The following is a 55140-nucleotide window of genomic DNA, read 5'->3' as shown; positions in this document are numbered from 1 at the left end:
GGCACTCTTCGTCCTGACCTTCCTCGTCTGGCTCGGCGACAGGACCGCACACGGCGCCGCGCCCAAGCTGTCGCGCAGGACGGCCCACGAGCCGGCACCGGCCGATCGAGACCGGTCGGACACCGGGCGAGACCTGTCGAAACACGGGTGAGGGCCTGCCCGACGACGTGTCGCGGGACGACGGGACGACGGGACGACGGGAAGAGATGGTCCGGTCCGCTCCGCCGTGTGCTCGCCGGCGGAACCCGCGGATCACTTCTGGTGACTCGCCGCGGGGCCTGCGGACGACTCCTGGTGGCCCCCCGCGTCGTCGGGGCCCAGCTGTGCCGATGCGAGCACGGTGCCGTCGGGCGTCGCGACCCGGGCGCCGGAGACTGCCGAGGGGTCGACTCGGGCCGGGCTCCCCCAGGATCCACGGCCGTCGCGCAAGGTGAAGGTGCCGACGCGAACCGTGCTGCCGTCCTTGTGCTCCAACAGGCAGTCGATCTTGCCGCTGAAGGGGTTTCCCGCCTCGGCGAGATCGACGGTCATGTAGACCCAGCCCTCGGGGTCGGTGTGTGCGTAGACCTCGCCGCTCGGCTTGTTCTGGGCGACGGTCGAGATCAGGTCGCCGGAGAGCATTTCCCTGTCGGCGCCGGCGGACGTGGCGGCGGGCCCGGCCACGACGTTCTCGATGGCCGTACCGGCGGCCCAGCCGCCGAAACCGACCGTGACGAGGACCGCGGCCGCCGCGGCGGCGACCCGGGGCCGCATCCGTCCGCGCCTGCCCTTGCGCCGGGCCGAGTACTCGCCGGGACGCGGATGCGTCTCGCGCACGGCCGTCTCGCGCGCCGACGTCTCATGCGCGGACGTCTCATGCGCGGACGTCTCGTGCGCGGACGTCTCGTGCGCCGTCTCGCGTGCCGTCGGCGCACGCAAGTGGGCACCGTGCCTGCGGGCCTCGCGCACGCGCGTCTCCCGCGTCAGTGACTGCGCCACCCGGGCCTCGAATCCGACCGGGGGTTCGCTGCCCGGGAGCAGCCCGATGAGGCCGTCCCCCACGAGGGTGAGCTGCTCGACGTACTCCCGGCAGCCCGCGCACTCGTCGAGATGGGCGACCGCGCCGGCCCGCTCGCGGCCGGGCAGCACGCCGAGCGCCAGCTCGGCGCCGACCTCGCGCACCTTCTCGCAGGTCACTTCACTGGACATGGTCGCCTCGTTTCGGAGACGCAAGCGTCGTGCGCAGCTTGCCCATCGCTGTCCTTATGCGCGTCTTCGCGGTGCCCAGCGGGATCTTCTCCGAGTCGGCGACCTGCTGGGCGGTCATGCCGTAGATGCCCGCCATCACCAGGGCACGGCCCTGCTCGGGCGGCAGCTGCGCGACGGCCGCACGCAGCCGGGCGGAGGCCTCGTCGGCCAGCGCGTGCTGCTCCGGAGTGTCGCTGACCACGTCGAGGACCGCTTCGAGATCCTCGGGCGCCACCGGCTCCAGCCGCCGCGACCGGACGGCGTCGATGGCGAGGTTGTGGGCGATGGCCGTCAGCCAGGTCTTCACCGAACCGCGACGCGCGTCGTACATCTGCGCGTGGCGCCACGCCCGCTCGAACGTCTGCTGAGCGATGTCCTCGGCGAGCTGCGGATCACCCGTGACGGCGATGGCGACACCGAAGACCGTGTGCTGAAACCTTCGTACGAAGGTGACCGCGAGCTCCGGATCACCGCCGGCCAGCCCGGACAACAGTGCTTCGTCCGGAAGACGGCCCACCGGGAACCTGAATCTCGTCACATCCGTATATACGGTCCGCCCACGCCTGGGGATTGCCCGTCCGCCACGGAAACGGAAGGCCATGCTCCGATTCTCTCTCCGCGGTTCCGCCGCGCGGCCGTCACAGGCCGAGGGAGATGGCCAGTCGGGTCATCTCGGCGGTGGTGGTGATGTTGAGCTTGGCACGGATGCGGCGCAGGTAGGCGTCGACCGTGTGCTTGGACAGTCCCATCTGGCGTGCCGCCTGCAGGTAGGTGCAGCCGGCGGCGATATGTCGCAGGGTCTCGCGTTCCCGCGGGGCCAGCGCGGGGACGTCGGCCTCGGAGGTCGCGGCGTCGGCCTGGGCGCCAGGGGCGGACGTCTCGGCGGCCGGAGCGGAGACCGGGGCGGACGAGCTGGAGACCGAGGCGGCCGGGGCGGTCGGGGTGGAGATCGGGGCGGTGAGGGCGGGGCTCATGAGGTCTTCCTTCTCTGTCGACGGGTCGGCCGGGTCGTCACTGCCCACACCCTCGGAAGCAGTAGGCAAATGCCCGATTGAGGCGTTTTGTCCTGGTTCAAAAAGACTGACCTGCCGACGTCATCACCACGTCCGCCGACTGTCACGGGCGTGTCACAGGCCGCATCCGGCCATCCGGCACCGCCCCGCCGGACCGCCACCGCAACCGTCACCGCCCGAGCCTCCTCCAGGAGCCGGCCGCCGTCGCGTACACCGCACCCTCCCGGGCGCGCGGCCACCCCGCCGCAGATGCCGCCCACCTTGACGACAGGCGACAGTCAGGTGAATTCGGGGCAAAATAGGCGTGTGGACATCCGGCGCGTGTCAGTGGACCACCTCGCCGATCAGCCGCCGGGCCGCGGGTGGGTGTTCATTCCCCTCGCGCTGATCGTGGTCATCACGGTTGTGGACGTCCACTCCCCCACCGACATCCACCTCGGTCCGCTGCTGGTCATCGCACCGGCCCTCACCGCCTCGCTCGCCGGACCGAAGGTCACCGCCCTCGTCGGAGCGCTCGCGGTGATCGCGCAGATCGTCATCGCCGCCCTCCACGGAGGTCTGACGACGTCCAACCACGTCGCGCAGATCATCGCCCTGACCGTGCTCTCCGGCCTGGTCGTCCTCGTCTGCTTCCTGCGCGAACGCCGCGCCCGGCAGCTGAGCCGGGCACGCTCGGTGGCCGAGACCGCGCAACGCGTCCTCCTGCGGCCGCCGCCCCGCCGCGTCGGCCCCCTGCGCGTGGCGTGGCTGTACCTCGCGGCCGAGGACGAAGCGCGCATCGGCGGCGACCTCTTCGCGGTCACCCGGGCCGCCGACTCCTCCACCCGCGTCATCATCGGCGACGTCCGCGGCAAGGGGCTCGCCTCCATCGCCGAGGCATCCGTGCTGCTGGGCGCCTTCCGCGAGGGCGCCCACCGCTATGCGACCCTGCCCGAACTGACCTCCGCGCTCGAAGTGAGCGTCTGCCGGGGCATGGACGAAGTCGCCGACACCGCGCTCGACCCCGGCGAGCACTTCATCACCGCTCTCGTCCTCGACATCCCCGACGACGGTCCCCAGCCGATGCTGATCAACTGCGGTCATCCGCCTCCCCTGTTGCTCCAGGACGGAGAGGTCACGGTCCTGCACGCGCGCAGCCCGGTGCCGCCCCTCGGCATGTGCGAACTGCCGGCCATCAGCCACCACCCCGAACCCTTCGAGCTGGGAACCGGCGACACCCTCATCCTCTACACCGACGGCGTCATCGAGGCCCGCTCCCCGAGCGGGGCCTTCTATCCGCTGGCCGAACGGGTCGCCGCCTTCGCCACCGGGCACCCCGAAGCCCTTCTGCAGCGCATCCACGAGGACCTCGTCGACCACGTCGGCCACCGCCCCACCGACGACGCCGCCCTCCTGCTCATCCAGCGGGCGCCGGTGCACCATCGCCCCCGCCTCCCGGCCCACCACGACGGTCATCCCCAGGGCCACCCGACCCCGCAGAGGTAGAAGTGATCCCCACCCGCCCGGTCCCCGGCCCGGGTGAACTCCCTCGGGACATCGGGACGGGTACGCCGAACAGCGCCCGTCGAGGCGGCATAGTGGCGAGGTCCGCACCCGGCACCGCAGGAGGCACGACATGCTCGGCACCGACTTCCGCACCGGCTCGCCCAACTGGATCGACCTCGGCAGCCCGGACACGGACACGGCCGCGGCCTTCTACGGGTCGGTGTTCGGGTGGCAGTACGTGTCGGCCGGGCCCGACGCGGGCGGATACGGCTTCTTCCAGAAGGGCGGCAGGACCGTCGGCGCCCTCGGGCGACTGACCGATGAGGGAGCCCGGCCCGCCTGGACGACGTACTTCCACAGCGACGACATCCAGGCCACCGCCCGTGACGTGGTCGCCGGCGGCGGGACCGTGCGGGTCGAGCCGGCGAACATGGGTGAGGCGTCGTTCGCCCAGTTCACCGATCCCCAGGGCGCGGAGTTCGCCGTGCTGCAACCCGGCACCGGCGGCCTGGAGACGACGTCCGAGGACGACACTCTGGTGTGGGTGGAGCTGCACGTCGGCGATCCGGAAGCCGCGATCCGCTTCTACGACGGGCTGTTCGGCTGGCGCTCCCTGGAGATGCAGGCGCCCGGCATGACCTACCGGGTGCTGAGCATCCGGGACGGCGACCAGCAGGACGGTTCGTTCGGCGGCGTGGCCCCGCTCCGGTCGGAGCAGGAGGAGGCCCGCTGGGTCCCGTACTTCGCGGTGGCCGACGCCGACGCCACCGTCGCCGCGGTGCGGGAGAACGGCGGCGCGGTCCTCATGCCGGCCGAGGACGTCCCGGAGGTCGGGCGGATCGCCTGGCTGGCGGACCCGAGCCAGGCGGTGTTCGCCGTCCTGAAGCCGAATCCGCGCCAGAGCTGAACGTCGCGCGACGTCTGCACGACCACGTGCCGGGCGAACCCGTCCTCGCGCCCATGCCCGGCTCACGACGTACACCCATGCCGGCCCACGACGTACGCCCATGCCCGGCCGCACGCCCATGCCGGCCCGCGGCATACGCCCTGCCCGGGCTTCCGGGCGGGCCGGGAGCCGTCCGGCCCTGCGCCGAAGGCCGGAGATCACACAGTGTCAGCTCCGGGCCAATTGCCTCTCGCATTGGCATGGACCTGCCCATGATCACCCGTTAGGCTCTGCCGCGGCACCACACTGAGAGCGCTCTCAGGGCTCTGTTCCACCCCCACCCAGATGGAACGACGAAGGGCAACCCCCATGAGACGCACCACCTCCACGCTCGCAGGCCTCGCCGCGCTGCTCACGTTCGGCACCTGCGTCACCACCGGCACCCTGCCCGCCTCGGCCAGCGACTCCCCGATACGCGGCCGGTCGGCCGAGGCCCCCGCCTCCGCCGCCCTCCTCTCGGCCATGCGGCGGGATCTGCACCTGTCGAAGACCGAGGCCACAGCACGGCTGGCCGCCGAGCAGCGCGCCACCGCCGTGGAACCGAAGGCCCGTCGAGCCGCACGGACCTCCTTCGGGGGCTCCTGGTTCGACGCCGCCGACAGCCGGCTGACCATCGGCGTCACCTCCGACGCGTCCCCCGCGACACGACGGGCGGTACAGGCCACCGGAGCGACCGTCCGCACCGTGGCACACACCGCGCGACAGCTCGACGCCACCAGAGCGCGCATCGACGCGCTGTCCGCACCGGCGGGCGTCAGCGGCTGGCACGTCGACCCGAAGGCCAGCACCGTGATCGTGAACGTCGCCCCGAGCGCGCGGGATGACAACGATGTCCAGCGCTTCCTCGCAAAGGTCCGCAAGGCCGGCCCCGTGACCGTCGAGGAGACCGCGGGCGCGCCGCGGACCCTCGCGGCGGGGACGGTGGGCGGCGACCCGTACTACACCGGCAACGTCCGCTGCTCCATCGGCTTCTCCGTGTACGGCGGGTTCGTCACCGCGGGACACTGCGGACAGCCCGGGGCGGGCGTCAGCGGCTGGGACAGGTCCTACATAGGCAACTTCCAGGGCTCGTCGTTCCCGGACAACGACTACGCCTGGGTCAACGTCGGCAGCGGCTGGTGGACGGTTCCCGTCGTCCTCGGCTGGGGAACGGTCTCCGACCAGCTCGTGCGCGGTTCTGCGGAGGCTCCCGTGGGCGCCTCCATCTGCCGCTCGGGATCGACCTCCCACTGGCACTGCGGCACGGTGCTCGCCAAGAACGAGACCGTCAACTACAGCCAGGGCGCGGTCCATCAGATGACCAAGACCAACGTCTGCGCCGAACCCGGCGACTCCGGGGGCTCGTTCATCAGCGGTGACCAGGCCCAGGGGGTCACCTCCGGCGGCTGGGGCAACTGCTCCAGCGGGGGCGAGACCTGGTTCCAGCCCGTCAACGAGATCCTCAACCGGTACGGTCTGACGCTCCACACGGCCTGACCTCCCCGCAAGGCGTCGGGCCCTGCCGGCTCTCCACGGCAGGGCCCGACGCGCTGTCCGAGGCCTCGCCTCGATGCCTCGGACAGTGTCCGCAGGGGCTGGTCGGGCCGGCACGCGAACGGGCCCGTGACGTCAGCCCGTCGGGACGACCGGGCCGGTCAGGGGCAGCACCACCTGGCACGGCACCTTGCGGGGGTGCGACGGGTCGAGCGCGTTGAGGACATGCGTGAGGGTGACCGGATCGTAGGGCGCCTCCAGGTGGTCCGTGCCGTCCAGGAGGCAGGTGTCCTGGACTTCGATGTTCCTCACCGACGCGCCGGGACCGGCGGTCAGATACGCGTTGGTGTACGGGGTGACGACCTCGTCGAACCTGGTCGCGACGACCGTGTAGTCGACGCCGGGCACCGTGTCCCCGCCCGCGTCGAGCCGGCGGTTGAAGTCCGAGCCGACCTCCTGCTCCACGAGCGAGGGATAGTCGTCGTCCAGCAGGTCGTTGATCGGCTCCAGTGCGTGCAGTGCCCGTCCGAGCTCGGTCAGTCCGTCCAGCGTGGTGCCGTGGTTGGACGGGTTGATGCCGATGAGCTTGTCGACCTTGCCCGCGGCGCCGGGGAAGTTCTTCAGGTAGTAGCGGGGTACGGGTCCGCCGCCCTGCGAGTGGCCCACGATGTCCACCTCGGCGGCGCCCGTCGCCGCCCGGACCCGGTCCACGAACGCCGCGAGGGCGCCGGCGCTGTCCGCCATGTGGCCGACGGCCTGGACCGGGGCGGTGGGAGAGGATCCGCCGTGGTTGAACGCGTAGACGCAGTAACCGTTGTTGGCGAGCAGCGGGGACGCTCCGCGCCAGATGTCGTTCATGTTCTCCAGCGTGCCGTGCACCAGGACGACCGGTTCGGGGTGCCGGGCGGTCGGCCGGCAGTTCCAGTCGTTCGCGCCCGGAGGCGCCTCACCGGCCTTGAAAAAGCCTTTCAGGAACCCGGCGGCGAAGCTGTATTCGACGTCCTGAGGATCATCTGCCGCATAGCCCGTGCCGCTGCTCGCGGCGAAGAGTCCGGTCGCCGCGGTCACAGCGACCAGGGCGCTGCGGAATGCCTTGCGTCTCATTTCCAGTACCGTCCCATGTTCTGGAATTGCGGTGCGGTCGAAGCGAAAGTAAGAGAGGCGGGAATGGCTGGCAACGGACGCCGGGGATACGCGGTCCGGTCACTCAGGGCCGTGTCACCTCTGAAGTACGAGAGCCGGGAAACCACTCACTCAAGTGCGCGCTTCGGGGACGGCCAGGCTGACGAGCTGCGGGAAACCCCTGAGGACAGGTCAACTAACAGTGTTAGTTGATCTTTGCCAAATCTCTTGACCCGTCGGTAACTTAGGCTCATAATCCGCAGGATGACAACGACCGGGAGGGCCGCGGCCAGGGCGGGACCCGGCACCGGCGGGGAGCCGCGCGGTGGACCGTGGGTCTCTCTTCCACGGCGTCTCGGCGCCGAACTCCAGAAAGAGAACCGCACGGTCGCCGCCGAAATAATTCACGAGATCAGATCCCAGATTCCCGAGTTCTCCCGTCCGCTGTCCGGGCAATTCGGGGCCTCGATCCAGCAGGGCGTGGAGACCGCTCTCGCGGAATTCGCCGACCGGGTGACCGCGGCGGGCGGCCCCCTGGAGGCCGCCCGTACCCCCGTCTACCGCGCGCTCGGGCGCGGAGAACTGGTCGAGGGCCGCAGCCTCGACGCGCTCCAGGCCGCCTACCGGCTCGGCGCGCGTGTCGCCTGGCGCCGGTACGCGCGCGTCGCCCGTCGGCTGGCCCTCGGCACCGAGGCGGTCGCCCTGCTCGCCGATGCCGTCTTCACCCACATCGACGAGATCGCCGCGGTCTCGGTCCAGGCCTACGCGGACGCCCAGGCGGACGCCGCCGGGACCGCGGGGCGCCGCCGGCACCGCCTCCTGATCCTGCTCACCGGCGGCAGCGGCCCCGACCTCGAGACCCTGCGCCGTGCGGCCGCCGAAGCCGACTGGCCCCTGCCCGACACGGTCGCCGCCGTCGCGCTCGGCCCCATGCCCGAGCCCGGCCGCGGAACGGCTCCCGCGACCGTCGCGCCGAGGTCCGGGGCCGGCGCGTGGGGCACGACGGTGCCGAGTCGCGCCGCATCAGCGTCCTCTGACGGCCCGTCGACGTCGTTCCGTCGGCACCGCCTGCCCGAGCCGGTACTCGCCGATCTCGAAGGGACGTCCCCTTGCCTGGTCGTCCCGACCCCGCATCTGCTCTTCGCCGACCCGCGCCTTCAGCACCTGCTGCGGGAGACCGGGGCCGTCGTCGGCCCCGCGGTACCCCCGTCCCAGGCCGCGGACTCCCTGCGCTGGGCCCGCACCCTGCGCGCGGCGGGCGCCGTGCCGGCGCCGGGCGCTGCGCCGGTCACCGCGCCCTCCCTCACCGAACTGCTGCTCCTGGCGGATCCCGCCCTGGTGCGCCTGATGGCCGCCCGCCGGCTCGAGCCCCTGGCGTCCCTCACCGCCAAGCAGCGCGACCGGCTCGCCTCCACCCTGCTGGCCTGCCTCCAGACCCCGCACGGCACCGCGCCGGAGATCGCCGCGCGCCTGGGGATCCATCCCCAGACCGCCCGCCAGCGTCTCCACCAGGTCCACCGTCTGTTCGGTGACGCCCTCGCCGATCCCGACGCCCGCTTCGAGATCGAGGCCGCGCTCCGGGCCGTGCTCGGCAACGGCGCGCCGGACCCCGACGGCAGCTGAGAACGCGGCCCGTCTCACGGGCGGTCGGAGACCGCGTCCCGCAGATCCCTGGCGGTCAGCAGGGAGATGAGCTCGATGTCCTCGGCGGCGAGGGCATCGGTCCCGCCCTGCTCGCGGTCGATCACGCACAGAGCCGCGCCGATCTCCGCGCCCAGGGCTCGCAGATCGGCGGTCGACAGCACGATCTGTCCGCCGCTGGTGACGACGTCCTCGACCACCAGCACCTTGCGCCCGACCACGTCCGCGCCCTCGGCGAGACGACAAGTGCCGTACGGCTTGGCCTGCTTGCGGACGAACGCGCACGGCAGTCCCGTGTGCCGGCCCAGTGCGGTGACGACGGGGATCCCTCCCATCTCCAGGCCCGCCAGCACCTCGGTGCCGGCCGGCACCAGGGAGGCCATCGCGCGGGCCGTCTCGTCGAGGAGCACCGGGTCGCCCTCGAAGCGGTATTTGTCGAAGTACTCCGTCGCGGTGCGGCCCGAGCGCAGAGTGAACTGCCCGGTCAGATGGGAGACGGCATGGATGCGGCGAGCAAGATCAGAGTGTGTGGTCACAGGGTCTCAGTCTCCCAGACCTCGCCGCCGGGCCTTCTCGGGGGTGAACACCTCTGACCTGGCGTCCTGTTGAAGCCGCGACTTGAAGCCGCGACGGGTGGGCCCGGCCGCTCCGCGCGCTCCGCTCGTCGCGGCGCGCGGGTGGTCGTGACCGTGCGCGCATTCGTGACCGTGCGCGCATTCGTGGCCACGCGCACCCGTTCGTCGTGATGTGCGCGGAGCGGCGGCCGTCAGCGGACGCGCGCCACGCCGGCGTAGATGCCGCTCCCCTCGGGCGACGGCGACGGGGTGCTCTTGAACCACTCCGGGGCCGTCACCAGGCCCGGGTCGACGAGGTCCAGGCCGTCGAAGAAGCGGTCGACCTCGGGACGGGTGCGGAAGCCGAGCCGGATGCCGCCCTTCGCGTACTCGGCGGTGACCTGTTCCGCGAGCTCCGGGTAGAGGTCCGACGCCGCGTGGGAGAGCACCAGGTGGCTGCCGGACGGCAGGGCGGCGAGCAGATCGCTCACGATGCCGTACGGGTCCTGGTCGTCGGGGATGAAGTGCATCAGCGCGATCAGGGACAGGGCGATGGGACGCTCGAAGTCGAGGACGCCCCGGGCGTGTTCGAGTATCTCGCGCGGCTTGCGGACGTCCGCCTGGATGTAGTCGGTGGCCCCCTCGGGGCGGCTGACCAGCAGGGCCTCCGCGTGCCGCAGCACGATCGGGTCGTTGTCCGTGTAGACGACCTTCGCGGCCGGCGCGAGTCGCTGGACTATCTGGTGGAGGTTGGGCTCGGTGGGGATGCCCGTGCCGATGTCGAGGAACTGGTCGATGCCCTGTCCGGCGAGCCAGGCGGCGGCCCGGTGCATGAACTCACGGTTCTGGCGGGCCGCGTCGCGCGCCTCGGCCGGGAGCTTCTCGGCCACCGCCTCGTCGACGGGGTAGTTGTCCTTGCCGCCCAGGAGCCAGTCGTACACCCTCGCGGGGTGCGCCTTGCTCGTGTCGATCTGCTGGGGGCTGGGGGTGCCGGTCGTCATGGCGGACTCCGTCGCGCGAGGTGACCTGGGGTGCTGACGATCATCGAGTCTCGCACATCATGTCGCCTTGCGGAGCACGGGAGTTGGCGGGCGCGACCGCGCGACCGCGCGCCCGCGGCACCCCGGCACCCCGGCACCGATGCGGTGTCGGTGCTCAGTCGCCCGTCGGCCTGGGGCGCCAGTCCGCGGCCCAGGCGTCGAGCGGCGCGAGCCGTTCGAGCAGGGCCGTGCCCTGTCCGGTGAGCACATAGCCCTCCCCCGTGTGCTCGACGAGGTCCGCCTCCGCGAGTTCACGGAGCCTGTCCGCCAGGACACTTGACGACACCCCGTCGCACCGCTGCTGGAGCTGCCGGAAGGTAGGCGCGGAGCCGTCCCGCAGCTCCCACAGGACGCGCAGCACCCAGCGCCGCCCCAGGAGGTCGAGCAGCGCCATGATCGGGCGCCCGGTGTGTGAGCCGCGGACCCGTCGGCCGGGCAGCGGGGTCGGTCGCGTCATCTGCTTCCCTTTCCGAAGCGCCGACATTAGCATCCCGCCATGCCTCTGAATTCGAAGCAACCGCGCATCGAACCCCTCGCGCCGCCGTACGACGAGGAGACCGCGGCGGCCCTCGATCTCCTCGGGCCGCCGATCCAGTTGTTCCGGGTCTGGGCCCGGCGCCCCGAACTCGCCCGCGGAGTCGCGGGCTGGGGCCGCTACTACTTCTCCCGGCGCTCCGCCCTCACCGTCCGCCGCCGCGAGCTGGTCATCGACCGGACGACCGCGCTGTGCGGCGCCGACTACGAATGGGGCGTCCACGTGGCCGTGTTCGCCGGGAAGGCGGGTCTCGACGCGGAGCAACTCGCCTCGCTGGCCTCCGGGATGCCGGCCGACGACTGCTGGGACGCGGACGACCGGGCCGTACTGGAGGCGGTCGACGAGCTCCACCGGACGTGCGACCTCCGCGACGCGACCTGGGGGTCGCTGGTCGCGGTAGCGGGCGAGGACGCGGCACTCGAAGTGGTCCTGATCTGCGGGTGGTACCACGCCGTCTCGTTCGCGGTCCGGGCCCTGCGGCTGCCTCTTGAGCCCGGCACCGGGCCGATCGGTGCGCCGTGACGGTCCCGTCGGCCGTCGTCCGCGCCGCCGTTCCGGTGGGAGGGCATGCCGGGCCGACCGCTTGAAGGCCGCACTCATGGCACCTGTGGCGTCCTTCGCACCCGTGCCCTCCGTCGTGTCCCCCGGACCGGCGTCGATGCCGTCCGTCGTGCCCCCGGACCCGTGCGGCACGCCCTGCCACCGCGATGCCGTCCGTCGTGCCCCGGACCCGTGCGGCACGACCTGCCACCGCGGCGGCGCCGGAGCGTGCCACGCCGGCCGTCCGCCCTCGCGCGTGCGGGTCCGCGCCCCGCTCCGCCCAGCCCCGGCTACCGCCCCGAGCTGCGCAGCACCGCGCGCGCCGCCCGGCCGCCAGAGGCCAGGGCTCCCTGCACGGAGCCGGTGGCCCGGTGGTCGCCGCACACGTAACGGCCGGAGCCGACACGGGTCGTGCGGGTGAGCGGCTGCGGGGGCGGCATCGCGGGCAGCGCGTCCGCGATCGTACGGACCGCCACCCGGCTCCACCCCGCCGTGTCGGTGTCGTACGCCTCGGCCAGCGCCTCGCGCACCGCATCCTCGCGGCCCGGCGTGTCCTCGCCGAGGACGGATGTGACGACCAGAGCGGCTCCTAGGGGCGCGTAGCCGGGCACCACTTCGCTGAGGACGCACGTGTTGACGAACCGGCGCCGCGCGTCGGTCATCAGGGTCGGCTCGGTGAGCGGTGACGTCGGGGCCGCGTGGTAGTACGACGTGACGGTGCGGTAGGCCGGGACCGGCAGGTGGGGCAGCAGCCGGGCGGCCGGGCCGGGTCCCGTCGCCACCACGACGGCAGGGGCGGCGGTCTCGGTGCCGTCGGCGCCCAGCACCCCGTCGTCGGTGAGGCGTCGGACGGGGTGGTCGAGGCGGAGGGTGCCCGGCGGCAGCGAGGCCGCCAGCTGGGCCGGGACGGCGCCGACACCCGTGGCGGGCAGGCACAGCGTGCCGCGCAGCATGCTGCGCCAGACGAGGTGGAAGACCCGGCTGGACGTCTCCAGTTCGTCCTCCAGGAAGACACCCGACAGGAACGGCCGCAGGGCCTCTTCGACGAACGTCCCGGACAGACCGGAGGCGTTGAGGGCGTGGCGGGTCGTCTGCTCCTTGCCGCGTTTCAACGCGCCCGCCGGCACGAGCGCGTCGCGGGCCGACAGCCTGCCCAGGGCGAGCAGGTCGCGCGTACCGGCGCCGTGTCCGGACAGCAGTCCCGCTGCGTGCCGGGGCCGACGGCTGGGGTCGCTGAAGCGGATGCGTCCCCGGTCGGTGTGCGCGAGGAATCCCGGTGTGAAGGGGCGCAGTCGCAGGGGGCGGAGCTCGAGACGTCGTTTGACCTGTGGGTAGGCCGTGTTGAACACCTGGAAGCCCCGGTCCACCACGAAACCGTCGACGCGGTCGGAGCGCATCCGCCCGCCGACCCCGTCCGAGGCTTCGAGGACGCGCACCCTCATCCCTGCGGCGCTCAGGTCGCTCGCGCACGCGAGTCCCGCCAGGCCGGCGCCGACCACGACGACGTCCGCTTCATCAGTGGGCATTGCCCTGTCCTTTCGTGCCGGGGAACGGCGGTCGGGCCGTCGGGCGGTGCGGCGCCGGACGGCCGGCGCGGGCCTGTGTGCGGATGGCCTGCCAGACGCGGGGTGGTGGAGCGTGCAGAGGGTCGTACGGGCGCGCGTTCCTGCCCGCGGCCACGACGCGCCGGAACTCCGCGAGCCGGCTCCGGCACGGCGCACAGTGGGCGAGGTGGCGTGCGTCCGCCGGGTGTGGTGCCTCCCCGAGGTCGAGGGCGTGCTGCGCCAGGTCGGCGGGATGCAGGTGAGGAGCCTGCCGAGGATCGCTCATCGGTCACACCTCCGCGGACGGTCGGCGCCGTGGTGCACACGGCGCGGACTGCGGACCCCGCACACTCTTCCCCGCGACGCGGCCCCTTCGGATGCACCTGGCGCGGGTCGGCCGGGCATGACCCGCCGACGCAGGTCGCATCGATGGTGCGTCGGTACTACGGGCAGTCACCCGCGGCCCCAGGGGCAGTCGGCTGCTTGAAGCCCGCATCGGCGTCCCGAAGCCTGCGGCCCAGCCGGTGCAGCCCACGCCGTGACTCTTGACCGTGCCGAGCGGCCAGCCGGTGAGCCGCGCGATCTGGGTCTGTGTGAGGTCGTCGTAGAAGGCGAGGCTGAGCACGCATCGCTGCGGTGCGGGCAGCCGGTCCAGTTCGACGCCGATGACGACGCGGTCCACCACGGCGTCCGGCTGCGGTGGGCCGTCGTGGGTGTCGAGCGACAGCTTCGCGCCGGCCGCCGCGACGAGTTCGGAGCGCCGGGTACGGGCCGAGAGCGCGTCGGCGATCTTGCGCCGGGTGATGCCCACCAGCCAGGCCGACAGCGCGCCGCGTTCGGGCGAGTAGCCGCCGCGGCCGCGCCAGGCCGCCAGGAACACCACCTGGGTGACGTCCTCGGCCTCGCGCGCGTCGCCCAGGGATCGCCGCGCGAGCGTGTACACCAGCGAGCCCCATCGTTGGTACATGGCCGTCAGGCAGGCTTCGTCCCCTCGCCGGAAGCCTTCGGCGAGCTGCTCGTCGGCGAGTGACTCCTCCACCGGCGCCCACAGCGACGTGTCGTCGCGGGAGTGCTCGCGGGTCTGGATGGTGGTCATGACGACTGCTCCTCGCGCCGTGGAAGACCGTCTCCTCGCGGGATCGGCGTTTCTCCCGGTGGAAGCGGCGGACCGTGCGTTCGCCGTGCCGTCCCCCGGAGGCCGGGGTGCGCCGGTCGCTCCGGGCGACGTCACGCTCCCACCCTGCGGCGCAGGAATGCATCGATACAACTTGCATCGAGTCTGCATCGATATGCCGTTTCAGCGTGCTCCCTACGAGGTGGGTCCCGATGCCTCCTCTCGGGTGACACCTGCATCCATGGCGGTGGTCCGCGCCGAACCGAGGGTGTCCACCCGTACCGGCGATGCCCGCCGGGGCGTCCGAGAGGGAAGAGGCCCATGGTCCGAGTCGAGCGCGCCGTCCTCCTTGGCCATCCGCTGCCCGATGTCGTGCGCTGGCTCGCGGACTTCTCCCATGCCGTGGCCTGGGATCCCGGCACCGTCAGCTGCGAGCGGGTCGGGAGCGGCCCGGTCACCAAGGGCGCCGAGTGGCTCAACGTGTCGGAATTCCGCGGCCGTCGCACCGAACTGCGCTACCGGCTCGTGCGGCACCAGCACGATCGTCTGACCTTCGTGGGGCGCAACAGGACCGCGACGTCGACGGACGACATGCTCTTCGAGAGCCGGGGTGAGCGGACGCTGCTCGTCTACCGGGCCCGCATCGATTTCCACGGCTGGGTCCGGCTGGCCGGCCCCCTGCTGAAGCGGGAGTTCGAGCGGCTCGGCAACGAAGTCTCCCGGCAGCTGCCCCAGGCCCTGGACCAGCACTTCGGCTCCGGCGTCCGGCTGAACTGAAGGGACGCGCCATGGAGGTGAACGCCCACCGGGCGGCGGAACCCGCCGACGCGGGTGTGACGACCGGATTCCTGGCACGCAAACTGGGTGTCTCCCCCATGACGCTTCGGTCCTGGGACCGCCGGTACGGGCTCGGGCCGGCGGTACGGACGGACGGCCGGCATCGTCGCTGGTCCCCGGACGACGTCCGCATGGTCCAGGAGATGTGCCGGCTGACGACGGCGGGCGTGCCGCCCGCGGAGGCCGCCCGCACGGCCAAGAGACATGCCCGGATTCGCGGCACACCGACGGCCGACCCGCCCGGCACGTCCCCGCTGGGGACGGACGGGCCCGCGCTCACGGCCTCCGCGCGCACCCCGGATCCCGAGGACGAGGCCCCGGAGGGCGAACCGCCCGCCGGGGACGCGCGCAGGGAATGCCGAGGTCTGGCCTCCGCCGCCGTCCGGCTGGACGGCGCGGCCGTGCAGCGGCACCTGACCCGCGCCGTACGCAGCCACGGCCTGGCCACGGCCTGGGAAGAGGTGATGATGCCCGCCCTGCACGCGGTCGGACGCAAGTGGCAGGCCTCGGACGACCGTCATGTCGAGGTCGAGCACCTGTTGTCCTGGCACGTCTCCGCCACCCTGCGCCATGCGTATGTGACCGCGGCCGCGGCCCGGGAAGCCCGGCAGGGTGTCTCCCCCGTCCTCCTCGGGTGTCTCCCGGGCGAACCGCACACCCTGCCGATCGAGGCGCTCGGCGCCGCCCTCGCGGAGCAGGGCGCGGCCGCCTTGATGCTGGGCGGAGACGTCCCGGCGGAGGCGTTCCTCGCGGCCGTCCATCGCGTGAGCCCTCTCGCCGTGGTCCTGTGGTCGCAGTCCCGCTCCACCGCGAGCCTCCCGCTGGCGCGTCACATCGCCGCCGAACGGTGGGGAGTTCAAGGCGCCAGGACCCGCACCACGGTGCTGTTGTGCGGGCCGGGCTGGGACCGGCGGGCCGAGCCCGGGCTGCTGCGGCCGTACGGGCTGCGCGACGCCGTCCGCATGATCGGCTCGCTCGGGGCCGATCAGCCGCACTGAGCTTCCCGTGGCCGGCGGAGCGGTGTCCGGCCGCGGGAAGCCCCCGTCTGCTGCGGGTCTGCCGCTACTGGTACTCGACGGTCAGTGTCGCCCGGGTGTCCTTGTTGACGAAGAGGTACGCGGTCGAGGCGGGGTTCGATTCGAAGCGGAGGCGCACCTGGGTGGTGCCCGTCCGGTCGATCGCGGCGAGCCCCGCCGCCGACAGGTCGGTGGAGGACCTGCTGCCGGACGAGAAGGATCCGACGACGGCGGCGCCGGGTGCCGTGGCGGTGGCCGCCCAGTCCGAGGCCTCGACGGAACATCCGCCGAGGCAGCCCCTGTTCACGTCGACGAGCAGCCGGTTGCCCGCGGGACTGGACCAGGGGTCCCCGACGCCACTGCTCCTCGTGAGCGTCACGTACGCGCGGGTGATCTGCTTGCCGGCGGGGATCTGCGAGGTGTCGAAGGACAGGACCGTCCGGTTGTGCTTGCCGTCGCTGCCGCGGCCGACGGCGAGACCGTACGTGCTCTCCAGCGTTCCGACGGCCGCGCCCGTACCGTCCGCGGCGGCCTTCACATAGCCGTCCTGGGAGTCGACGCTCGCCGCCGTCACCGTGTTCTGCACCGGTGGCGGTGCGCTGCCGGAGAGCGCCTTCACCATCGCCATGATCGCCTCGATCTGCTTCCCGCCGTGCCGCGCGTAGGCGGAGTCCCCGAGGTAACCCCACCAGTTCCAGCAGCCGTTGGGGTTGTCCAGCGTGGTCGTCGCGACGGCCTGCGGATACAGGACGATGAGATGGTTCGTGTCGGCGTACTCGTCGAGGTACGCCTTGTCGATGAACTGGCTGCCGAAGCCCTGGTACGAGTAGCCCTGCTTGCAGCCGTGCAGGGCCACGACCAGCTTGCAGGCCGCGCCGCCCGCGCAGGCCGTCGGCACGTAGACGAAGCCCTTGTCGTCCATCGAGACGGCCTTGGCGGCGCCGCCCGGGACGTACTTGTTCTGGTCGAACTGGGTGAGTGTGCCGGTGGGACCGCCGCTCGGCGCGGCGACGGAGCCGAGCAGATGGCCGAGCAGGTCGCGCTCGGCGTCGATCCCGCAGTTGTTGATCCACGGACTCTGGGTGACGGTGCAGGAGTTCGGGCCGAGCGGGCTGATCCAGGCGTGTCCCGCGGTGGTGCTGTTGTCGTAGCGGACCTGGGCACCGAAGCGGCCGTAGTAGGCGGCGAGCGCGTCGGCCACCGGACGCTTGACGGTCGTGTCGCCGGAGCCGCTGAACACGTACACCGGGTCGCCCGACAGGTTGGCCACGGGGTCGACGAGGCCCTGCGCCGACCAGTCCCGCGTCGTCTGTTCCAGCTTGTCGAGCTGAAGGTCCTGCAAGGTGTCCATGCAGGCGTTCAGGGCCTTGTTGAGGTCGTTCTGCGCGCAGTCGTACGGCCCCGCGGCGAAGACCGCCGAGCCCGTGAACGTTCCCGAGTACGCCACATGGAGCTGGGTGGCCATGTATCCGCCGGAGGAGACCCCCGCGCTGTACACGGCGTCGACGTCGTAGGGCTTGAGGTCCCCCGGCACCGGAGCGGGCGCGGCGGCGGCCGCGTCGGTCGCCGTGGGCAGCACGAGGACCGCTGCGACGAGCGACAGCAGGACGATCAGCCGGCGGAACAGGGCAGCTGGCGACGCTCTCATGGGCACTCCGTCGAGTGTGAGTCGCGGTGGATGGGTGTCCGGGAGGTTAAGTCCGCCTGCAGGGGCCGGATATGGGGTCGGAACCCACAAGAGCGCGCTCGCCTGTGGGTGTGGTCCCTGGCGTGTGTGCGCATGCGGAGGCGTTGCGGAGGGCACACGGCTTCGAAGCCCGCCCGGTCCGTGACATGGGGCGGGACCGTCTCCCGATTCCGACTGGATGGCCCGTGGAACTGAACCCCCCGCCGTTCGACGGCGAGCTCGAAGGCCTGGCCGACGCGCTGGCACAGCACATGAACAGCGCGTTGTCGCCGGGCGAGCTGGTCTCGCTGCGTGCCGAGCAGGTTCCGCTGATGCCCACGAACGAGGACCTCGCCCGCGACGGCGCCTTCCACGTCGAGGAACGGACCGTCCCGGGACCGGTCGGGGCGCCCGGCGTCCGCCTCCTCGTGTGCCGCCCGGCGGGCGCCCGCGGAGCTCTTCCGGTGCTGTTCCACCTGCACGGCGGCGGCATGATCATGGGCAGCAGTCGCCTCGGGGTGGACTCGCTCCTGCCCTGGGCGGCGGAACTCGGGCTCGCCGTGGTGTCCGTGGAGTACCGGCTGGCACCGGAGCACCCGTACCCGGCGGCCTTGGACGACTGCTTCGCCGCGCTGGAGTGGCTCGCCGGACATGCCGAGGACGTCGCGATCGATCCCGGGCGCATCGTCGTGGCCGGGGTCAGCGGAGGCGGCGGGCTCGCCGCGGCCCTGTGTCTGCTCACCCGGGACCGCGGGGGCCCGCGGCCCCTGGGACAGATGCTTCTCTGCCCGATGCTCGACGACCGCAACGACAGCCCCTCCGCCCGTCAGATGGAGGGGCGGGGAATCTGGGACAGGGAGTCCAACGGCACCGCCTGGCGGCACTTCCTGGGCGAACTGCACGGCAGCGACGACGTACCCGGCTACGCGGCTCCGGCACGGGCGGAGGATCTGTCCGGCCTTCCCCCGGCGTTCCTGGACGTGGGTTCGGCGGAGACGTTCCGCGACGAGGTGGTCGCCCACGCCTCGCGCGTCTGGCAGGCCGGCGGAGTGGCCGAACTGCACGTGTGGCCCGGGGGTTTCCACGGATTCGACTTCGCCGCTCCGCAGGCGGCCGTCTCACGCGAGGCGCGCGCGGCGAGACTGCGCTGGCTGCGCCGCCTTCTCTCCGCCGGCTCCCCCGCCGAGCCCTGTCCCGTGCCGGAAGGCCACCGGCGCTGAGCTCCTCTCCGGCACACCCACCGCGCCACGGCGACGCGGACCGTCCGCGCCGGGCCCGCACCGGAGCGCGGGGCTGCCCGACCGGGCAGCCCCGCGAGTGGAGAACAGACCGTCCGGGAACGGCTATGCGAAGTCGCACCCGGGGTTCGCCGCGTCCTCCGAGAAGGGGGCGCCGTGCGGCAGGACGTAGAGGACTTCGAGGACGACGTCCGTGGTTCCCAGGTTCCTGCCGATGTGCACGTTGCCGGGGCCCGCCGGCTCCTTCACGGCACTGCCTCTGGGATACACACCGTCCGACGTGCACGTGGCGTCGAAATGGGACAGGGTTCCCTGCTTGACATACCCATAGAGGACGCCGTCGTGATAGTGCCATCCGGTCGCCTGACCTGGCGGTATGGTCACCTCCCGCAGGACGTAGTCGGTGCCGCCGACCGTGGTCTGCGAGATGACCCGGCCGGTGACCCCGGGGCCCGCAGGGGTCGCCTGCGCGGCGGGGGCCAGTGCCGAGACGGCGGTGATCAGTGATCCGGCGACGGCCAGTCGAACCAGTGCGTGCGTCACGCAGGTCCTCCTCGTAGAAACTCACCGCCTCACCTCGCGGCCGGGGCCACCGACGAACCCGTCCCCGGGACCGCGAGGCACTGCGGCCGGCATCCTCCGTACGACCGGCTCGGGCACAACTCACGTGCGACTGAGCCGACTTGGCCCATTCTGGGCGTGCGCGGTCCAGGGCGGCCACCGGTTCCGGGATACGTGCGGGCCGGTTCCGAATGCGTGCCTGGTGTTCCGCACGAGCCGGCCCGGCCCGGGTCAGCGGGCCATCAGGTCCCGCAGGGCCTTCGCGATGTCGCCGGGTGCCTCCTCGGCCATGAAGTGACCGCACGACACGGTGGAGTGCCGCAGGTCCGCGGCCCAGGCACCCCACAGTGCGGCGGCCTCGTACCCGAGGGCCGCGCCCCAGTCCTGCTGAAGCACCGACACCGGCATGGTGAGTCGCCTCCCGCTCGCGCGGTCCGCCCGGTCGTGCTCGACGTCGATGCCCGCCGAGGCGCGGTAGTCGGCGACGATGGACGGGACGGCACCACGGCACGCCGCCAGGTAGACGTCGCGAACACCGGCCGGCACGGCGTCGGGGGCCTTGGTCCAGGCATCGAGGAAGTGGCCGAAGAAGGCGTCGGCACTGGCCTCGATCATCCGCTCGGGCAGGCCGGCCGGCTGGGCCATCAGGTAGAGGTGGAAGCCCACGGCCGCCGATGTTCCGTGGAGTGCCTCCCACATGTCCAGGGTCGGCAGGACGTCCAGACAGGCCAGGTGGGTGACGGCATCGGGGTGGTCGAGTCCGGCCCGGAACGCGACGAGAGCACCGCGGTCGTGGCCCGCGAGGGCGAAACGTTCGTGGCCGAGGGCGCGGGCCAGCGCGACGACGTCGTCGGCCATGGTGCGCTTCGCGTACGTGTCCGGGCTCTCCTCCCGCGGCTTGTCGCTGTCGCCGTAGCCGCGCAGGTCGGGGCAGATGACCGTGTGGTCGGCGGCGAGGTCCGCGGCGACGTGCCGCCACATCAGATGGGTCTGCGGGAAACCGTGCAGCAGCACGACCGGCGGCCCGCTCCCGCCCACCGCGACGTGCAGTTCCACTCCGTCGTCCACCCGCACGCGCTGGTGGTCGAATCCGGTCATGGTGTGTGTCATGGCGCTTCTCCTCGGTCCGGTGGTGATCGCCGTTCCTGCCGCCGTGAGGTGGTCCCCGGCGGCCGACGGGATCAAGGCTGCGGGGCGCGGATCAGCAACGGATGAACGCTTGTAGGTTGGGCGGGTCGGCGCGTGGAGAAGCGGCAGGTGGAAGGGACGGGCAGCGGCGGTGAGGGTGCGGTTCGGGGTGCTCGGGGCGGTGATCGCCTGGGACGAGGCAGGTGACCCGCTGCCGCTCAGGGGACCGCGGCACCGCGCGGTCCTGGCCCGGCTGGTCGTCGCCCGCCGACGGGTGGTGCCCGTCTCCCGGCTGGTGGAGGACCTCTGGGAGGACCCCCCGGCCGACGCGGTGGGCGCGGTGCGTACGTTCGTCGGCGACCTGCGGCGAGCCGTCGAACCGGACCGGGCGCCCAGAACACCACCCCGGCTGCTGGTCACCGAGGGACCTGGATACGCGCTGCGGGCGGCGAAGGATGACGTCGACGCCTGGCAGTTCGAGCGGGTGGTGGACGCCCTGGGCGACGCCGGACCCGCTCAGGTGGCGGACGGGTTCGCCGAGGCGCTGAACCTGTGGCGCGGCCCCGCCTTCGCGGACTTCGGCGACGAACGCTGGCTGCGCGCCGAGCGCTCCCGGCTCACCGAGCTGCGGCTGCACGCCGTCGAGCGCATGGCGCAGGCGCGGATCACCCTGGGGGCGGCGGCCGAGGCGGTGCCCGACCTGGACGCGCACGTCACGGAGCATCCGTGGCGCGAGGAGGCATGGCGTCTGCTGGCGCTGGCGCTCTACCGCTCCGGCCGTCAGGCCGACGCGCTGGCCGTGCTGCGTCGGGCGCGCGGCATGCTCCGCGAGCATCTGGGCGTGGACCCGGGGCCTCGGCTGCGCCGGCTGGAGGAGGACGTGCTGCGGCACGCGGATCATCTGGATCCCGACGCGGCACAGACCGTGGACGGTGTGTGGGCGCGGGCCACGGCGGCCTACGAGGGTGCCGTGGCGGCGCGGGCACGGACCAGACTGGAGTCGACCGCGGGGCTGATGCGGGACCTCGCCGTCACGGGCGGGGGCGGCCTGGAGGCGGCGCGGCAGCACCGGGTCGCGGCGGTGGCGGCCGCGGAACAGCTGGGCGACCCCGAGCTGACGGCACGGGTCATCGGCGTCTACGACGTCCCGGCGATCTGGACGCGTTCCGACGACCCGGAGCAGGCTCGACGGCTGGTGGGAGCGGCGGAGCGGACCCTGCGGTCGCTGCCCGCGAAGGGGCACGACGCCGCGCGGTGCCGGCTGCTGGCGACGGTCGCCGTGGAGACACGGGGCGCGCTGCCGCCGGAGGAACCGGCGTCGGGTGAGCACGCGTGGCCCGTGCGGGCGGCCCGGCAGGCGGAGGAGATCGCGCGGCGTCTCGGGGATCCGTCCCTGCTCGCCTTCGCGTTGAACGGCGTGTTCATGCAGTCGTTCCAGCGAGCCGGACTGGCGGCACGACGCGACGCGGTCGGCGCGGAGATCGTGGCGCTCTCGGCCCGGCACGACCTGGTCAGGTACGAGGTGCTGGGGCATCTGATCCGCCTCCAGTCACGGTGTGCGCGGGCCGACCTGGCCGGGGCCGGCCGTCACGCGGACGCGGCGGACGAACTGGCCGCACGGCACGAGCTGCCGCTGGTGTCGGTCTTCACCACCTGGTTCCGCGCGCTGAAGGTCTCGGTGACGGAGCCGCCGGCTGCCGCCCTGGACGCCTACCGGCGGGCGGCCGGGTCACTGCGCGGGGCCGGGATGCCCGGCCTGAGCCACGGTCTGCTGCCGCTGGCGCTGATGAGCGTGCGGGTGCGGCACGGGCTGCCCTTCGCGGGGGACGGTGACGTCGACCTGGGTCCCTACGAGCCCTGGGTGCGTCCCGCGCTCCTGGTGGACGAGGGGCGTGCCGAGGAGGCGCGCGAGGCGCTGCGGTGTCTGGCCTCACCGCCGCGTGACCTGATGTCCGAAGCGCTGTGGTGCCTCGTCGCGCGGGCCGCCGTCGCCGTGGGCGACCGGGGCGTGATGGAGCGGGCGCGGGCGCACCTGCTGCCGGCGGCCGCGGAGGAGGCGGCGGGCAGTGGCCTGCTCACGCTGGGCCCGGTGGCGAGCCGGCTGGAGGAACTCGACGCGGCCCTGCGCTGACGTGGCGACATGGTCGGGTTCCGTAGCCCGGTCGCCTCAATCGGTGGCCAGCGGATGATCGGGGGCCAGGACCGCGGCGATGCGTTGGGCCACGACCTGGGCGGTGTTCTTGTCGGCCGGCGTCTTGGGCCCCTCGGTGGTGGAGACGGCGATGGACAGCTGCTGGTCCGGCAGATACGCCTGGACGGCGGCGTAGCCGGAGAACGAGGGGTTCTGCATGATCCAGCCGTTCAGCACGACGATCCCGAATCCGAAGTGATGCGCTTCGGTCATTGCGATGCAGACGGTGGCGGGGCAGCCGGACGTGGCACGGCCGAGGCCCACGGTCCCCGGGTCGAGCTGGGTCCGGAAGCCGCTGCGCGAGAGCAGTTCGCCCGTCCCGATGGCCTTCGCGGAACGGGCCAGGTCGCAGATGTCGGAGGTGATGACGGCGCCGGGGGCCGTGGTCCATGACGGATTCCAGAACGTGGACTCCTCATAGAGGCCGCGCTCCGATGTGAAGGCGTGCAGTACCGGGGTGGCGATGTCGGGGGTGAAGCTGTTGCTGGTCTCGTGGAGTCCGAGGGGGCCCATGACGCGCTCGTCGAGCAGTTTGTCGAGCCGGGTGCCGGTGATCTTCTCCAGCGCGGCTCCGAGCAGGACGAAATTGGCGTGCGAGTAGCTCCAGTTGGTGCCCGGCTCGTACCACAGCGGGTGACTGGCGGAGTAGTCGAGGAGCTGCTGGGGTGTCCAGTGGCGGAACGGAGCCGCTTCGAGCGCGGCGACGAACTTGGGGTCGGTCACGTAGTCGTGCAGGCCCGAGGTGCTGCTGCCCAGCATCCGAAGGGTGATCCTGTCGCCGTGCGGCACCCGGGGCAGCCACCGCGACACCGGGTCGTCGAGGCCGGCCTTGCCCTCGTCGACGAGTTGCAGCAGGACGGTGGCCATGTAGGCGATGCCCACCGAGCCGGACCGGAAGCGCATGTCGGGCCGTGCCGGCACGCCGGTCATGGATTCCCCGACGGCCTTGGTGACGACGTCCTCGCCGCCCGAAGTCACTTTCAGCACGACGGAGTTCAGGTCCAGGTCGCGTTCGGCCCGTTCGGCGGCGTCCAGGACCTGGCGGGCCCTGCCCTGCGACGGCTCCGGGGAGTTGACGCAGGAGGACCGCCCGGCGGCGGCCGCGGTCACCGCTCCTGCCGGGGCCGGGAGTATCGCGGCGACCAGGGCGGCGGTGCACAGCAGCGCCGTACGCGTACGCATCATGGCTGCGCCCATCGATGACCGAAGAACGGCCGAACCATCATAAATCGCTTCGATACGGGCTACACGCCGGACGGGATCCGGCGGCCTCGCCGGGCTCGGAAGCGGGGGCAGGCCGGTGACGGCCGCCCTCTGGGGGCCGCGGTCACCGGCCGGGCAGCCGCTCCGTGATCTCCTGGAGGACCCAGCCGTTCCCGTCGGGGTCGGTGAACGAGGCGAAGGACCCGTAGGTGGCACGCTCGGAGTCCGGCCCCGGCACCCGGCCGGTCTCGCCCGCCTGGTGGAAGATCCCGGTCTCGTCGTGGAAGGGGCCGGTCACCTCCACGCCGCGGCCGGTGAGTTCCTCATGAGCCTTCTCGATGTCGGAGACGATCAGGTAGAGACCCTGGGCCGAGCCGGGTTCCGCGTCCGTGACGCCCTCGCCGAAGATGACCGAGCACGCGGAGCCCGGGGGCGTCACCTGCACGACCCGGTAGCCGTCCTTGACGGGCAGGTCCGCGTCGAGGCGACCGCCCAGCTGACGCGTGTAGAAGTCCTTGGCCCGGTCGACGTCGGAGACGGGCAGTACGACGACTTCGAGTTTCAAGTCCATGGCTGTGGTCTCGCTTTCGGGGCTCTTCCGGTGGGGGCACCGCCGTCGGTGGGGACGACCGGCCGGGTGAGGGCACCACGGGAATCCCCTACCAATGAGCTCCAAAATACGCCAGATAAGGCAATTATCCGATTTGACGCCTGATGGGGAGCCGTCGAAGCACTCGCGAGGTCGCCCCGCTCACGGAGCCGCCCCCCCTCAGGACGTCGCGTCGGTCGCGATGTCGGCGCGTTCCCCGGCCAGGCTGCCCGAATACGCGGCCCAGCGGCCGTCGTGCCGGGCCACCCGGACGGGACGGCCGAAGCAGGCCGTCATCCACGGCGCGGTCAGCACGCCGCCGACCGGACCGCCCACCAGGATCCGGCCCTCGCGCAGGAGCAGCGCGTGACCGACCGCCGGGAACAGCTCCTCCAGATGGTGAGTGACCGTCACGGTGGCCAGGTCCGGGCGGCTTTCGGCCAGCCGCTGCATCGCCTCGACGAGGTCCTCGCGCGAGGGCAGGTCCAGCGCGTTGAACGGCTCGTCGAGCAGCAGCAGGGGCGGCGCGGGCATCAGCGCCCTGGCGATCAGGATGCGCGCCCGCTGCCCGCCGGAGCACACCGCGTAGGGTCGGTCGGCGAACTCCTTGACACCGAGTTCCGCGAGGAGCGCGTCGGCACGGTCGCGCACCTCGTCGTCGTACGTGCGCCACAGCGGCTGGACCGTGCCGCTGTGCCCGGTAAGGACGACGGTGCGGGCGTCGACGTCCTTCGGCACGGCCTGAGCCGAGCTCACATGGCCGATGCGGGTGCGCAGTTCGCGTACGTCGACCCGGCCGAGGCGGCAGCCCAGTACTTCGACGCTGCCGGTCGTGGGGTGCATCTGGGCGCCGAGCAGCTTCAGCAGTGTCGTCTTGCCCGCGCCGTTGGCACCGAGCAGCGCCCAGTGCTCTCCGGCGCGTACGGTCCAGTCGACCTCCGAGAGGATCGCCAGCCCGTTCGTGTGGCGGCGGACGCCGACGCCCTCCAGGGCGACGACGACGCCCCGGCCCTCGGACGTTCGCCCTGCCGTCGTCTCGGCCATGCCTGGACTCCCTCCGGCGCTCGGAACACCACCCGGAACACTAGATGTACTGGACACCGTGTTGCCGGGGGTGTCCGCCTCTTGGACATCGGCGCGTCCCTCGCCTCGGAGCGGGCCGTCACACGGTGACGGTCTTGTACTCGATGTACTGGGCCAGCCCGACGGACCCGTACTCCCGGCCGATCCCACTGGCCTTGAAGCCGCCGAACGGCCCGTCGAAGCCGATGGACGCGCCGTTCACGGTGACGGTGCCGGTCCGGATGCGGCGGGCGACATCGAGGGCGTGGGCCTCGTCCGCGGACCACACGCCGCCCGACAGGCCGTACTCGGAGTCGTTGGCGATGCGTACGGCCTCGTCCTCGTCGTCGTAGGCGATGACCACGAGGACGGGGCCGAAGATCTCCTCCTGGGCGATCCGCATCGTGTTGTCGACGTCGGCGAACACGGTCGGGGTGACGTAGTTGCCGCCCTCCAGTCCGGGCGGAACCTGAGGGCCGCCGGTGACGAGCCGGGCGCCTTCCCGGATGCCGAGCTCGATGTAGTCGCGCACGCGCTGCTGCTGATCGGGGCGCACCATCGGGCCGATGAACGTGTCGGGGTCGCCCGGGTCGCCGACCTTCAGGGACTCCACGAGATCCTTGAGGGCGGCGACCACCTCCTCGTACCGGCCGCGCGGCGCGAGGATCCGGGTGTGCGCGATGCAGGACTCGCCGTTGTTGAGCAGGGAGGCGAACTTCAGCCCCTGGACCGCCCTGTCCAGGTCGGCGTCGGGCAGGATGACGGCGGCCGACTTGCCGCCCAGTTCCAGGCTGACCCGCTTGAGCTGCTCGCCCCCGATCGACGCGATCCTGCGGCCGGCGCGCGTCGAGCCGGTGAACGCGATCTTGTCCACGTCGCGGTGCGACACCAGGTACTCACTGGTCTCCCGGTCGGCGGGCAGCACGCTGATCACGCCTTCGGGCAGGCCTGCCCGCTGGAGCAGTTCGGCCAGGAACCCCATGCTCAGGGAGTTCTCCGGGGAGACCTTGAGAACGACCGTGTTGCCCGCGAGGAGGGCGGGGATGATCTTGGCGTTGGCGGCGGAGAACGGCGAGTTCCACGGAATGACGGCGGCGACGACACCGACGGCTTCGCGGCGCAGCAGGCTGCGCACGGGCGAGGCGGGATCGCTGGGCACGAGAGCCTCCTCCCAGTCCAGTTCCTCCGCCGCCTTGAAGTAGGCGTTGGCCTGCCGCGAGAGCCCGGGCTGACCGGCGAGCGTGAACCACCGGGCCGAACCGTTCTCCGCGGAGATGAGCTCGGCGATCTTCTCCGCATGGGCCTCGCGCAGCGCGTTGTACCGCCGCAGGACGGCGATGCGCTCCGCGGGTGCCGTACGCGGCCAGGGGCCGGCGTCGAAAGCGGCACGGGCGGCCGCCACCGCGCGGTCCACGTCGGCGGGCTGGGCCTGAGCCGCACGGCCGATCACGGTCCGGTCGTGCGGGGACTGGATGTCGAGCAGTTCCGCACTGCTCGGCGCGACCCATGAACCTCCGACGAAAAGCTGGTCGTACGTGATCATCTGGGATCCCTCTGGATGAGTTCGATGGACTCTCTCGAGCCTTAAGTGTCACTTCACCGTAGCACTTACATCCATGAGGGCTACATTCATGCGCCAGTATGTGACAGAGGAGTCACGGCGACGTCTAAACTGAGGAGGTGAGAGCCGACGCAGCACGCAACCTGGAAACCGTCCTGACGACCGGCGCGCGCATGCTCGCGGCCGATCCGGCCGCGAGCATCGCGGCCATCGCCGCGGAGGCCGGCGTCGACCGCCGGACCGTCTACCGGCGCTTCGCCTCGCGCGAAGCGCTCCTGGCCGCCATCTACGAGGCCCGCCTCAACGCCATCGAGGAGGCCGTCGAGGCCGCCCGGCTGCGCGAGGCCCCCGTCGCCGTGGCGCTGCACCGGTACGTCGAGGGGATCATCACGGTCAACCGCAAGTGGCCCGTCGAGCTGACCCGGATGCGAGCCGAGGAGTCCATCCGCGAACGCCGCAACCGCGTGATCCGCGAGGTCGACGTCTTCCTGGAACGCGCCACCGACGAGGGACTGCTCCGCTCCGGCCTGCCCGCGGGATGGGCGAGCTCTCTGCTGCCGCAGCTGATGCACCTGGCCTCACAGCAGCTGCCACATCTCAGCGACGCCCAGGCGGCCGACCATGTCGTCGACACCCTGCTGCACGGCGTCGGCTCCACTTGATCCCGTGGCTCGGCACGAACCGGCCCGACGGCCCGAGGCATCTCTATCCGTCACCACCTTGACAGGTGATTGGATCGACTGCGAGCATCGTCACCAGTTCAAGCGGTATCGCGGGTGGAGCCTCTGAGCAACGATGGAGGGTGCCGCCGACGTTCCGCCGGCTGCGAGCAAACCGTTCACGGCGGCCGACCCGTCCGCCCGGATGGGCCCGCCGAGGCCCGGTCGAGGAGAGCAGATGTCACGCAAGGAAGTGGCCGCGGACACCGTCGCCGAAGCGGCTCGCCGCGCACGCTTCGGCACGCTGCCGGAGCGCATCCGCCTGGAGGACACCGTCGAGGAGAGGCCGGCCTCGGCGCCGGACCCGGCCAAGGACACCTTCAACTACGACGAATGGCTCGTCCGCACGTGCCTGTGAGACCCCCGGCCGGCATCGGGCGGGGATGAGCGGACGACGAGGCGCGGAGATCCCGGGATCTCCGCGCCTCGTCGTCTGCCCGTCAAGCCGGTGACGTCACGACCGGGAGGGACAAGGGAAAGCCGTGCCGCCCTGCGCCGGAAACACGCGTGGGCGGCGCATACACCCCGCACGAGGATGCGCGCGCCGCCCACGGGTGCCCGGCGAAAGCCGCCCGAAGTCCCGTCAGAAGACCTGGGTGAAGCAGCCGACCGAGATGACGACCACGGCGAACACGGCCACGAGGCCCTTCGCGAAGTTCATGTGACTGCACCTTTCCGAAGTCACCACTCATCATGTGCCGACGATCGTCACACACGGATAATCACTAGTCAAGCAGGTGACGAACCCGAGCAGTCGCGACCACCGAGAGCGACGGCCGCTCGATGGGCATTCCTGCGCGCACGTCGACGAACCCAGCGAGTTCGCCCTGCCGGAAGGGTCACCGCCGCGTACCCCACAGAATTGCGTCACCAGCTTGACCGGTGATGCACGCCGTGCGAGGGTCACCGTGGACGCCGATCCGAGGGTGTGCCGCACGCCGCCGCCCCGCTCGGATCGCCCACGTCGGGCATATCAGGACAATGGATTGGGCACGGAGGGATTTCACATGATCAACAGGCGCACCTTCAGCAAGGCCCTGGGGCTGGGCACGGGCGCGACTGCCGCTGCGGTGACCGGTCTGCACAGCCTCCCGTCCGCCTCCGCCGCCCCGCGCACGCGGGACTCGACTCCGGCACGGACCGGGACCACGCCCACGGGCGTCCCCGGAGACCACACGTCCTTCGCCTCGGTGAAGCAGATCAAGGCCGGGCTGCTGGACGTCGGCTACGCGGAGCTGGGCCCCGCGCACGGCCCCGTGGTCATCTGTCTGCACGGCTGGCCCTATGACATCCACAGCTTCGTCGACGTCGCACCGCTTCTGGCGGCGGAGGGCTACCGCGTGATCGTGCCCTACCTGCGCGGCCACGGCACGACCCGGTTCCTTTCCTCCCGGACCTTCCGCAACGCCCAGCAGTCGGCGATCGCCCTCGACATCATCGCGCTGATGGACGCCCTGAAGATCCACAAGGCCGTGCTCGCCGGTTTCGACTGGGGCTCGCGGACCGCCGACATCATCGCGGCCCTCTGGCCCGAGCGCTGCAAGGCCCTGGTCTCGGTGAGCGGCTACCTCATCACGAATCTGAAGGCCAACCTCCAGCCCCTGCCGCCCAAGGCCGAGTACGCCTGGTGGTACCAGTACTACTTCGCCACGGAGCGCGGCCGGCTCGCCATGGAGGACAAGACCAAGCGTCACGACCTGGCCCGGCTCGTCTGGGACACCGTCTCGCCGACCTGGGACTTCGACGACGCCACCTTCGAGCGCACCGCGGCGGCCTTCGAGAACCCCGACTACACGCCCATCGTGCTGCACAACTACCGCTGGCGGCTGAGCCTCGCCGACGGCGAGCGTCGCTACGACCGCTACGAGAAGCAGCTGGCCGCGCGTCCGGTCATCACGGTGCCCACCATCACCCTCGACGCCGAGCACGATCCCTTCACAGCGCCCGGCGACGGCTCCACGTACCGGGACAGGTTCACCGGCAAGTACGACCACCGCACGCTGAAGGGCATCGGCCACAACCTGCCGCAGGAGGCCCCGGCGGCGTTCGCCCAGGCCGTCGTCGAGGTCGACCGCTTCTGACGTGACCTCGGGGGCGCAGCCGGAAGCCCCGCGGCCGGCCGAACCGTGGAAGCATGGGCCCTTCTGACGGAGAGACAACTTCGCGAAGGGCGGGAGCCGGAGTGGTCGACGGCTGGGAGTGGGACGAGACCCTGTTCGCGGGATCCGCTCCCTACTACCGGCGCGGGAGACTGCCCTACGCCCCTGGACTGGCGGACGTGCTCGCACGGACCCTGGGTCTCGACGCGCGTGGACGCCTGATCGACGTGGGATGCGGGCCGGGCATCCTGGCCCTGGCCTTCGCGCACGTGTTCCGCGAGGTGGTCGGCGTGGACCCGGACGGCGGGATGATCGCCGAAGCGGGGCGGCGGGCCGCCGAGGCGGGGGTCGACGGGAAGACCCGGTGGGTGCGGGCCCGGGCGGAGGATCTTCCGGCGGGCCTCGGCAGCTTCGACGTCGCCGCCTTCGGCCAGTCCTTCCACTGGATGGACCGCGACCTGGTCGCGGCGACCATCATGACCATGCTGTCTCCCGGCGGGGCGCTGGTGCACATCTCGGACCTCAAGACCGACACCCCCGGCGTCGCCGGGCTGCCGCATCCGGCCGTGCCCTACGCCGCGATCGACGCGCTGGTCAAGAAGTACCTGGGACCGGTGCGGCGGGCCGGCCGCGGAGTGCTCCCGCACGGGACTCCCGGGGGCGAGGCCGAGGTGTTCCGCCGGACCGGTTTCCTCGGACCCGAGCGACATGTCGTACCCGCCGGGCAGGCGCTGGAGCGCGGCGCGGACGACGTCGTCGCCTGGGTGTTCTCGATGTCGTCGTCGGCACCCCACCTGTTCGGCACGCGCCGCGCGGCCTTCGAGAACGATCTGCGCCGGATCCTGCGGGACGCCTCCGCCGCCGGCCGGTTCTCCGAACGTCCGCCCAGCACCGAGGTCTTCGTCTGGCGGAAGCCGCCCAGCGGGCCCTGAGACCTGTCCCGTCCTCGCTCGACGAGCATGCGTCACCGGCGTCGGCACCGAACGGACACCGCTTCGGCGAGTGACGAATCTTGCAGCGCAACTTGTCACCTGTCAAAATGGTGATGTGAACCTGAATCATGTCTTCGTATGCGGAAATCCCGCCCTCGACTTCGCCGCGACCCTGCGCGCGCGCAGGTCGGCCAGGTTCGAGATGTTCGCGTCACCGGACAGGCTGGACGCATGGTACTTGGAGTCGGGGATCGTCGACGCGGTGTCCCCCTGCGGCGAGTCCGACGTCGAGCAGGCGACGACCGTGCGGGAGGCCCTCTACGAGCTGATCACCGCCCGCCAGCTCGGTGAGGACTACAACGTCCAGGCGCTGGCCGTCCTGAACGGCGCGGCCCGCAAGCCCCCGGCCACACCGCAGCTCACCCCGTCCGGACGGTGGACCGAGGCGACACCGGAGGAAGCGCTGTCCACGGTCGCGCGCCAGGCGATCGAGCTGCTCAGCGGCCCGGACGTACCTCTGCTCAAGGAGTGCGGAAACCCGGAGTGCACCCGCATCTACATCGACCGCTCCCGTGGCACGCGTCGGCAGTGGTGCGGCATGGAGTCCTGCGGGAACAAGATCAAGGCGGCCGCCTACCGCGCCCGCAAGAAGAGCGCTCCGGCGGCCGCCCGCTGATCCGGCGGCCGCCCCCGTCCAGGCAGCCGACGGCCGAGGCCGGCTGCCGCTCGCCGCGCCCGGCGGACCTGCCGTCGGGGCCACCCCGGACACACGGCCGCCCCGGCCGTGCGGACGGCCGGGGCGGCGAGCGGTCATCTCACGGCCGGGCCGTGACGGGATGTGCGTTGTAGCCCTCCACCCGCAGGGCCGGCCGGCCCGAGGCCAGGGCTTCGGCGGGCCAGGACAGGGTGACCGTGCGGCTCTCGCCGGGCAGCAGCCACAGATAGTTGTCCTCGTACAGCGTCGGCAGGACCCGGGCGCCGCCCTTGTCGTCCAGCAGGGAGAGCCGGACCATCGCCGCGACGGCGGAGCCGCGATTGCGGATCGTGGCGGTCAGTTTCCTGCGGTCCCCCGTACGGGACACACCGGTGACGGAGGCCGACAACCGGACCCGGTCGACCGCGTTGAGCGACTTCATCGCCCCCGGAGTGCGGTAGCGCCAGTAGGTGTTGCGGGACACCACCTCGCCCGCGCCGTCCCGCAGCGTCAGCCGCAACAGGTGCAGCTCGGGCAGGTCCTCCGACATCTCCACCGTGAAGGCCTTCGCCGTGGACGCTGCCTTCACGTCGACCTGGGTGCTCCTGGCCTTCCCGAGCGGACGGCCCGAGAGGTCGTACGTCTGTGCCGTGACCGTCGCGCCCTTGAGGGTTTCGGGCGTGTGATTGACCGCCAGGACCTCCCACTTCACCGGGTCGGCCTGGACATGCAGGGGTTCGCAGGCCGAACGGGCCCCGTAGTAGGTGCCGTTGACGTCGAAGTCGTAGTCGTAGGTCTGCCACACGGTGCTGTGCCAGGCGGGGTGGGACATCCACAGCATCAGACCGCTCGCGTTGTCCCACAGGTTCGCGTTCCACGCCTCGAACATGGCGCGCATGTTCTCGTAGTTGACGAACTGGGCCTTGCGCGTGAAGTCGTCGAGGTCGCCCGCCGTACCGAGACGGTTCTCGATGGCCGCCTTGTAGTTCTGCGGAGCCTGATTCCCGTGCTCGCTCCAGTCGTGGTAGTACCAGGCACCCCGGATCGGCCACTCCGGTTCGTCGCCCACGAGGTTGCGCATGCTGGCGGCGGTGGAGACGACGGGCATCCCGATCTCGGTGTGGAAACCGAAGTCCTTGCTGCCGTAGGTGCCCGCGTCGAAGTACCGCTCCGGCTCGACCCAGCCGTAGGGGCCGCCACCGGTCACGATGCCGCCCGCGGAGTTGTTCTGGTACAGGAGGCCGGGCACCTGCTGTTCCACGGCCTCACGCATGGCCTTGTCGATCGCGGCCGGCGGATTGCCCTCGTTGGCGCCGCACCACACCGCCACGGACGGGTGGATGCGGTACCGCAGGACGGTGTCCCGCGCGAGGGAGTCGAAGGCGTCGTGGTCCGGCGGGTCCATGCCCCACGCGTTGGGGAAGTCGTTCCACACCAGGATGCCGTGCTCGTCGCAGGCCGCGTAGAACTCCTCGCGGTTGCAACTGCCCACCCAGTTCCGGATCATCGTGAAGTTCATGTCACGGTGCATGCGCACCGCCGCGTCCATCCGGTCGGCGGGCATGCGGCGCAGCAGTTCGTCCCAGCCCCAGTTGCCGCCGCGGACCAGCACACGGACCCCGTTGACGCTGATCTTGAGCGGATCGGGGGTGTTGGACACCGTCTTCACATCGGTCCAGTCGTCGCCGTCGTCGGAGACCTGGATGGTGTACGTCTTCGGGTAGGCCTGCTCCCAGAGGACGGCCACACGGTCGAAGCGCCGGGCGGAGCCCAGGTCGACCTGGATCCACTGGTGGTCCTCGTAGGCGGAGGACCAGCGGGTGCCCGGGTTGCCGTCGGTGGCGTGCGCGGCCGGGTGGTCGGACTCCTCCGTGGAGGCGGTGGTGGGCCGGCGCAGGGCCAGATCGGTGCCCGGTGCCGCGCTGTCGACGACGGCCAGGGACCACAGCGAGTTGCCCCAACTGGTGTTGCGCACACCGCAGTCGATTCTCACGAAGCGGGCGGTTCTCGCCTCGAAGTCCTCCACACGCAGGCTCGCGTCACCGCTGTTGAACGGCAGCGGCACCGCGGTGTTGTCCACGGACTTCACGTCCGTCCACTGCTTGCCGTCCTGGGACACCTGGACGACATAGGTCAGCGCGTACGCCTGCTCCCAGACGAGGTCCACGCGGTCGAAGGACTGCACGGAACCGAGGTCCACGCTGATCCATTCGCCGTCCTGGTAGGCCGAGGACCAGCGGGTCGCGGGGTCCCCGTCGGTGGCGTTGCCCGCGTCGTGGCCGTCCTCGTCGACACTCGACGCGTCGGCCTGGGCGTGCAGGGCGAGGTCGATGCCCGCACGCGCGCCGTCGAACACGGACACGGCCCACAGCGAGCTGCCCCAGTTGGTGGCCCGGGTCAGGCACTTGATCCTGATGTGCCGGGCCTGCTGCGCCGCGACGTCGACGGACTGCGTGTACGCGTCGCCCGAGGCGACGAAGGGCAGCGGAACGTCGTACTCGTAGCCGAACTGCCGTATGCCGAAGCGGGTGGAACGCCGGTCGCTCTCGGTGCCGTCGACCTCGGCGACGAGCGTCAGGTCGTGCAGGCGGGGGCTGCCCATGCCGTTCGGCCACCACAGTTCGGGGTTGCGGACCCGCAGGCGCTCGAAGGCGTCGGGGGCGAACGTGACAACGATGTCTTTCCCTGCCGGGACGGTGACCGTCCTGGACACCCGCACCGACCCGAACGAGGCCGACACGGTGGCCCGGTGGTCCGCGGAGTCGGCGTTGCGGACCGGGACGGTGACGGTCAGTTCAGCGACCGACAGGTCGGGCAGCTTCGGCAGGACGGTGTCCACACGGGGGTCGCCGATCACCACGTGTCCGGTCGAACGCAGCCTCACGTGGTTCCAGATGCCCGCGCCGCGGTCACGGACGGCGGGCATCCAGTCCCAGCCCGAAGAGGCCAGGTACGTGGGCGAGTTCAGGTTCATCTGGTTCGCGCCGGCGTCCACCCAGGCCTCACCCGCGGGCCCCTTGTCGCCGGGGCTGCCGGGCACGGGCATCGGCGTGATCTTCACCGCGAGGGCGTGCCGGCCGTCGTCGGCGTCGGCGAGGTGGGAGGTGACGTCGTGGGCGGATCGGGCGAAGGGGAAGGTCAGATCGCCCACACCGCGCCCGTTGAGCCAGATCTCGGCCTTGTGGTTGATGCCGTCGAACTCCAGCCAGACGTGCCGTCCGGCACCGGTGCGCAGGCCGCGCGGGAGCTCGAAATCCCGCTTGTACCACCAGGAGTGGCGGGACAGCGCCTCCGGGACGTGCAGGTTGTTCAGACCCTCGACGGGATCGGGCAGCTTGCCCTGTTCCACGAGCGAGCCGAGGACCGTGCCGGGCACGGTGGCGGGCAGCCAACGGCTGGTGTCCACGCCCGTCGCCGAGAGCTCCTTGCCCGTACCGTCGGCCCAGTCGTCCATGGTCAGGGTCCAGCCCGACTCCAGCGGTACGGTCCCGTCGTGGGCGACGGCCAGCTTCGGTGACTCGGAGTGGTGGTTGCCCCAGTCCGTCCAGCCCGTGGCGTCCGGGCGGTGCCCGCGGGCCGTGCCGTACACCTCGAAGCCGTTGAGGCCCAGAGGGTTGGGGTTGGACCGCTTGCGGGACGTCATCCGCACCCAGCGGGCGGTCACCGGGCGGGCGGGGTGAATGTTCACCACTCCCCCGGTGCCCGCCGTGGTGCGGTACACGCTGGACCAGGAGACACCGTCCCGGGACGTCTCCACGACGAACTCGGTCGCGTAACTCGACAGGATCTCCTTGCCGGTGGTCCCCTGCGCCCAGTTCCCGCTCGACGGCGGGGTGAAGACGGGGTCGGCACCGTCGGCCTCGAACGTCAGCCGGATCCAGCTGACCTCGCAGTCCGCCTGGAGGTCGACCGAGATCCACTGGGGATCACCCGCCCCGGCCCTCCAGCCGGTGCCGCGCACCCCCTTCGCGGGAATGCCGTCCACCACGAACTCGGCCGCGGCGGACGCGTAGGCCTGCGAGGAGACCTCGACGGGGCGGAACGCGGCGATCTCCCCCGGAGTCGCGCTTGCGGTCGCAGATTCGGTCCCGGCGCCGGTGCGCTCGGCGGCGGCGCCGGCGGTGGGAAACACCGCACCCAGCCCGAACCCGGCCAGCAGCGTCGAGCCGGTGGTGACGACGGAGCGCCGGGAAGGAGGGCGCGACGGACTCGCCTGATCGGCCATGAAGGAGACGTCCAATCACAAGACGGTACCGGGGGCGAGCGGCTCGGTGCGGCGCGACCCCGACGGCATGACAACGTTGCCATAGGCTGTGACGGGGTGACCGTTCCTGTCAAGGCTTCGGGCTCCGGACTACGGTCCGGGCACCGCGGGCGGGGCGGACGGCGCACCCCCGACCGGGCGGACCGCGGTGGCGGTCCGCGGTCGCCGCTCGGGGTGCGGCGGCGGCTCCATCCCGGGCGGCCGCCCTCCGGGATGGCCGCCTCCCGGACGGCTGCCGTCCCGGTTGCTCGACCTCCCGATCCGTTTCCGGCCGGTGAGGCCGGGGCGTCCGTCAACTCGGCTCCTCCCGCTCGGGGTTCGGATCACCGACTCGAAGGCATGGGCACGCGTGTCGAGTCGGCCGGTAGTGCACCCCGCCCAAGTCCCGGGACCCGACGAGAAAGTGGGCACTCGCCCCGGCGGACTGCCGGCGCCCCACACGTGTGCGTCGCCGATCGGTGCCGCCATCGCTCCGTGTGCCACGGCAGGTGTTCCCGCCTGCACGGATGTGCACACGTGTGGAGACTTCACACCCCGCAGGACCAGCTCCGTACCGCCCACGTCCTCATCCCCTGGACCACTCCTGCCCGTTGGACGGTCCGGGTCGCCACAAGGCCTCCGGCCGGGGCACCGACACAGATGCGGACGCCGCTGTCGCCGAAGTCCGTGGGCATCGTGTGCGTCGAACACTGCGGCACATGTCATCCGCGTGGGTACGATGCGCAACGTCACCCGAATGCGAGGGAGTGAACGGTTGTGTCCAGCCAGTCAGCCGCCACGCTCCGAACGCGGTATGAGGAACAAGCCGCGTCGGACCTGGAGGAGAACCGCCGCCGACAGCGTGAACTGAGCGACGCCCTTGAGGTGTTGAAACAGGAGGAGACCCTCCTGCTGGACATCCTGAAGGTCGCGGAGCGTTTCGACGTCCGGGTGCCGCAGCAGGCGAAGGACGCGCCCGCGGTCGCGACCGAGCCGCAGGAAGAACCCGCTCCCGCGGCCGAGGTCGCGGAGCCGCTCGGCCAGGAGGCCGAGACCCCCGAGGCCGGGGCTCCTCCCGCGCCGCCCACGAAGGTGTCCAAGCGTCCCGGCCGGTCCAAGGCCGCGACGTCCCGGCCGAAGAAGAAGACGGCGAAGGCCGTCACGAAGGCGCAGCCGCAACAGTCCCTCGGAGAAGTCCTGTTGGGCCTGCTGCGCACGCACGACGAGCCCCGGCCGGCGAAGGAGTTGCGCGAGGAACTGCTGAGCAAGCACACCGACCGCACACCGACACCGCAGGTCGTGCGCAACACCCTGGAGGCGCTCGTCGCCAAGGGGCGCATCCAGCGGCACAAGCGGGAGAGGTCGGTGATGTACACGTTCACCGAGGAGAAGGGGCAGCAGGCCACGGCCCCGGACGCCGGCACACCGGAGGCGGAGGGCTGAGGCGGCTCCGCCGACTCGTCCGGGTGCGCCTCGACGGCTGAGGCGGCGGTCCCGGTTCGGTTCAGCGCGAGGAGGCCGCCGACGCGTACGGCGCCGGGTGTGCGCACACATGCATCACTGCTGCTTCTTGCCGCCTCCGAGGATCGAACCGAGCAGGTCGCCGAGGTCGCCACCGGCGGGCTGTGCCCCGGACGCGGGGGAACCGGCTCCGGCGCGCTTGGCGGACGCGCGTTTGGCGAGGACCGTCAGAAGGGCCGGGATCATCACCTCGATGGCCCGGGCGACGGTGGCCACCGGGATGCCGGTCTTCCTGGACACGCTCGTGGCGATCGGTCTGCTCAGCTTGGACAGCACCCCGGCCATCATTCCGCCGCCGAGAAGGCCGCCGAGCCCGCCGAAGGCCGCCACTCCCTTCAGCGGCTCCTGCGCGGGCTCCGCGAGCCCGGCGAGGGCCTCGCGGACCTCTCCGGCGTCGTCGCCGTCGGCGCGTTCACGGAGTTCGCCGGCCACGGCGTCGACGGTGGTCCCGACAGCGGCCTGAGCACCGTCGGCGTCAGTCCCGAGCAGGTGTGCGATCTCCTGCACCTTGTCATCGCCGAGCTCGTGCAGGACGTCGTCCTGGAGTGAAGGTTCGCTCATGCCTGGAACGCTACGTCGATGCAGTTCGGGCGGCATGTCGAGCGATCTTCGCCACCGGTCCCGATCCTCACGCGCGTGACCGTGCGAAGGTCCTGGTGGGCCCGGGTGACCGGTGCTGTTCCCGGCCACCCGGAGCTTCGCCGTGCCGTACACCGCGTCCCGACCGGTCCGCCTGATGGTGGACCGGTGCGCGTTCAACCCGTCATGCGCTCTGCTTGGCCGCTTGGCGGGATCTCAACTCCCCGCGCAGGACATGGACCCGCAGCGCGCCGACGGCGAGGAAGAGGACGCCGACGCCGGCTCTGCCCCACCCCCCGGCCACGGCGAACCAATAGAAGCTGAGGACGGTGAAGAACAGGCACACGGCGATGACCAGCGGTTCGCGGAGCCAGAACGGGAGGACGCGGAGCATCAGGTTGATCAGCATCCGGCAAGTCGACCAGGCGCGGATCACGCCCGCCGTGATGGAGGCCACAGTTCCGCAAGGCTGTGGCCGGAACTGTTCACAGCGCGTTTCCACCCGTGTGTTGCGACGCCCCAAGGACCCCGTGCGGGATTGCGCGCAGGCTGAACGGCGCCGCCGTGCGGCCCTCGCTCCCGCACCGCCCGCGCGCCGCGCGTGCCGCGTCGAGCCAAGCGGTTCAGCGCGGCCACGGCAGGACGGTGAGCTCCGGCCACGCGTCCTTCCAGCGTGCCGCCTTGGCCTCGTAGACCTCCCGCGGAGCGAGGGCCGAGTTGGGCCGCAGGACGAGGTCGAACACGTCGGAGAGGCCGTGCGGTGCGTAGACGCGCCAGCCTCCGTCGGGTTGCAGACGGACGCCCAGACAGCAGGTGGTCGCCGCGAAGCTGTCGATCGCGGCTTCGGTGGACCCGTGCGGTGGACAGGGCACCCCGAACTTCTGCTCGTACCAGAGGTGCACGCGGGCCTCGTTCCGGATCTCCACCTCGGCCGGGAGACCGGCGAACACCGTCCGCCCCGCCGTGATCACGGCATCCTCCGCTTCCCAGGAGAGGTCGCCGTCGTCGAAGTAGAAGAGGTCGTAGTCACGGATGCCGTGGGTCGGGTCTCTGTCGGTGACCACGTTCCACACCGTCTGGAACAGGCACCCCGCCGTCACGTACCAGCCGGGCAGCTCCAGTGTCGCCGCCCTGGTCAACACGTCCGTCAGGATCTCGTTGCGGGAGAGCACGGCCCGCAGGCCGTCGAGTTGCTCATCGAGAGGAAGTCGGCCAAGCATCCGCCCTGCCTACCACGATCGCTTCCGGAGCGTCACGGCCGAGTGAAGATCCGTGAGGCACCGTGATCCAATGGGGGCCACAACAGATCTCGGGGCGGAGTGGGGCGTGTTGAGCAACGGAGGGCCGGACGAGGGGAGTCTTCAGCCGCTGGAGGACGGTGATCCGCACGTCGTCGGCAGCTATGTGCTGGTGGCGCGTCTCGGGTCCGGCGGCATGGGCCGTGTCTTCCTCTCGCACACACCTGGCGGACGCGCCGTCGCGGTCAAGGTGATCCGGCCGGAGCTGGCCGAGAGCCCGGAGTTCCGGCTGCGCTTCCGTGCCGAGGTGGCGGCGGCGAGCCGGGTGCACGGCCTCTACACGGCTCCGGTGGTGGACAGCGACACCGACGGGCCCATGCCGTGGTGCGCGACCGCCTACGTACCGGGGCCCTCCCTCGCCGAAGCGGTGCGCGATCACGGCCCGTTGCCCGTGGACACCGTGCTGCGGCTGATCGCCGGGGTGGCGGAGGCCCTCCAGGCGGTGCACCGCGAGGGCATCGTGCACCGGGACCTCAAGCCGTCCAACGTGCTGCTCGCCTCCGACGGGCCGCGTGTCATCGACTTCGGTGTCGCGCGGGCCGCGGACGCCACCTCGGTGACGCAGAGCGGCACCGCTCTCGGCACGGTCGCGTACATGGCGCCAGAGCAGGTGCTCGGTGCGGAGGCCGCCGCGTCGGCCGACGTGTTCGCGCTGGGCCAGACGGCCGTGTTCGCGGCGACGGGCGGTGCCGCTTTCGGGGACGGCGATCCGCACGCGGTGCTCTATCGCGTGGTGCACGAAGAGCCCGATCTCAGCCGGGTCCCCGCGGACTTGAAGGAATTGACAGCACGCTGTCTTCGCAAGCCCGCCGTCGAACGGCCGTCCGTCGAGGAGATCATCCGTTCCGTCCAGACGATCCGGGCGAGCCGCGGTGACGACGCCCGTCCGACGTCCGGGGCATGGCTGCCGGGCGAGTTGGCGGCGGGGATCGCCGCACGGACCGAAGGCGCGGACAAGGCGCGGGCGGGATCGTCTCCGGCCTCTCACGCCCCTGGTGTCTTCGGGCCGGCGATCGCCTACTCACCCACCTCCCCGTCCCATGCCGTGTCGCCCGCGCCCTTCGTGATGGGGCACCAGGCGGCCCCGGCCGGATTCGGTCCTCCGCCGGCCGGGCCGCTCGCCCAGGGGCCCGCCGCCGCGCGGACCTCCTCGGTGGCCACGAGCGGCAGCAGCCGGAAGGCCCGGGCCTGGATGCTGTCGGCGGTCGCCGTCGTCCTCGTGGCGTGCGGGGCGAGCGCCGCGCTGCTGCTGGTTCCGGGGGACGACCACGGGAGCGACGACCGGGCGCAGACGGCCGCTTCGCACCCGGCGGCGGCCGAGAAGGCGTCGCCTTCGGAGTCCGACTCACCTTCCACGAAGGCCTCGTCACGGCCCACACCCACCAAGTCCCGGCTTCCCTCGGCTCCTTCGGGTCCGGCGACACCCACCCGGGCCGCGACCTCCGCTCCCGCGGCCACCGCGTCCAGCGGGCCGACGGCCCCGAAAGCACCCGCCCCGGTGGCCTACGCGGGGATCCGGATGACGGCGAGCCACGACCTGTATCTGGCGGACGCCCCGGTACGGGCGAAGGCGGACACCGGAAGCTCCGACGAGGACCTCACCTACGCCGTCTACTCCTCGGGCGCCGTCCTCGCCCCCGGCACCACCTCCGGCAGCTCCCTCGCCCTGCTGCCGGCGGGACGGCAGGGCAACCTGGACGCCTGCCGGGCGGCGACCGGCTACCGGTCCTACGTGTGGGTGAAGGACCTCGCGGTGGGCCAGCAGATGTGCGTCGTCAGCGGCACGGGGCATGTGGGCCTGGTGACCTACCGGGGCTCGTCCGGGACGACGTACGCCACGTTGGACGTGACGGTGTGGCGTGGCGCGGCCCGGTCCGGGTGACCCGCGGCGAAGCCCTCGTCCGGCGGGCCGCCCGGCGCGCCGCTCGGGACAGCGGCGGTCAGGCGCCCGCGGCCTCTTCGACGAGGTCGGTGACCGGGCCGGGGCGGGACGCCAAGGACGCGTGGCTCGCGTCCAGTTCGATGGTCCGGCGCGGGTTCATGCGCTCGGCCATTCGGCGTTCGTTGTCGGGGTGGATCATGCGGTCGGCGGTGGAGATCTGGTACCAGCTCGGCTTCGCGCGCCAGGCCGGCGCGGTCACGGTGTCGCCGAAGGTGGACGCGAGCGGTGCCTTCTGCGTCACCGCCATCACCAGGGCCTCCTCCTCCGGCAGGTCCTGCGCGAAGCTCTCGTGGAACTTGTCCTGCTTGACCCAGAGATAGCCGTCGGAGTCGGGGGCGAGGTTCTCGAAGGCCGCCGGAGGCTTCTCCTGACTGATCTGGCCCGGGCTCTCACCCGCGTCCGGGGCGAACGCCGCGATGTAGACCAGTCCGGTGACATTGGGCAGGTCGCCGGCCTCGGTGATGACCGCACCGCCGTAGGAGTGGCCGACCAGCACCACCGGTCCGTCGATCTGCCGGACCATCTTGCGGGTGCGCTCGGCGTCGTCGGCCAGCGAGGTCAGCGGGTTCTCCACCGCGTGCAGCGAACCGAAGCCCCGGCGGTGGAGTTCGGTGATGACGTTCGCCCAGTGGGCGGCGCCGCCCCAGAATCCATGCACCATGACGATTGCGGGCTTCGCAGCCATGCGACCTGCTCCTTGCGACGGAATCGACCCCAGTCACCCCCAGCAGACCCCAAGCCCTGCGTCCTCGCATGCCGAGGACACCTTGCAGGTGACCCGGTCGCCGCTGCCTTCCGACGCACCCCGCGTCGCGCCGGCCGGCCGCCCCTCGGGGCGCGACCGCCTGCGGGAGAGCCGCCGCCAGGACGGGTCGGCGTACGGATGGCGGGCCCGTGGGGAGCGGTGTGTCGAGCGCGCGGCCGAACGTGCCCGCGACCGGGCCGTCGGCCACGGTCGCGGCCGCACCGTCCGAGGTGCCAGATCCGGACGCTCGGACCGTCCGGGCTCAGTGGCCGCCGCTGGGCCGGTCGCAGCCGGTGTGGTCGGGGTAGCCGGCGAAGGCGTCCGCCTCGGTGGAGTCGAGGTTCATCGTGCCCTCCACGCACAGGGGGGAGGCGTCGATGAGGAAGCTGACCCCGGTGGAGCCGTTCTGGTACGACTGCACGTTCCCCGCGGAGTAGCCGAGGGCGGTGAGGGCGCTGCGGGTGTTCTCCGGGTCGAAGTCACCGCGCCTGCGCAGCGGTTCGAGCGCTTCCTCGACACGGCCGACGGCGGCGAGTCCTTCGCAGCGGCGCTCGCCGTGCAGCGGGATGGGGACCATGAAGCCGTGGTTCTCGGCGTAGTGGTCGGTGGGCGGCACGGCGGGGCCCGAGGCCGACGCACTGGGCGTCGGTGTCGGGGTGGGGCTCTCGCCGGGGCAGGGGAAGTCGGCGGGCTTGCTCGGCGTCGCCGCAGGGGTCCGTGAGGACGCACCCGCGCCGGTGGTGTCGCCCGGCCGCTGCGATCCGCATCCCGCCACCAGTACGGCCAGCACCGCCACCGGCAGCATCCCCGAACGCACCACCGTCGTCCTGATCTTCGTCATGGCCCGATCCTCCCCCCGGGTCACACGTGACGTCATGAGTTCTCGTACTCATGTGCGGTGGCGAGGTGGCCCGACGCACCGCTGCCGGGCGCGGCCCACCAGTCGTTCGCGCACCGAGGACGTCCGGCCTCCCCGGCTCCCGCCGCAGGTCGCATGCCGTGTCACGCCCTACACTGCGTACGGTGACCAACACCGCGCCCCGTCGCGGGCGCCGGCCCGGCAAACCCGACACCCGCGCGCAGATCCTCGAAGCCGCACGACGACGGTTCCTCACCCAGGGGTACGACGAGGCGAGCATGCGGGACATCGCGGTCGACGCGGATGTCGATCTCGCCCTGATCAGCTACTACTTCGGGTCCAAGAAGGGCCTGTTCGGCGCGGTGCTGGCGCTGCCCGCCAACCCCGCCGACCTGGTGAACCGCCTCTTGGAAGAGGGCGACCCGGCCACCTTCCCCGAGCGCGCCCTGCGTCACATGCTGCACGTGTGGGACGACCCGGTCTCCGGACCCATCCTGCTGGCCACGCTCAAGAACGCCGCCGCCGACGACACGTTCGCGGACCTGCTCAAGGAGATGCTGGGCCGCGAGGTCATCGACCGCATCGCCGCCCGGCTCACGGGGCCGAACCGGCTGCGGCGGGCGGGGGCCTTCTCGACCGTCATGGCAGGGCTGATCACCGCCCGGTACATGCTCCGGCTGGAGCCCGTCGCGTCGATGAACCCCGACGCGTTGGTGCGTGTCTTCGGTCCGCAACTGCGGATGGCCCTCTCGGCCGGAAGCGGCCACCGGGGACCGGCCCGGTCCAGGTCCGCGTCCCGCTGAACGGCCCGGTGCCTTCGGCCCGGCCAACTTCCCTGCGCCCGGACGGGATTGGCTCGGCCCGGGCCCGTCCGGTCCCGCCCGTTCGGCTCGCCCCCTCCGGCCTCTTCAGCCCTCCTGCTCGGCCCGGCGCACTCGCTCGGTCCGGCTCACGAAGACCTCGACAGAAATTCATCACCGATCGCCAATCCCCTGGCGCCACTCGACAACCCCAACCGGAAGACCGGCTTCTATGCAGGTCAGAGCCTGTTTCGTCCAGGTAGTGCCGCATGGCAGGTCGGCGACGATCGGCGCGATTAATTCATCGCCATGGAAATGACCTGTGCGCGCTTCCCACCCTGGAGCACACACAGCCGGCCCACCCCGGGTCGTCGCCAGGAAGAGATGCCCACGATGCCCACTTCCCAAGTCCTTCCCGCCACGGCGCCCGCCCGGGCCGTACGCCACAATCTGGTCCTCGCGATCACATGCCTCGCGCTCGGCACGGTGGTCGCGGCCATGGCGTCGCTCAATGTCGCCCTGCCCGACCTGGCGCGTGAAACGCACGCGAGCCAGACCCAGTTGTCGTGGATCATCGACGCCTACAGTCTCGTCTTCGCGGCGCTGCTGCTCCCGGCCGGCGCGTTGGGCGACCGGTTCGGCCGCCGCAGGGCCCTGATCGTGGGACTGGCCCTGTTCGGCGGCGGTTCGGTGGCGGCTGCCTGCACCACGGACCCCGACGCGCTGATCGCCCTGCGCGGTGTGCTGGGCGTGGGCGCGGCCATGGTCATGCCGGCCACGCTGTCCACCATCACCGGGACGTTCCCGCGCGCCCAGCGGGCCCGGGCGGTGAGCGTGTGGGCGGCGGTCGCCGGAGCGAGCGCGATCGTCGGCATCTTCGCCACGGGATCGCTCCTGGAGGCGTGGTCGTGGCGCTCGGTGTTCCTGCTCAACGTGGTACTGGCCGCAGCGGCGTTGACGGGCACCGCGCTCTTCGTCCCCGAGTCCGCCGACCCCGACCAGCCCCGGCTGGACGTCGTCGGCGCGCTGCTGGCCATGGTGGGTCTGGTGGCGCTGGTCTACTCGGTCATCGAGGCGCCGACCCGCGGTTGGGGCGACCCGGTGACCCTGACGGGCATCGCGGTGGGCCTGCTGGTCCTCACCGGCTTCGTCCTCCTCGAACTGCGCCGCCGTCATCCCCTCCTGGACCCGAGGCTGTTCCGCAACCGCCGTTTCGCCGCCGGGTCCTTGTCGATCATGCTTCAGTTCTTCGTCTTCTTCGGCTTCATCTTCGTGATGATGCAGTACCTGCAACTGGTCCGTTCCGACAGCGCGTTGATGGCGGCGGTCACCATGCTCCCCATGGCGCTGGCGATGATTCCGGTGTCGCGGCTGACGCCGAAGCTGGTCGCACGATTCGGCGCGCGCGGTCCGTGGGTGACGGGCCTGGTGGCCGTGGCCCTGGCCATGGGCGTGCTGTCCCGGCTGGGGACCACCAGCTCGTACTGGCTGATCGCGGCGGGCCTGGTGCCGCTCGGCATGGGCATGGGACTCGCGATGACGCCGGCCACCACGGCCATCACGGACGCCCTGCCGCGCTCGCTGCAGAACGTCGGCTCGGCGATGAACGACCTGTCCCGGGAACTGGGCGGGGCCCTGGGCATCGCCGTCCTGGGAAGCCTGCTCAGCGCCGCGTACCGCAGTCACCTGAGCCTGCCGGGCGCACCCGAGCGCGTTACCGACATCGCCCGCTCGTCGCTGGCGGCGGCGAGCGCCATCGGTGGACCGGTGGCCGACCACGCGCGCACGGCCTTCATGGACGGAATGCAACTGGCCCTGCTGGGCGCGGCCTTCGCGGCCGGGGCCGCCGCTGTCGCGGTCGCGCTCCTCCTGGGCCGAGCCGGTGCGGAACCGGGCGAACCGGTGGCCGAGGACGAGAACGAGGGCGAGGTGAGCGGGGCGCGCGTCCCGCAGCCCGCCGACATCGGCTGATCCCCCCGTCGCCGAAGCCGGGCCTCGCGAAAACCGGCTGCACCCGCACGATCACTGCCGCTAAGGTCGGAGACGTGCAGGTGCGCAGGCTGCGGCTACTTCGCCTGCAAAGCGGGAAACGCGGGTTCGAATCCCGTCACCGGCTTCTCGCCGGTGTCGTCCAGCGGCCCAGGACACCTTCAGCCGCCGCCGACCCTGATCTCTGCACATCCACGGCACGAGCCGCCCGCCACGGGGGAACCTGGCGGGCGGCTCTGCCTGTTGCGGCACAGAGTGCCGCGTTCGCGCCGTCGCCCGCCCACGGCCGCACGGAGCGGCTGGCCCCCGCATGCCGCAGGCTGGCCTCCGCATGCCGCACCCGGGCTCCCGCTAGGCGAGACGCGACACCTGATAGTGGGCGATCCGCCAGCCGTCGGCCGTACGGCGCACCAGGACACCGAGGTTGACGGCGAGGGTGGGGCGGTCGGTGAAGGAGAAGTCGACGGCCAGGTAGCCGAGGACGAGGTCCTCGGACAGGCGTCTGGTCTCCAGGATGCGGTACGCGGCCGCCAGGCCGAGGGGCTGCGCGTCGTAGTAGGCGGCCACGCCCGGCCGGCCGGTGCTGTAGGGGTGCAGTCCCTGGAAGATCGCGTCTTCGGTGAACTGGGCGGCCACCTGCTGGGGTTCGTGGGCGTCGACGGCGGTCTTCCACCGGTCGAGGACGTCACGCAGGACCGCTTCGCCGTTGTCTGTCATGGTGTCCATCAGAGTGCTCCTGGTGATCGGTCGGGCTGGGATCCGCCGGTGCGGCGTGTCGCGCGGGGCGTGAGAGGAAACCCGTCCCACGCCCCGCAAGGGGTGACCCGCGTGTCAGTGGCCGGCGCTCATTCCGCCGTCCACGTGGAGGATCTCGCCCGTCACGAACGGGGCGTTCTGCAGGTACATCACCGCGTCGGTGATGTCGCTGGACTCACCCATCCGGCGGACCGGGTGCAGGCCCGCGAGCACTTCGTGGGTCTCCTCGGGGTGCATGGGGGTCTTGATGGTGCCCGGCGCGACCGCGTTGACGCGGATGCCGCGCGTGGCGTACTCGATGGCGAGGGACTTGGTGGCGGACTGCAGGCCGCCCTTGGTCAGCGAGGCCAGGACGGACGGGACGCGGGCGTCGGCGTTGTCGACCAGGCTGGTGGTGACGTTGACGATGTGACCGCCGCCCTGCGCGAGCATCTGCTCGATGGCCAGCTGGGTGATGCGGAAGAAGCCGGTGACGTTGACCCCGGTCACGGCGGCGAAGTCCTCCGGGGTGTACTCGGTGAAGGGCTTGGCGACGAAGACGCCCGCGTTGTTGACGAGCGTGTCGATGCGGCCGAACCGCTCGACGCCCGCGGCGATGACGCGCTCAGCCGTAGCGGGGTCGGAAATGTCGCCCTGGATCGTCAGGACGCCCGCGTCGTCGGCCGGAGCGATGGTGCGCGAGGTCGCGACGACGGCGTAGCCCTGCTTGCGGTAGGCGGCGACGAGGTCCGCGCCGATGCCCTGCGAGGCGCCGGTGATGACTGCGACCTTCTGGTCCTGAGTGCTCATGATGACCTTCTCCGTGATGGTGGGAACGACCGCCCCGGTGGGAGACGACCGTCGAACGGTCAACTAGCCGACCGGTCGACTATTTGAAAGTAAGGCGCCGCGGAGCAGCCGTCAAAGGCGGAGGGGTCCCTGGACGGGACCGAATTCCTCTCAGCTGGTAGGCACAGTCTCCCAGCCCAGGTCAGCGGGCGCGCGTCGGCTCATGGGGCGAAGGAGCGCGGGGTTCCGGGGCCCACACCCGGGCCGAAATGTCCCCGGCCGCCGGCCCTCGCGGAAGGAAGCGGCTACTGCCGGTACGGATCGCAGTCCGGGAGCCAGGCGTCGGAGGCATGGATGCCGAGGTCGCCGACGCCGTCGCAGAGCGCGTCGACGGCGGCCAGGACGGAGGAACGGACCTCGCTCCGGCGCCAGACCAGGGACCAGGTCCAGTAGATCTCGGGCCCGACCACGGCGCGCCGCACCAGGTCGGACGGCAGCGGAGTGGTCTGCCCCTTGGGCGAGTTGATCACCGGTCTGTCGCTGCGGCGGACATGGTCGAAGAACGCGGGTCCGGTGATGCCGCCGTCGGAGATGCGCACCGCGCGGGCCCCGGTGCTCTCGGCCAGCGACTCGGCGTAGGCGTTCCAGGACGACCAGGAGGTGGTGTCGTCGTCGAGGAGCACGTCGGTGTCCTGGGCCGCGACGTCTCCCGTGGCGTCGCCGACCGCGACGGCGTACAGCCGGTCGGCGCCGACGAGGCGGGCCCGCAGGCCGCGCTCCTCCAGGTCGCCGGTGGGCACCCAGCAGACCGCGACGTCCAGACTGCCGTCGGCGACCCGTGCGGCCTGAGTGTGCGAGGGTGCGACCCAGGCGTCGACGTGCACTTGGGCCACGGGGGCGGTACGCGCCGTCAGGTCCGGCGGAAGCCAGTTGACGTAGCCGAGACGGACGGGTTCCGATCCGGACAGCCTGCGCGCGCGGAGCTGGAGGTCGTCGGCGCGTTCCAGCAGGGCGCGGGTGTGCGGAAGCAGGGCGGAACCGGCCGGGGTGAGCGCCACCGAGCGGCGATCCCGGTCGAACAGACGCACACCGAGGTCGCGTTCGAGCGCCTTGATCTGCTGGGACAGGGAGGGGCCGGCGATCAACAGACGCTCGGCGGCCCGGCCGAAGTTCAGTTCCTCGGCGACGGCGACGAAGTACCGCAGCTGGCGCAGTTCCACGCTGGTCATGCTACGTCGCTGGGAGGGTGCGCCTACCAGCAGGGAGTCAGCCGGTCGTGGCGCTCGGCCGGGAGCGGGCGGACCATGAGGGTATGAATGCCCGGCGGCGGGGCGACACGCTCGCCCCACCGCCGGACGCCCCACCGGCCGGACGCCCCACCGAACGGAGAAGGACCATGCGCGAGTTCCTGGTCGAGATCACCACGACCGTTCCCGAGGGCACCCCGCAGGAAGAGGTCGACCGGCGGCGCGCCGCCGAGGCCGTGCGGGCGCGGGAGTTGGCGGCCACCGGCCATCTGGCACGGCTGTGGCGCCCGGTCGGGGAGCTGCGCAGCATCGGCGTCTGGCGGGGCGCCGACGAGGAGGACCTCCGGGAGAAGGTGCTCGGCACGCTTCCGCTGAGCCCGTGGATGACCTTCGGCATCACCCCTCTGGAATCCCACCCCAACGACCCGGGCCGGGCCGGCTCCACGGGCTGAGGCGCCGGCTCGCCCCTGTGCGACCGCCGGGCTCGGGACCACGTGGCGCCACCTGTCACCCGGCGCCCGGCATCCCTCCGAACGCTCACCCGGCGGTGAGCTGTGCGCCGGGAGCCGTGCGCCGTGCGCCGTGCGCCGTGCGCCGGTCCACGATGCGCTCCCGTTCGTGATCCGCACCGTTCGTCATCCGCGCCGTTCGTCATCCACACCGCTTTCCAAGGACTCCGCATGCCACTACGACGGCCCCCGCGTGCCTCCACCGCCAAGGAGGGCGCCGCGCCGCACTCTCCCTGGGGCCACGTCGCCCAAGCCGCCGCGGCACTCGCCGCGGGCATGGGAGTGGGGCGGTTCGTCTTCACCCCGATCGTCCCCCTGATGCACACTCAGGCCGGGCTGTCCGCGGGCGCGGGCGCCCATCTGGCCACCGCCAACTACATCGGCTACCTCGTCGGCGCGCTCGCCGGCATCCTGTGTCCCGCCCTGGTCCGCTCCCCCGCTCTCCTGCGCGCGAGCCTCGTGGTACTGGTCGGCAGTCTGGCCGCCATGCCCGTCACCCACAGCACGGCCGTGTGGATCGCACTGCGGCTGCCGGCCGGGGTGGCCAGCGCGCTGATCTTCGTCATCGCGGTCAGCTCCCTCCTCAGCCACCTGCGGGAGCATCCGGCCCATCTGCCCGGCTGGGCGTTCGGCGGGGTCGGCGCGGGGATCGCGCTGTCCGGGCTGCTCGTCCTCGCGGTACGTTCCTTCGCCGACTGGCGGGCCGCCTGGTGGGCCTCGGCCGCACTCGCCGCGCTCCTCACCGTCATGGCGTGGAACCTGCGCCCCGAAGCCGCACCGGCGGCAGCCACGGCGACGGCGGAACCCGTCACCACCGGTGGACGCGAACCGAGGGCGCGGACCGGGCGCTGGTTCACCGCCCTCTTCGCCTCCTACACCCTGGAAGGCATCGGCTACATCGTCGCCGGTACGTTCCTGGTCGCCGCGATCGAGCAGGGCTCCCCCGGCTGGATCGGCAGCGGCGCCTGGGTTCTGGTCGGCGTGGCCGCCGTGCCGTCGTCGGCGCTGTGGGCCTGGCTCGGGCACCGCTGGTCGCGTCCCGGCCTGCTGCTCGCCGCGCTCGTCGTCCAGGCGGTCGGCATCGCACTGCCCGCGCTGTTCGACGGCGTGACGGCCGCTCTGGTCTCGGCGGTCCTGTTCGGGGCGACCTTCATCGGCATCAGCACCCTCGCCCTCGCCACGGGCGCGCACCTGCGCTTCCCGCGGTCCGTCGCCCTGCTGACCGCCGGATACTCGGTCGGCCAGATCCTCGGCCCCCTCGTCGTCGCACCACTGCTCCGGCACGGTTACCACCAGGCGCTGCTCCTGGCGTCCGGCGTGGTGCTCGCGGCGGCGATGGCGGCGGCCGTCCTGCGCATCGGGTTCCCGCACCACGTGGTGGTGGCGCACCAGGGCACGCCCCAGGGGCGCTCGGGAGCCGCCGAGCGCATTCCGGCTCCGGGCGGGAGCGGCGCCTGAGCGACCGGGGCCGGGGCTGCGGGCGAGAGATCCGCGTCCTGGCCCCCTCGGGGTCAAGGCCGCACGTGACGGGTTCTCGGTCATCACACCGGTCACCGGCACCGTGCGACCAGGTCGCGGTCACCACACCGCGCGACCGGTGTCAGACCGCGGCCACGGACTCCCGTGGCGCGGCGGCACCGAGCAGTGCCAGGCAGTTCGCCCACAGGGGGCTGAGCCGCTGGGTGCTGTTGTAGAGCTTGGCGAACAGGACCTGGCCCTCCAGCTGGGCCACCACCGCTCGTGCGGCCTCCCGCGTGTCGGTCACGGTGATGTCCTTGCGGGCGAGCGCCTCGGCGACGACCGATTCGACCATGTCGACCTGTGCCTCGAAGATCTCCTGGAGCCGTTCCCGGATGGACTCGGTCTGGTTGCTCATCTCCAGCGTGAGGTTCCCGAACATGCAGCCCGACACGGTGCCGCAGCTCTGCTGACCGGCGCGCTGGGTGGCCTCCGTCTCCTCGAACAGCGTGCGGAGCCGTTGCAGCGGTTCCGCGTCGCTGCCGAGGATCCGCGTCCAGGCCTGCTTCTGCGCGGCCCAGTGCTCGTCGATCACGGCCAGGGCCAGGGCTTCCTTGGAATCGAAGAAGTAGTAGAAGCTGCCCTTCGGCACACCGGCCGCCTTGCAGATCTCGGCCACGCCCAGGGCCGAATAGCCGCGCAGCTCGATGAGCGTCTGCGCGGCACTGAGGATCTTGTTCCTGGCATCGCTGGTGCGTCCCATGAGAGCAGTGTACGACCGGTCGTCTATCACCGACCTGTCGTCCGTCGGTTTCCCGGGTCGCGCATGGTTTTCCCCGCTCGGGGCGCCGGGCCGTGCGGGGCGAGCTGCCGGGCGCAGGCGTCCCGTGCCGCGGTGGACAGCAAGGGGCCCGCGCCGTCGAACAACCGGTAGAGAGCGGGGCCGTACCGCTCGGCGAGCTCCTCGTTGTGGGCCAGTACGTCGAGCTCGTTGGCCGCGGTGATCTCCAGGAACGCGCGCAGGTCGGCGTCGTCGACGGTGTGCTCGCGACCGGTGAAACGATCACGGAAGGCGACGGGCCGGCCGGGGTCGATCCGGGGGTAGACGGTGCCGCGGTCGCAGCTCCCGTAGAGGTGGACCAGAGCCTCGGCGCGGTCGCCGATGACCTCGGCCAGGGTCGCTCGCTCGGCGACGGGCAGCAGGTGCCGGTCGAAGCCGTCGGTTTCCGTAGGCCGCGTGGCACATCCCCCGCGGCCTGGACCGCTTCGTCGGCCCCCCAGTCCGCCAGCAGTTCCCGGACACGGCACAGGTGTGCCAGCAGGGTGCCTCCCGGGTGGGGGATCCCGGCGGCCCCATGAGCGCGCAGGAAGGACCTCGACGCGGGACCAGCGGGGTGCGGCCGGCGCGGCGGCATGGTCTCGGCCGGTTGTCCGCCTGTCAGTCCTGTCGCGCATCGGTCCTGTCGGCCGCATCGGTCCTGTCGCTGCATCGGTCCTGTCGGCCGCATCGGTCCGCCCTGTCGGCGGCATCCGGGCGTCGTCGGTCACCTATGAGTCTTAGTCCTGCCCGCGGAGGCAACCCCTGCGCCTGTTGGGCGGCGGCGCTGTCCAGCACATGTCCAGGCCGTCGATAGGCGCTGGTGACCATGCGGTGGCGAGGGGGGAGTGGCGGCGGGCAGTCCGGCGTACGTGGGCCACATGGCCTCGTCGGCGCGCAGCGGGCGCTGGGCAGGGCCGAGGAGGCGGCGTCGAGCGCGGCGAAGGCGAGCGTCTGGTCGATGAGGCGTGGTAGATCCGCACCGTGTCGGGGCAGCGGGAACCCCGTGCCCCTGCGCAGCACCTCCAGCACCGCCTCGTCGGCCGCCAGCTCCGTTCGCCCGCCACTGACACGGCTGCGGTCAGCTGGGCGGCCTGAGGGTGGGCGACGTACTGGAGCGTGGATGCGCAGTCCCACGGCGCGCAGGTCGGCCCGCCACTGCCCCGTCGGCCGCCAGCCCCGCAGGGCCCGCCCGATGAGGGCGTCGCCGATGGCGAGCGTCAGGTCGTCCATGCCCCGGAAGTAGCGGTAGAGCGTGCTCGGGTCGCAGTCGAGTGCCAGGCCGAGGCGGCGTGCGGTGAAGCCGGCGCTGCCGTGCTCGCGGAGCATGCGCAGCGCGGTCTCGACGATCAGCCGCTCGGACAGCACGGTGCCGCTCCGGGTGGGGCGGCGGCGTCGCCGCTTCTCCTCCGGCACCACGGGTTTCGCCACGGCGGCCTCCTCAGCGGACCTCTTATGCCAACGCCATTGACCTTACGGGACGCCGGGGCGTTGTATCTGCCGCGAGGGGCGCGCCTCGTTCTCCGTAGGACCGACAGGGAGTTCTTGCCATGCGTGTACTGCTCGTGGGCGCCGGTGGCGTGGGCACCGCGATCACCCGGATCGCGGCCCGGCGCACCTTCTTCGAGGCGATGGTGTCGCCGACTACGACCCGGCCCGGGCCGAGGCCGCGGTCGCGGCCGTGGGCGACGACGGCCGGTTCGTGGCGGCCCGGGTCGACGCGGGTGACACCGCGGCGGTCGCGGAGCTGCTGGCACGGCACCGCTGCGACGTGCTGCTGAACGCCACCGACCCGCGCTTCGTCATGCCGCTGTTCCAGGCGGCACGGGCGGGCGGCGCGGCCTATCTCGACATGGCGATGTCGCTGTCCCGCCCGCACCCGGACCGGCCGTACGAGGAGTGCGGGGTCAAGCTCCGGGGACGCCCCAGTTCGCGGAGGCCGCCGACTGGGAGAAGGCGGGCGCGCTCGCACTCGTCGGCATGGGCGTCGAGCCGGGCCTGTCCGATGTGTTCGCACGGTACGCGGCCGACGAACTCTTCGACGAGATCGAGGAGATCGGCGTCCGCGACGGCGCGAACCTCACCGTGGACGGCTACGACTTCGCGCCGTCCTTCAGCATCTGGACCACCATCGAGGAGTGTCTGAACCCGCCCGTCGTGTACGAGGCCGGGCGCGGCTGGTTCACCACCGCGCCGTTCAGCGAACCCGAGTGTTCGATTCCCGAGGGCATCGGTGAGGTCGAGTGCGTGAACGTGGAGCACGAGGAGGTGCTGCTCGTGCCGCGCTGGGTCGACGCCCGCCGCGTCACCTTCAAGTACGGCCTCGGGCGGGAGTTCATCGAGACGCTGAAGACACTCACCTACTCGGGCTCGACCGCACGGAACCGGTGACGGTGCCGGGCGCCGACGGCCCGGTCTCCGTGTCGCCCCGGGACGTCGTCGCGGCCTGTCTGCCCGACCCGGCGACGCTGGGCGAGCGCATGCACGGCAAGACCTGTGCGGGCACCTGGGTGCGCGGCAGCAAGGACGGCGCACCGCGCGAGGTGTACCTGTACCACGTGGTCGACAACCAGTGGTCGATGGCGGAGTACGGCTGCCAGGCGGTGGTGTGGCAGACGGCGGTCAATCCGGTCGTCGCCCTCGAACTCGTCGCCACCGGCGCCTGGACCGGTTCGGGCGTCCTCGGTCCGGAGGCCTTCCCGGCCGCCCCCTTCCTGGACCTGCTGACGGCGTACGGCTCTCCGTGGGGCATGCGCGAGCAGTGACCCGTACCGGCGGTGGCAGCCGGCGGTCGGACGTCCGGCAGGGCCGGGCGTCCGGTGCGGTGGTGTCCCGGCAGGCCTCGGGGGTGACTCAGAGGTCCGCGGAGCGCGGGGTGTGCACCCAGGCGTCCGCCTCGACGGCGTCGCGGACGTCGGCGGGGCGTGCGGTGCGTACCCAGCCGTCCGGCGGGATCCGGCCCCGCCGCTTCAGGGCGTGACCGTGGCGGGCACGGGCGCCCGCCGAGGCCTCACGACGCGGTACGCGCGGCCCGCAGGTGCTGTGCCGTCTCCGCGGCCCGGTACCCGGGCGCGACACCGTCGACCAGCAGGAGGTCGCCGTCGATGTGCCGGGTGCGCAGGGGCAGCAGCTCCTGGTACGCGGGCGAGTCGTACCAGGCCCGCGCGTCGGCGAAGGAGGGGAAGACGAGGATGACGATCGCGTCCGGCCAGCTGCCTTCCCGGACCGCGCTCCGGTGCTCCGTGGACGAGGAACCGGCCGCCGAACGGGTCGAGGGTGTCCTGCACGCGCTCCATGTACGTCAGGACCTCTTCTTGGGGCTCGGCGGTCGGGCGCAGGTTGGCGATGGCGTAGGCGGGCATGCGCTGTCTCCTCTTGTTCGCGGCGCTCCGCACTCGAGCACCGAAGTCCGGTGCGGATCGCGGCACTTGGCTGCCGCTCCGCACGGACAAACACTGCCGGGTCGTACCGCGACGGTCGATTACCCGGGGGGTAATGGGCGCCGGAGTCAGGCGGTCACCTTGGCGATGAACGCGGCCAGGTTCACCACCGTGCGCTCGATCTTCTCCCTCCAGCGTGAGCGACTCGTGGAGCCTGGCGCCGAGTCCGGCGTCCTTCTTGCCCCGCACGTAGAGCGAGCAGCAGAGGTCGCTGCACATGTAGATGCCCACCGAATTGCCCTGTTGCCCGGCCTTGCCCGCCCTGGGGGCGACCATCAGGGAGACGCCTCCGGTGTGGGTGGTCAGGCATATCGAGCACATGCTGCGCCGCGTCTGCCCGAAGGCGGGGCTGCCGGCCCGCAGCCGGACGGCTCTCGGCCGGCCGTCGAGCTCGGTGACGAGGTAGGCGCGGTCGGGGGCCTAGTGTGCGACGTGTCTC

50 protein-coding genes, 1 tRNA gene and 4 pseudogenes (1 of these 55 only partly in view) are annotated in these 55140 nt (G+C 71.9%); 23 read left to right on the top strand and 32 right to left on the bottom strand.

What is annotated here, in order from left to right; all coding sequences use genetic code 11:
- Nucleotides 1-151, top strand: partial view of a hypothetical protein gene (locus ACSYGO_RS40910; RefSeq protein ID WP_426676394.1) — the end only. Its footprint begins 332 nt before the window's first position; only the last 151 of its 483 coding nucleotides appear in the window; its start codon lies off the left edge, out of view; the stop codon is at nt 149-151.
- A gap of 101 nt (nt 152-252) precedes the next feature.
- Here ACSYGO_RS40910 and ACSYGO_RS40905 read toward each other — a convergent pair whose 3' ends face one another.
- The 3 genes from ACSYGO_RS40905 to ACSYGO_RS40895 form a co-directional block, all read right to left on the bottom strand.
- A complete protein-coding gene (locus ACSYGO_RS40905; RefSeq protein WP_426676395.1) occupies nt 253-1188 on the bottom strand; it encodes a hypothetical protein in 936 nt (311 codons plus the stop codon).
- Nucleotides 1178-1765, bottom strand: coding sequence for an RNA polymerase sigma factor (locus ACSYGO_RS40900; RefSeq protein ID WP_426676396.1), 588 nt, complete (start codon nt 1763-1765; stop codon nt 1178-1180). Before ACSYGO_RS40900 ends, ACSYGO_RS40905 begins: the two co-directional genes overlap by 11 nt.
- A gap of 100 nt (nt 1766-1865) precedes the next feature.
- Nucleotides 1866-2201 (bottom strand): response regulator transcription factor, encoded by a 336-nt coding sequence (locus ACSYGO_RS40895; protein ID WP_426676397.1) that lies wholly within the window; start codon nt 2199-2201, stop codon nt 1866-1868.
- A gap of 345 nt (nt 2202-2546) precedes the next feature.
- On the opposite strand from ACSYGO_RS40895, the gene ACSYGO_RS40890 reads away from it, so the two are divergent.
- From ACSYGO_RS40890 to ACSYGO_RS40880, 3 genes are all read left to right on the top strand, one after another.
- Nucleotides 2547-3725 (top strand): PP2C family protein-serine/threonine phosphatase, encoded by a 1179-nt coding sequence (locus tag ACSYGO_RS40890; RefSeq protein ID WP_426676398.1) that lies wholly within the window; start codon nt 2547-2549, stop codon nt 3723-3725.
- Nucleotides 3726-3855: 130 nt separating this feature from the next.
- Nucleotides 3856-4632: a VOC family protein gene (locus ACSYGO_RS40885; RefSeq protein ID WP_426676399.1), complete on the top strand. Its 777-nt coding sequence runs from the start codon at nt 3856-3858 to the stop codon at nt 4630-4632.
- A 348-nt stretch (nt 4633-4980) separates the two neighbouring features.
- Nucleotides 4981-6147, top strand: coding sequence for a S1 family peptidase (locus ACSYGO_RS40880; protein ID WP_426676400.1), 1167 nt, complete (start codon nt 4981-4983; stop codon nt 6145-6147).
- A gap of 132 nt (nt 6148-6279) precedes the next feature.
- On the opposite strand, the gene ACSYGO_RS40875 is transcribed toward ACSYGO_RS40880, so the two are convergent.
- On the bottom strand, nt 6280-7248 hold the full coding sequence (locus ACSYGO_RS40875) for a lipase family alpha/beta hydrolase (protein WP_426676401.1): 969 nt from the start codon (nt 7246-7248) through the stop codon (nt 6280-6282).
- A 282-nt stretch (nt 7249-7530) separates the two neighbouring features.
- Between ACSYGO_RS40875 and ACSYGO_RS40870 the strand changes: the two genes are divergently transcribed.
- A complete protein-coding gene (locus ACSYGO_RS40870) occupies nt 7531-8889 on the top strand; it encodes a helix-turn-helix domain-containing protein (protein ID WP_426676402.1) in 1359 nt (452 codons plus the stop codon).
- Between the two features lie 14 nt (nt 8890-8903).
- On the opposite strand, the gene pyrE is transcribed toward ACSYGO_RS40870, so the two are convergent.
- The 3 genes from pyrE to ACSYGO_RS40855 all read right to left on the bottom strand — a co-directional run bounded on the left by pyrE (nt 8904) and on the right by ACSYGO_RS40855 (nt 10958).
- Nucleotides 8904-9443, bottom strand: a complete 540-nt coding sequence (gene pyrE / locus ACSYGO_RS40865) for an orotate phosphoribosyltransferase (RefSeq protein WP_460389850.1) — start codon at nt 9441-9443, stop codon at nt 8904-8906.
- 230 nt (nt 9444-9673) lie between these two features.
- Complete coding sequence (locus ACSYGO_RS40860; RefSeq protein ID WP_426676404.1) at nt 9674-10462, bottom strand: SAM-dependent methyltransferase; 789 nt, start codon at nt 10460-10462, stop codon at nt 9674-9676.
- Between the two features lie 154 nt (nt 10463-10616).
- Nucleotides 10617-10958 (bottom strand): winged helix-turn-helix transcriptional regulator, encoded by a 342-nt coding sequence (locus ACSYGO_RS40855; protein WP_426676405.1) that lies wholly within the window; start codon nt 10956-10958, stop codon nt 10617-10619.
- Between the two features lie 39 nt (nt 10959-10997).
- Here ACSYGO_RS40855 and ACSYGO_RS40850 point away from each other — a divergent pair, with 39 nt between their 5' ends.
- The gene (locus ACSYGO_RS40850) at nt 10998-11558 is read left to right on the top strand and encodes a carboxymuconolactone decarboxylase family protein (protein WP_426676406.1); all 561 of its coding nucleotides are present in this window, start codon (nt 10998-11000) and stop codon (nt 11556-11558) included.
- Between the two features lie 308 nt (nt 11559-11866).
- On the opposite strand, the gene ACSYGO_RS40845 is transcribed toward ACSYGO_RS40850, so the two are convergent.
- From ACSYGO_RS40845 to ACSYGO_RS40835, 3 genes and pseudogenes are all read right to left on the bottom strand, one after another.
- Complete coding sequence (locus ACSYGO_RS40845) at nt 11867-13102, bottom strand: NAD(P)/FAD-dependent oxidoreductase (protein WP_426676407.1); 1236 nt, start codon at nt 13100-13102, stop codon at nt 11867-11869.
- A complete protein-coding gene (locus ACSYGO_RS40840) occupies nt 13092-13406 on the bottom strand; it encodes an anti-sigma factor (RefSeq protein WP_426676408.1) in 315 nt (104 codons plus the stop codon). Before ACSYGO_RS40840 ends, ACSYGO_RS40845 begins: the two co-directional genes overlap by 11 nt.
- A gap of 157 nt (nt 13407-13563) precedes the next feature.
- Nucleotides 13564-14216, bottom strand: a pseudogene (locus tag ACSYGO_RS40835) (sigma-70 family RNA polymerase sigma factor).
- A gap of 339 nt (nt 14217-14555) precedes the next feature.
- On the opposite strand from ACSYGO_RS40835, the gene ACSYGO_RS40830 reads away from it, so the two are divergent.
- Complete coding sequence (locus ACSYGO_RS40830; RefSeq protein WP_426676410.1) at nt 14556-15011, top strand: SRPBCC family protein; 456 nt, start codon at nt 14556-14558, stop codon at nt 15009-15011.
- A gap of 11 nt (nt 15012-15022) precedes the next feature.
- Entirely contained in the window at nt 15023-16069 is a 1047-nt protein-coding gene (locus ACSYGO_RS40825; RefSeq protein WP_460389848.1) for a MerR family transcriptional regulator, read from the top strand.
- A 64-nt stretch (nt 16070-16133) separates the two neighbouring features.
- Here ACSYGO_RS40825 and ACSYGO_RS40820 read toward each other — a convergent pair whose 3' ends face one another.
- The gene (locus ACSYGO_RS40820) at nt 16134-17735 is read right to left on the bottom strand and encodes an extracellular catalytic domain type 2 short-chain-length polyhydroxyalkanoate depolymerase (RefSeq protein ID WP_460389847.1); all 1602 of its coding nucleotides are present in this window, start codon (nt 17733-17735) and stop codon (nt 16134-16136) included.
- Between the two features lie 185 nt (nt 17736-17920).
- Here ACSYGO_RS40820 and ACSYGO_RS40815 point away from each other — a divergent pair, with 185 nt between their 5' ends.
- Nucleotides 17921-18973, top strand: a complete 1053-nt coding sequence (locus ACSYGO_RS40815; RefSeq protein WP_460389846.1) for an alpha/beta hydrolase — start codon at nt 17921-17923, stop codon at nt 18971-18973.
- A 123-nt stretch (nt 18974-19096) separates the two neighbouring features.
- Here ACSYGO_RS40815 and ACSYGO_RS40810 read toward each other — a convergent pair whose 3' ends face one another.
- Both ACSYGO_RS40810 and ACSYGO_RS40805 read right to left on the bottom strand, forming a co-directional pair.
- Complete coding sequence (locus ACSYGO_RS40810; RefSeq protein ID WP_460389845.1) at nt 19097-19534, bottom strand: cupin domain-containing protein; 438 nt, start codon at nt 19532-19534, stop codon at nt 19097-19099.
- Nucleotides 19535-19783: 249 nt separating this feature from the next.
- Nucleotides 19784-20662, bottom strand: coding sequence for an alpha/beta hydrolase (locus tag ACSYGO_RS40805; protein WP_460389844.1), 879 nt, complete (start codon nt 20660-20662; stop codon nt 19784-19786).
- 169 nt (nt 20663-20831) lie between these two features.
- On the opposite strand from ACSYGO_RS40805, the gene ACSYGO_RS40800 reads away from it, so the two are divergent.
- A complete protein-coding gene (locus tag ACSYGO_RS40800; protein ID WP_460389843.1) occupies nt 20832-22811 on the top strand; it encodes an AfsR/SARP family transcriptional regulator in 1980 nt (659 codons plus the stop codon).
- Between the two features lie 36 nt (nt 22812-22847).
- Here the strand turns inward: ACSYGO_RS40800 and ACSYGO_RS40795 are convergent, their stop codons facing one another.
- The 4 genes from ACSYGO_RS40795 to ACSYGO_RS40780 form a co-directional block, all read right to left on the bottom strand.
- A complete protein-coding gene (locus ACSYGO_RS40795; protein ID WP_432173172.1) occupies nt 22848-24056 on the bottom strand; it encodes a serine hydrolase domain-containing protein in 1209 nt (402 codons plus the stop codon).
- Nucleotides 24057-24198: 142 nt separating this feature from the next.
- Nucleotides 24199-24645 (bottom strand): VOC family protein, encoded by a 447-nt coding sequence (locus ACSYGO_RS40790; RefSeq protein WP_426676418.1) that lies wholly within the window; start codon nt 24643-24645, stop codon nt 24199-24201.
- Nucleotides 24646-24843: 198 nt separating this feature from the next.
- Complete coding sequence (locus tag ACSYGO_RS40785; protein ID WP_460389842.1) at nt 24844-25707, bottom strand: ABC transporter ATP-binding protein; 864 nt, start codon at nt 25705-25707, stop codon at nt 24844-24846.
- A gap of 118 nt (nt 25708-25825) precedes the next feature.
- Nucleotides 25826-27268: an aldehyde dehydrogenase gene (locus ACSYGO_RS40780; RefSeq protein WP_426676420.1), complete on the bottom strand. Its 1443-nt coding sequence runs from the start codon at nt 27266-27268 to the stop codon at nt 25826-25828.
- 191 nt (nt 27269-27459) lie between these two features.
- Between ACSYGO_RS40780 and ACSYGO_RS40775 the strand changes: the two genes are divergently transcribed.
- The 5 genes from ACSYGO_RS40775 to ACSYGO_RS40755 all read left to right on the top strand — a co-directional run bounded on the left by ACSYGO_RS40775 (nt 27460) and on the right by ACSYGO_RS40755 (nt 31712).
- Entirely contained in the window at nt 27460-27948 is a 489-nt protein-coding gene (locus ACSYGO_RS40775) for a TetR/AcrR family transcriptional regulator (RefSeq protein WP_460390418.1), read from the top strand.
- A 235-nt stretch (nt 27949-28183) separates the two neighbouring features.
- Complete coding sequence (locus ACSYGO_RS40770; protein WP_426676421.1) at nt 28184-28363, top strand: hypothetical protein; 180 nt, start codon at nt 28184-28186, stop codon at nt 28361-28363.
- Nucleotides 28364-29012: 649 nt separating this feature from the next.
- Nucleotides 29013-30086: an alpha/beta fold hydrolase gene (locus ACSYGO_RS40765; protein ID WP_460389841.1), complete on the top strand. Its 1074-nt coding sequence runs from the start codon at nt 29013-29015 to the stop codon at nt 30084-30086.
- A 101-nt stretch (nt 30087-30187) separates the two neighbouring features.
- On the top strand, nt 30188-31036 hold the full coding sequence (locus ACSYGO_RS40760) for a class I SAM-dependent methyltransferase (protein WP_426676423.1): 849 nt from the start codon (nt 30188-30190) through the stop codon (nt 31034-31036).
- Between the two features lie 115 nt (nt 31037-31151).
- A complete protein-coding gene (locus ACSYGO_RS40755) occupies nt 31152-31712 on the top strand; it encodes a CGNR zinc finger domain-containing protein (protein WP_460389840.1) in 561 nt (186 codons plus the stop codon).
- Nucleotides 31713-31851: 139 nt separating this feature from the next.
- Here ACSYGO_RS40755 and ACSYGO_RS40750 read toward each other — a convergent pair whose 3' ends face one another.
- Entirely contained in the window at nt 31852-35955 is a 4104-nt protein-coding gene (locus tag ACSYGO_RS40750; protein ID WP_460390417.1) for a discoidin domain-containing protein, read from the bottom strand.
- Nucleotides 35956-36750: 795 nt separating this feature from the next.
- On the opposite strand from ACSYGO_RS40750, the gene ACSYGO_RS40745 reads away from it, so the two are divergent.
- The gene (locus ACSYGO_RS40745; RefSeq protein WP_460389838.1) at nt 36751-37416 is read left to right on the top strand and encodes a hypothetical protein; all 666 of its coding nucleotides are present in this window, start codon (nt 36751-36753) and stop codon (nt 37414-37416) included.
- Between the two features lie 114 nt (nt 37417-37530).
- Here ACSYGO_RS40745 and ACSYGO_RS40740 read toward each other — a convergent pair whose 3' ends face one another.
- The 3 genes from ACSYGO_RS40740 to ACSYGO_RS40730 all read right to left on the bottom strand — a co-directional run bounded on the left by ACSYGO_RS40740 (nt 37531) and on the right by ACSYGO_RS40730 (nt 39293).
- Nucleotides 37531-38055, bottom strand: coding sequence for a DUF937 domain-containing protein (locus ACSYGO_RS40740; protein ID WP_426676426.1), 525 nt, complete (start codon nt 38053-38055; stop codon nt 37531-37533).
- A gap of 202 nt (nt 38056-38257) precedes the next feature.
- Nucleotides 38258-38482 carry a hypothetical protein gene (locus ACSYGO_RS40735; RefSeq protein WP_435229246.1) on the bottom strand — a complete coding sequence of 75 codons (225 nt, stop codon included), beginning with the start codon at nt 38480-38482 and terminating at the stop codon, nt 38258-38260.
- A 214-nt stretch (nt 38483-38696) separates the two neighbouring features.
- Nucleotides 38697-39293 (bottom strand): nucleotidyltransferase family protein, encoded by a 597-nt coding sequence (locus ACSYGO_RS40730; RefSeq protein ID WP_426676428.1) that lies wholly within the window; start codon nt 39291-39293, stop codon nt 38697-38699.
- A 70-nt stretch (nt 39294-39363) separates the two neighbouring features.
- Between ACSYGO_RS40730 and ACSYGO_RS40725 the strand changes: the two genes are divergently transcribed.
- Nucleotides 39364-41253, top strand: coding sequence for a serine/threonine protein kinase (locus tag ACSYGO_RS40725; RefSeq protein WP_460389837.1), 1890 nt, complete (start codon nt 39364-39366; stop codon nt 41251-41253).
- A 58-nt stretch (nt 41254-41311) separates the two neighbouring features.
- Here the strand turns inward: ACSYGO_RS40725 and ACSYGO_RS40720 are convergent, their stop codons facing one another.
- Both ACSYGO_RS40720 and ACSYGO_RS40715 read right to left on the bottom strand, forming a co-directional pair.
- Nucleotides 41312-41998 carry an alpha/beta hydrolase gene (locus tag ACSYGO_RS40720; RefSeq protein WP_426676430.1) on the bottom strand — a complete coding sequence of 229 codons (687 nt, stop codon included), beginning with the start codon at nt 41996-41998 and terminating at the stop codon, nt 41312-41314.
- Nucleotides 41999-42320: 322 nt separating this feature from the next.
- Nucleotides 42321-42899 carry a hypothetical protein gene (locus ACSYGO_RS40715; RefSeq protein ID WP_426676431.1) on the bottom strand — a complete coding sequence of 193 codons (579 nt, stop codon included), beginning with the start codon at nt 42897-42899 and terminating at the stop codon, nt 42321-42323.
- 182 nt (nt 42900-43081) lie between these two features.
- Here ACSYGO_RS40715 and ACSYGO_RS40710 point away from each other — a divergent pair, with 182 nt between their 5' ends.
- The 3 genes from ACSYGO_RS40710 to ACSYGO_RS40700 all read left to right on the top strand — a co-directional run bounded on the left by ACSYGO_RS40710 (nt 43082) and on the right by ACSYGO_RS40700 (nt 45833).
- Nucleotides 43082-43720 (top strand): TetR/AcrR family transcriptional regulator, encoded by a 639-nt coding sequence (locus ACSYGO_RS40710; protein WP_426676432.1) that lies wholly within the window; start codon nt 43082-43084, stop codon nt 43718-43720.
- Between the two features lie 390 nt (nt 43721-44110).
- The gene (locus ACSYGO_RS40705) at nt 44111-45688 is read left to right on the top strand and encodes an MFS transporter (protein ID WP_426676433.1); all 1578 of its coding nucleotides are present in this window, start codon (nt 44111-44113) and stop codon (nt 45686-45688) included.
- Nucleotides 45689-45764: 76 nt separating this feature from the next.
- A tRNA-Ser gene (locus ACSYGO_RS40700) sits at nt 45765-45833 on the top strand.
- 224 nt (nt 45834-46057) lie between these two features.
- Here the strand turns inward: ACSYGO_RS40700 and ACSYGO_RS40695 are convergent.
- The 3 genes from ACSYGO_RS40695 to ACSYGO_RS40685 all read right to left on the bottom strand — a co-directional run bounded on the left by ACSYGO_RS40695 (nt 46058) and on the right by ACSYGO_RS40685 (nt 48459).
- Nucleotides 46058-46432 (bottom strand): SgcJ/EcaC family oxidoreductase, encoded by a 375-nt coding sequence (locus tag ACSYGO_RS40695; RefSeq protein ID WP_426676434.1) that lies wholly within the window; start codon nt 46430-46432, stop codon nt 46058-46060.
- A 105-nt stretch (nt 46433-46537) separates the two neighbouring features.
- Nucleotides 46538-47251, bottom strand: a complete 714-nt coding sequence (locus ACSYGO_RS40690; protein ID WP_460389836.1) for an SDR family NAD(P)-dependent oxidoreductase — start codon at nt 47249-47251, stop codon at nt 46538-46540.
- Between the two features lie 284 nt (nt 47252-47535).
- Entirely contained in the window at nt 47536-48459 is a 924-nt protein-coding gene (locus ACSYGO_RS40685) for a LysR family transcriptional regulator (RefSeq protein WP_426676436.1), read from the bottom strand.
- 167 nt (nt 48460-48626) lie between these two features.
- On the opposite strand from ACSYGO_RS40685, the gene ACSYGO_RS40680 reads away from it, so the two are divergent.
- Both ACSYGO_RS40680 and ACSYGO_RS40675 read left to right on the top strand, forming a co-directional pair.
- Nucleotides 48627-48929 (top strand): muconolactone Delta-isomerase family protein, encoded by a 303-nt coding sequence (locus tag ACSYGO_RS40680; protein ID WP_426676437.1) that lies wholly within the window; start codon nt 48627-48629, stop codon nt 48927-48929.
- A gap of 228 nt (nt 48930-49157) precedes the next feature.
- Entirely contained in the window at nt 49158-50444 is a 1287-nt protein-coding gene (locus ACSYGO_RS40675) for a YbfB/YjiJ family MFS transporter (RefSeq protein ID WP_460389835.1), read from the top strand.
- 142 nt (nt 50445-50586) lie between these two features.
- Here ACSYGO_RS40675 and ACSYGO_RS40670 read toward each other — a convergent pair whose 3' ends face one another.
- The 4 genes and pseudogenes from ACSYGO_RS40670 to ACSYGO_RS40655 form a co-directional block, all read right to left on the bottom strand.
- Nucleotides 50587-51207 carry a TetR/AcrR family transcriptional regulator gene (locus tag ACSYGO_RS40670; protein WP_426676439.1) on the bottom strand — a complete coding sequence of 207 codons (621 nt, stop codon included), beginning with the start codon at nt 51205-51207 and terminating at the stop codon, nt 50587-50589.
- A gap of 26 nt (nt 51208-51233) precedes the next feature.
- Nucleotides 51234-51752 carry a DUF6817 domain-containing protein gene (locus ACSYGO_RS40665; RefSeq protein WP_460389834.1) on the bottom strand — a complete coding sequence of 173 codons (519 nt, stop codon included), beginning with the start codon at nt 51750-51752 and terminating at the stop codon, nt 51234-51236.
- Nucleotides 51749-51859 (bottom strand): annotated as a pseudogene (locus ACSYGO_RS40660) (hypothetical protein); the annotation flags it as partial. The pseudogene ACSYGO_RS40660 and the gene ACSYGO_RS40665, both read right to left, overlap by 4 nt.
- Nucleotides 51860-51882: 23 nt before the next feature.
- Nucleotides 51883-52692 (bottom strand): TetR/AcrR family transcriptional regulator, encoded by an 810-nt coding sequence (locus ACSYGO_RS40655; RefSeq protein ID WP_460389833.1) that lies wholly within the window; start codon nt 52690-52692, stop codon nt 51883-51885.
- 119 nt (nt 52693-52811) lie between these two features.
- On the opposite strand from ACSYGO_RS40655, the pseudogene ACSYGO_RS40650 reads away from it, so the two are divergent.
- Nucleotides 52812-54026, top strand: a pseudogene (locus ACSYGO_RS40650) (saccharopine dehydrogenase family protein).
- A 245-nt stretch (nt 54027-54271) separates the two neighbouring features.
- Here ACSYGO_RS40650 and ACSYGO_RS40645 read toward each other — a convergent pair.
- Both ACSYGO_RS40645 and ACSYGO_RS40640 read right to left on the bottom strand, forming a co-directional pair.
- Nucleotides 54272-54454: a DUF1330 domain-containing protein gene (locus tag ACSYGO_RS40645; protein ID WP_460390416.1), complete on the bottom strand. Its 183-nt coding sequence runs from the start codon at nt 54452-54454 to the stop codon at nt 54272-54274.
- A gap of 315 nt (nt 54455-54769) precedes the next feature.
- A pseudogene (locus ACSYGO_RS40640) lies at nt 54770-55121 on the bottom strand (FBP domain-containing protein); the annotation flags it as partial.
- Nucleotides 55122-55140 lie beyond the last annotated feature (19 nt).

It is taken from the genome of Streptomyces krungchingensis, assembly GCF_054729265.1.
The sequence above is the reverse complement of the archived record's forward strand: the minus strand, read 5'-3'. Positions and strand labels throughout refer to the sequence as shown.

Excerpts from the sequence above, each read along its gene's own strand:
- ACSYGO_RS40905 (WP_426676395.1), bottom strand. The coding sequence starts at position 1,188 with ATGTCCAGTGAAGTGACCTGCGAGAAGGTGCGCGAGGTCGGCGCCGAG.
- ACSYGO_RS40895 (WP_426676397.1), bottom strand. The coding sequence starts at position 2,201 with ATGAGCCCCGCCCTCACCGCCCCGATCTCCACCCCGACCGCCCCGGCC.
- ACSYGO_RS40885 (WP_426676399.1), top strand. The coding sequence starts at position 3,856 with ATGCTCGGCACCGACTTCCGCACCGGCTCGCCCAACTGGATCGACCTC.
- ACSYGO_RS40880 (WP_426676400.1), top strand. The coding sequence starts at position 4,981 with ATGAGACGCACCACCTCCACGCTCGCAGGCCTCGCCGCGCTGCTCACG.
- ACSYGO_RS40875 (WP_426676401.1), bottom strand. The coding sequence starts at position 7,248 with ATGAGACGCAAGGCATTCCGCAGCGCCCTGGTCGCTGTGACCGCGGCG.
- ACSYGO_RS40870 (WP_426676402.1), top strand. The coding sequence starts at position 7,531 with ATGACAACGACCGGGAGGGCCGCGGCCAGGGCGGGACCCGGCACCGGC.
- ACSYGO_RS40860 (WP_426676404.1), bottom strand. The coding sequence starts at position 10,462 with ATGACGACCGGCACCCCCAGCCCCCAGCAGATCGACACGAGCAAGGCG.
- ACSYGO_RS40855 (WP_426676405.1), bottom strand. The coding sequence starts at position 10,958 with ATGACGCGACCGACCCCGCTGCCCGGCCGACGGGTCCGCGGCTCACAC.
- ACSYGO_RS40850 (WP_426676406.1), top strand. The coding sequence starts at position 10,998 with ATGCCTCTGAATTCGAAGCAACCGCGCATCGAACCCCTCGCGCCGCCG.
- ACSYGO_RS40845 (WP_426676407.1), bottom strand. The coding sequence starts at position 13,102 with ATGCCCACTGATGAAGCGGACGTCGTCGTGGTCGGCGCCGGCCTGGCG.
- ACSYGO_RS40840 (WP_426676408.1), bottom strand. The coding sequence starts at position 13,406 with ATGAGCGATCCTCGGCAGGCTCCTCACCTGCATCCCGCCGACCTGGCG.
- ACSYGO_RS40830 (WP_426676410.1), top strand. The coding sequence starts at position 14,556 with ATGGTCCGAGTCGAGCGCGCCGTCCTCCTTGGCCATCCGCTGCCCGAT.
- ACSYGO_RS40825 (WP_460389848.1), top strand. The coding sequence starts at position 15,023 with ATGGAGGTGAACGCCCACCGGGCGGCGGAACCCGCCGACGCGGGTGTG.
- ACSYGO_RS40820 (WP_460389847.1), bottom strand. The coding sequence starts at position 17,735 with ATGAGAGCGTCGCCAGCTGCCCTGTTCCGCCGGCTGATCGTCCTGCTG.
- ACSYGO_RS40815 (WP_460389846.1), top strand. The coding sequence starts at position 17,921 with ATGGGGCGGGACCGTCTCCCGATTCCGACTGGATGGCCCGTGGAACTG.
- ACSYGO_RS40805 (WP_460389844.1), bottom strand. The coding sequence starts at position 20,662 with ATGACACACACCATGACCGGATTCGACCACCAGCGCGTGCGGGTGGAC.
- ACSYGO_RS40795 (WP_432173172.1), bottom strand. The coding sequence starts at position 24,056 with ATGATGCGTACGCGTACGGCGCTGCTGTGCACCGCCGCCCTGGTCGCC.
- ACSYGO_RS40790 (WP_426676418.1), bottom strand. The coding sequence starts at position 24,645 with ATGGACTTGAAACTCGAAGTCGTCGTACTGCCCGTCTCCGACGTCGAC.
- ACSYGO_RS40785 (WP_460389842.1), bottom strand. The coding sequence starts at position 25,707 with ATGGCCGAGACGACGGCAGGGCGAACGTCCGAGGGCCGGGGCGTCGTC.
- ACSYGO_RS40780 (WP_426676420.1), bottom strand. The coding sequence starts at position 27,268 with ATGATCACGTACGACCAGCTTTTCGTCGGAGGTTCATGGGTCGCGCCG.
- ACSYGO_RS40775 (WP_460390418.1), top strand. The coding sequence starts at position 27,460 with ATGCTCGCGGCCGATCCGGCCGCGAGCATCGCGGCCATCGCCGCGGAG.
- ACSYGO_RS40770 (WP_426676421.1), top strand. The coding sequence starts at position 28,184 with ATGTCACGCAAGGAAGTGGCCGCGGACACCGTCGCCGAAGCGGCTCGC.
- ACSYGO_RS40765 (WP_460389841.1), top strand. The coding sequence starts at position 29,013 with ATGATCAACAGGCGCACCTTCAGCAAGGCCCTGGGGCTGGGCACGGGC.
- ACSYGO_RS40750 (WP_460390417.1), bottom strand. The coding sequence starts at position 35,955 with ATGGCCGATCAGGCGAGTCCGTCGCGCCCTCCTTCCCGGCGCTCCGTC.
- ACSYGO_RS40740 (WP_426676426.1), bottom strand. The coding sequence starts at position 38,055 with ATGAGCGAACCTTCACTCCAGGACGACGTCCTGCACGAGCTCGGCGAT.
- ACSYGO_RS40735 (WP_435229246.1), bottom strand. The coding sequence starts at position 38,482 with ATGCTGATCAACCTGATGCTCCGCGTCCTCCCGTTCTGGCTCCGCGAA.
- ACSYGO_RS40730 (WP_426676428.1), bottom strand. The coding sequence starts at position 39,293 with ATGCTTGGCCGACTTCCTCTCGATGAGCAACTCGACGGCCTGCGGGCC.
- ACSYGO_RS40725 (WP_460389837.1), top strand. The coding sequence starts at position 39,364 with ATGGGGGCCACAACAGATCTCGGGGCGGAGTGGGGCGTGTTGAGCAAC.
- ACSYGO_RS40720 (WP_426676430.1), bottom strand. The coding sequence starts at position 41,998 with ATGGCTGCGAAGCCCGCAATCGTCATGGTGCATGGATTCTGGGGCGGC.
- ACSYGO_RS40715 (WP_426676431.1), bottom strand. The coding sequence starts at position 42,899 with ATGACGAAGATCAGGACGACGGTGGTGCGTTCGGGGATGCTGCCGGTG.
- ACSYGO_RS40705 (WP_426676433.1), top strand. The coding sequence starts at position 44,111 with ATGCCCACTTCCCAAGTCCTTCCCGCCACGGCGCCCGCCCGGGCCGTA.
- ACSYGO_RS40695 (WP_426676434.1), bottom strand. The coding sequence starts at position 46,432 with ATGGACACCATGACAGACAACGGCGAAGCGGTCCTGCGTGACGTCCTC.
- ACSYGO_RS40690 (WP_460389836.1), bottom strand. The coding sequence starts at position 47,251 with ATGAGCACTCAGGACCAGAAGGTCGCAGTCATCACCGGCGCCTCGCAG.
- ACSYGO_RS40685 (WP_426676436.1), bottom strand. The coding sequence starts at position 48,459 with ATGACCAGCGTGGAACTGCGCCAGCTGCGGTACTTCGTCGCCGTCGCC.
- ACSYGO_RS40680 (WP_426676437.1), top strand. The coding sequence starts at position 48,627 with ATGCGCGAGTTCCTGGTCGAGATCACCACGACCGTTCCCGAGGGCACC.
- ACSYGO_RS40675 (WP_460389835.1), top strand. The coding sequence starts at position 49,158 with ATGCCACTACGACGGCCCCCGCGTGCCTCCACCGCCAAGGAGGGCGCC.
- ACSYGO_RS40670 (WP_426676439.1), bottom strand. The coding sequence starts at position 51,207 with ATGGGACGCACCAGCGATGCCAGGAACAAGATCCTCAGTGCCGCGCAG.